The sequence below is a fragment of the Microbacterium sp. CR_7 genome, assembly GCF_041954755.1.
GTDB lineage: Bacteria > Actinomycetota > Actinomycetes > Actinomycetales > Microbacteriaceae > Microbacterium.
Map to the genome: position 1 here is coordinate 1 of NZ_JAVAYF010000004.1, position 54,292 is coordinate 54,292.

Annotated in this window: 59 protein-coding genes and 1 tRNA gene (1 of these 60 cut by a window edge); 33 read left to right on the forward strand and 27 right to left on the reverse strand. The window is 70.6% G+C overall.

Annotation, left to right across the window (positions count from 1 at the left end):
* Positions 1-342: 342 nt before the first annotated feature.
* Together RAC81_RS09015 and RAC81_RS09020 are read right to left on the reverse strand one after the other, a co-directional pair.
* On the reverse strand, positions 343-750 hold the full coding sequence (locus RAC81_RS09015) for a VOC family protein (protein ID WP_375082058.1): 408 nt from the start codon (positions 748-750) through the stop codon (positions 343-345).
* 11 nt (positions 751-761) lie between these two features.
* The gene (locus tag RAC81_RS09020) at positions 762-1,415 is read right to left on the reverse strand and encodes a response regulator transcription factor (protein ID WP_251586668.1); all 654 of its coding nucleotides are present in this window, start codon (positions 1,413-1,415) and stop codon (positions 762-764) included.
* Positions 1,416-1,640: 225 nt separating this feature from the next.
* Between RAC81_RS09020 and RAC81_RS09025 the strand changes: the two genes are divergently transcribed.
* On the forward strand, positions 1,641-2,912 hold the full coding sequence (locus RAC81_RS09025) for a sensor histidine kinase (RefSeq protein WP_375082059.1): 1,272 nt from the start codon (positions 1,641-1,643) through the stop codon (positions 2,910-2,912).
* Positions 2,913-3,136: 224 nt separating this feature from the next.
* On the opposite strand, the gene RAC81_RS09030 is transcribed toward RAC81_RS09025, so the two are convergent.
* Positions 3,137-3,880, reverse strand: coding sequence for a GntR family transcriptional regulator (locus RAC81_RS09030; RefSeq protein ID WP_375082060.1), 744 nt, complete (start codon positions 3,878-3,880; stop codon positions 3,137-3,139).
* A gap of 173 nt (positions 3,881-4,053) precedes the next feature.
* Here RAC81_RS09030 and phnD point away from each other — a divergent pair, with 173 nt between their 5' ends.
* The 6 genes from phnD (at position 4,054) to RAC81_RS09060 (ending at position 10,624) form a co-directional block, all read left to right on the forward strand.
* Positions 4,054-4,983, forward strand: a complete 930-nt coding sequence (gene phnD, locus RAC81_RS09035) for a phosphate/phosphite/phosphonate ABC transporter substrate-binding protein (RefSeq protein WP_375082061.1) — start codon at positions 4,054-4,056, stop codon at positions 4,981-4,983.
* A gap of 87 nt (positions 4,984-5,070) precedes the next feature.
* Positions 5,071-5,925, forward strand: coding sequence for a phosphonate ABC transporter ATP-binding protein (gene phnC / locus RAC81_RS09040; protein WP_375082062.1), 855 nt, complete (start codon positions 5,071-5,073; stop codon positions 5,923-5,925).
* A gap of 2 nt (positions 5,926-5,927) precedes the next feature.
* Positions 5,928-7,652 carry a PhnE/PtxC family ABC transporter permease gene (locus RAC81_RS09045; RefSeq protein ID WP_375082519.1) on the forward strand — a complete coding sequence of 575 codons (1,725 nt, stop codon included), beginning with the start codon at positions 5,928-5,930 and terminating at the stop codon, positions 7,650-7,652.
* Positions 7,649-8,788: a TIGR03364 family FAD-dependent oxidoreductase gene (locus RAC81_RS09050; RefSeq protein ID WP_375082063.1), complete on the forward strand. Its 1,140-nt coding sequence runs from the start codon at positions 7,649-7,651 to the stop codon at positions 8,786-8,788. Before RAC81_RS09045 ends, RAC81_RS09050 begins: the two co-directional genes overlap by 4 nt.
* Complete coding sequence (locus RAC81_RS09055; RefSeq protein ID WP_375082064.1) at positions 8,785-9,525, forward strand: HAD family hydrolase; 741 nt, start codon at positions 8,785-8,787, stop codon at positions 9,523-9,525. Before RAC81_RS09050 ends, RAC81_RS09055 begins: the two co-directional genes overlap by 4 nt.
* A 10-nt stretch (positions 9,526-9,535) precedes the next feature.
* Positions 9,536-10,624, forward strand: coding sequence for an alcohol dehydrogenase catalytic domain-containing protein (locus RAC81_RS09060; RefSeq protein ID WP_375082065.1), 1,089 nt, complete (start codon positions 9,536-9,538; stop codon positions 10,622-10,624).
* Between the two features lie 6 nt (positions 10,625-10,630).
* Here the strand turns inward: RAC81_RS09060 and RAC81_RS09065 are convergent, their stop codons facing one another.
* Positions 10,631-11,137 (reverse strand): CinA family protein, encoded by a 507-nt coding sequence (locus tag RAC81_RS09065; protein ID WP_375082066.1) that lies wholly within the window; start codon positions 11,135-11,137, stop codon positions 10,631-10,633.
* A 240-nt stretch (positions 11,138-11,377) separates the two neighbouring features.
* Between RAC81_RS09065 and RAC81_RS09070 the strand changes: the two genes are divergently transcribed.
* Both RAC81_RS09070 and RAC81_RS09075 read left to right on the forward strand, forming a co-directional pair.
* A complete protein-coding gene (locus RAC81_RS09070) occupies positions 11,378-11,506 on the forward strand; it encodes a hypothetical protein (RefSeq protein ID WP_375082067.1) in 129 nt (42 codons plus the stop codon).
* 2 nt (positions 11,507-11,508) lie between these two features.
* Positions 11,509-12,186, forward strand: a complete 678-nt coding sequence (locus RAC81_RS09075; RefSeq protein ID WP_375082520.1) for a DUF6766 family protein — start codon at positions 11,509-11,511, stop codon at positions 12,184-12,186.
* Here RAC81_RS09075 and RAC81_RS09080 read toward each other — a convergent pair.
* Positions 12,159-12,680, reverse strand: coding sequence for an FHA domain-containing protein (locus RAC81_RS09080; RefSeq protein WP_375082068.1), 522 nt, complete (start codon positions 12,678-12,680; stop codon positions 12,159-12,161). The two genes, RAC81_RS09075 and RAC81_RS09080, sit on opposite strands and share 28 nt — an antisense overlap.
* A 32-nt stretch (positions 12,681-12,712) precedes the next feature.
* Positions 12,713-13,102: a hypothetical protein gene (locus RAC81_RS09085; protein WP_375082069.1), complete on the reverse strand. Its 390-nt coding sequence runs from the start codon at positions 13,100-13,102 to the stop codon at positions 12,713-12,715.
* 82 nt (positions 13,103-13,184) lie between these two features.
* On the opposite strand from RAC81_RS09085, the gene RAC81_RS09090 reads away from it, so the two are divergent.
* The 3 genes from RAC81_RS09090 to RAC81_RS09100 all read left to right on the forward strand — a co-directional run bounded on the left by RAC81_RS09090 (position 13,185) and on the right by RAC81_RS09100 (position 15,543).
* Positions 13,185-13,535: an ATP-dependent DNA ligase gene (locus tag RAC81_RS09090; protein ID WP_375082070.1), complete on the forward strand. Its 351-nt coding sequence runs from the start codon at positions 13,185-13,187 to the stop codon at positions 13,533-13,535.
* Between the two features lie 120 nt (positions 13,536-13,655).
* A complete protein-coding gene (locus RAC81_RS09095) occupies positions 13,656-14,540 on the forward strand; it encodes an SDR family oxidoreductase (protein WP_375082071.1) in 885 nt (294 codons plus the stop codon).
* A gap of 88 nt (positions 14,541-14,628) precedes the next feature.
* Positions 14,629-15,543, forward strand: coding sequence for a DMT family transporter (locus RAC81_RS09100; RefSeq protein ID WP_375082072.1), 915 nt, complete (start codon positions 14,629-14,631; stop codon positions 15,541-15,543).
* A 33-nt stretch (positions 15,544-15,576) separates the two neighbouring features.
* Here the strand turns inward: RAC81_RS09100 and RAC81_RS09105 are convergent, their stop codons facing one another.
* Positions 15,577-16,341 (reverse strand): YidC/Oxa1 family membrane protein insertase, encoded by a 765-nt coding sequence (locus tag RAC81_RS09105; RefSeq protein WP_375082073.1) that lies wholly within the window; start codon positions 16,339-16,341, stop codon positions 15,577-15,579.
* 63 nt (positions 16,342-16,404) lie between these two features.
* Positions 16,405-16,677: a DUF6412 domain-containing protein gene (locus RAC81_RS09110; RefSeq protein WP_375082074.1), complete on the reverse strand. Its 273-nt coding sequence runs from the start codon at positions 16,675-16,677 to the stop codon at positions 16,405-16,407.
* Positions 16,678-16,766: 89 nt separating this feature from the next.
* Here RAC81_RS09110 and RAC81_RS09115 point away from each other — a divergent pair, with 89 nt between their 5' ends.
* Genes RAC81_RS09115 through RAC81_RS09125 form a run of 3 tightly spaced genes read left to right on the forward strand, consistent with a single transcriptional unit; the run spans position 16,767 to position 18,508 of the window.
* A complete protein-coding gene (locus RAC81_RS09115; protein ID WP_375082075.1) occupies positions 16,767-17,828 on the forward strand; it encodes an NAD(P)H-dependent flavin oxidoreductase in 1,062 nt (353 codons plus the stop codon).
* A gap of 21 nt (positions 17,829-17,849) precedes the next feature.
* On the forward strand, positions 17,850-18,107 hold the full coding sequence (locus tag RAC81_RS09120) for a type II toxin-antitoxin system Phd/YefM family antitoxin (RefSeq protein ID WP_375082076.1): 258 nt from the start codon (positions 17,850-17,852) through the stop codon (positions 18,105-18,107).
* A complete protein-coding gene (locus RAC81_RS09125) occupies positions 18,104-18,508 on the forward strand; it encodes a type II toxin-antitoxin system VapC family toxin (protein WP_375082077.1) in 405 nt (134 codons plus the stop codon). Before RAC81_RS09120 ends, RAC81_RS09125 begins: the two co-directional genes overlap by 4 nt.
* Before the next feature lie 13 nt (positions 18,509-18,521).
* Here RAC81_RS09125 and purU read toward each other — a convergent pair whose 3' ends face one another.
* On the reverse strand, positions 18,522-19,373 hold the full coding sequence (gene purU / locus RAC81_RS09130; RefSeq protein ID WP_096715045.1) for a formyltetrahydrofolate deformylase: 852 nt from the start codon (positions 19,371-19,373) through the stop codon (positions 18,522-18,524).
* Between the two features lie 76 nt (positions 19,374-19,449).
* Here purU and RAC81_RS09135 point away from each other — a divergent pair, with 76 nt between their 5' ends.
* Positions 19,450-19,920 (forward strand): glutaminase, encoded by a 471-nt coding sequence (locus RAC81_RS09135; protein WP_375082078.1) that lies wholly within the window; start codon positions 19,450-19,452, stop codon positions 19,918-19,920.
* An 82-nt stretch (positions 19,921-20,002) separates the two neighbouring features.
* On the opposite strand, the gene RAC81_RS09140 is transcribed toward RAC81_RS09135, so the two are convergent.
* From RAC81_RS09140 to RAC81_RS09165, 6 genes are all read right to left on the reverse strand, one after another.
* On the reverse strand, positions 20,003-20,722 hold the full coding sequence (locus RAC81_RS09140; protein ID WP_375082079.1) for a GMP synthase: 720 nt from the start codon (positions 20,720-20,722) through the stop codon (positions 20,003-20,005).
* Positions 20,723-20,766: 44 nt separating this feature from the next.
* A complete protein-coding gene (locus RAC81_RS09145) occupies positions 20,767-21,507 on the reverse strand; it encodes a LysR family substrate-binding domain-containing protein (RefSeq protein WP_375082080.1) in 741 nt (246 codons plus the stop codon).
* 120 nt (positions 21,508-21,627) lie between these two features.
* Positions 21,628-22,035 (reverse strand): DapH/DapD/GlmU-related protein, encoded by a 408-nt coding sequence (locus RAC81_RS09150; protein ID WP_096715048.1) that lies wholly within the window; start codon positions 22,033-22,035, stop codon positions 21,628-21,630.
* 88 nt (positions 22,036-22,123) lie between these two features.
* A complete protein-coding gene (locus RAC81_RS09155; protein WP_375082081.1) occupies positions 22,124-22,897 on the reverse strand; it encodes a DNA-formamidopyrimidine glycosylase family protein in 774 nt (257 codons plus the stop codon).
* Positions 22,897-23,697 (reverse strand): EI24 domain-containing protein, encoded by an 801-nt coding sequence (locus RAC81_RS09160; protein ID WP_375082082.1) that lies wholly within the window; start codon positions 23,695-23,697, stop codon positions 22,897-22,899. Before RAC81_RS09160 ends, RAC81_RS09155 begins: the two co-directional genes overlap by 1 nt.
* A gap of 9 nt (positions 23,698-23,706) precedes the next feature.
* Positions 23,707-24,393, reverse strand: a complete 687-nt coding sequence (locus RAC81_RS09165) for an HAD family hydrolase (protein WP_375082083.1) — start codon at positions 24,391-24,393, stop codon at positions 23,707-23,709.
* A gap of 250 nt (positions 24,394-24,643) precedes the next feature.
* Between RAC81_RS09165 and RAC81_RS09170 the strand changes: the two genes are divergently transcribed.
* Positions 24,644-25,393: a GntR family transcriptional regulator gene (locus RAC81_RS09170; protein WP_375082084.1), complete on the forward strand. Its 750-nt coding sequence runs from the start codon at positions 24,644-24,646 to the stop codon at positions 25,391-25,393.
* A 7-nt stretch (positions 25,394-25,400) separates the two neighbouring features.
* Here RAC81_RS09170 and RAC81_RS09175 read toward each other — a convergent pair whose 3' ends face one another.
* Positions 25,401-30,068: an ATP-dependent helicase gene (locus RAC81_RS09175; RefSeq protein WP_375082085.1), complete on the reverse strand. Its 4,668-nt coding sequence runs from the start codon at positions 30,066-30,068 to the stop codon at positions 25,401-25,403.
* Positions 30,069-30,137: 69 nt separating this feature from the next.
* Between RAC81_RS09175 and RAC81_RS09180 the strand changes: the two genes are divergently transcribed.
* Positions 30,138-30,548, forward strand: coding sequence for a DUF6157 family protein (locus RAC81_RS09180; RefSeq protein ID WP_375082086.1), 411 nt, complete (start codon positions 30,138-30,140; stop codon positions 30,546-30,548).
* A gap of 21 nt (positions 30,549-30,569) precedes the next feature.
* On the opposite strand, the gene RAC81_RS09185 is transcribed toward RAC81_RS09180, so the two are convergent.
* On the reverse strand, positions 30,570-32,168 hold the full coding sequence (locus tag RAC81_RS09185; protein WP_375082087.1) for an ABC-F family ATP-binding cassette domain-containing protein: 1,599 nt from the start codon (positions 32,166-32,168) through the stop codon (positions 30,570-30,572).
* Positions 32,169-32,496: 328 nt separating this feature from the next.
* On the opposite strand from RAC81_RS09185, the gene RAC81_RS09190 reads away from it, so the two are divergent.
* Positions 32,497-32,760, forward strand: coding sequence for a hypothetical protein (locus RAC81_RS09190; protein ID WP_375082088.1), 264 nt, complete (start codon positions 32,497-32,499; stop codon positions 32,758-32,760).
* On the opposite strand, the gene RAC81_RS09195 is transcribed toward RAC81_RS09190, so the two are convergent.
* Positions 32,761-33,423: an alpha/beta hydrolase gene (locus RAC81_RS09195; protein ID WP_375082089.1), complete on the reverse strand. Its 663-nt coding sequence runs from the start codon at positions 33,421-33,423 to the stop codon at positions 32,761-32,763.
* A gap of 93 nt (positions 33,424-33,516) precedes the next feature.
* Here RAC81_RS09195 and RAC81_RS09200 point away from each other — a divergent pair, with 93 nt between their 5' ends.
* Positions 33,517-34,119 carry a DUF4916 domain-containing protein gene (locus RAC81_RS09200; protein WP_375082090.1) on the forward strand — a complete coding sequence of 201 codons (603 nt, stop codon included), beginning with the start codon at positions 33,517-33,519 and terminating at the stop codon, positions 34,117-34,119.
* 138 nt (positions 34,120-34,257) lie between these two features.
* Here RAC81_RS09200 and RAC81_RS09205 read toward each other — a convergent pair whose 3' ends face one another.
* Positions 34,258-35,325, reverse strand: coding sequence for a threonine aldolase family protein (locus RAC81_RS09205; RefSeq protein ID WP_375082091.1), 1,068 nt, complete (start codon positions 35,323-35,325; stop codon positions 34,258-34,260).
* 68 nt (positions 35,326-35,393) lie between these two features.
* On the opposite strand from RAC81_RS09205, the gene RAC81_RS09210 reads away from it, so the two are divergent.
* The gene (locus tag RAC81_RS09210; RefSeq protein WP_375082092.1) at positions 35,394-36,944 is read left to right on the forward strand and encodes an MFS transporter; all 1,551 of its coding nucleotides are present in this window, start codon (positions 35,394-35,396) and stop codon (positions 36,942-36,944) included.
* Between the two features lie 58 nt (positions 36,945-37,002).
* Positions 37,003-37,572, forward strand: coding sequence for a GNAT family N-acetyltransferase (locus tag RAC81_RS09215; protein ID WP_375082093.1), 570 nt, complete (start codon positions 37,003-37,005; stop codon positions 37,570-37,572).
* A gap of 28 nt (positions 37,573-37,600) precedes the next feature.
* Here the strand turns inward: RAC81_RS09215 and RAC81_RS09220 are convergent, their stop codons facing one another.
* On the reverse strand, positions 37,601-38,239 hold the full coding sequence (locus RAC81_RS09220; RefSeq protein ID WP_375082094.1) for an SDR family NAD(P)-dependent oxidoreductase: 639 nt from the start codon (positions 38,237-38,239) through the stop codon (positions 37,601-37,603).
* 122 nt (positions 38,240-38,361) lie between these two features.
* Complete coding sequence (locus RAC81_RS09225) at positions 38,362-39,792, reverse strand: DUF6421 family protein (RefSeq protein ID WP_375082095.1); 1,431 nt, start codon at positions 39,790-39,792, stop codon at positions 38,362-38,364.
* A 71-nt stretch (positions 39,793-39,863) separates the two neighbouring features.
* Here RAC81_RS09225 and RAC81_RS09230 point away from each other — a divergent pair, with 71 nt between their 5' ends.
* The 3 genes from RAC81_RS09230 to RAC81_RS09240 are packed head-to-tail and all read left to right on the forward strand — an operon-like array spanning position 39,864 to position 41,675.
* The gene (locus RAC81_RS09230) at positions 39,864-40,319 is read left to right on the forward strand and encodes an Lrp/AsnC family transcriptional regulator (RefSeq protein WP_375082096.1); all 456 of its coding nucleotides are present in this window, start codon (positions 39,864-39,866) and stop codon (positions 40,317-40,319) included.
* 54 nt (positions 40,320-40,373) lie between these two features.
* Positions 40,374-40,664: a DUF4287 domain-containing protein gene (locus tag RAC81_RS09235; protein ID WP_375082097.1), complete on the forward strand. Its 291-nt coding sequence runs from the start codon at positions 40,374-40,376 to the stop codon at positions 40,662-40,664.
* A 36-nt stretch (positions 40,665-40,700) separates the two neighbouring features.
* A complete protein-coding gene (locus RAC81_RS09240; protein WP_375082098.1) occupies positions 40,701-41,675 on the forward strand; it encodes a 1,4-dihydroxy-2-naphthoate polyprenyltransferase in 975 nt (324 codons plus the stop codon).
* Positions 41,676-41,687: 12 nt separating this feature from the next.
* On the opposite strand, the gene RAC81_RS09245 is transcribed toward RAC81_RS09240, so the two are convergent.
* Entirely contained in the window at positions 41,688-41,972 is a 285-nt protein-coding gene (locus RAC81_RS09245) for a DUF4229 domain-containing protein (RefSeq protein WP_375082099.1), read from the reverse strand.
* Positions 41,973-42,021: 49 nt separating this feature from the next.
* The gene (locus RAC81_RS09250; RefSeq protein ID WP_375082100.1) at positions 42,022-42,909 is read right to left on the reverse strand and encodes a hypothetical protein; all 888 of its coding nucleotides are present in this window, start codon (positions 42,907-42,909) and stop codon (positions 42,022-42,024) included.
* Positions 42,910-43,050: 141 nt separating this feature from the next.
* Here RAC81_RS09250 and RAC81_RS09255 point away from each other — a divergent pair, with 141 nt between their 5' ends.
* The 5 genes from RAC81_RS09255 to RAC81_RS09275 all read left to right on the forward strand — a co-directional run bounded on the left by RAC81_RS09255 (position 43,051) and on the right by RAC81_RS09275 (position 48,906).
* Complete coding sequence (locus RAC81_RS09255; RefSeq protein ID WP_375082101.1) at positions 43,051-44,031, forward strand: glycosyltransferase family 2 protein; 981 nt, start codon at positions 43,051-43,053, stop codon at positions 44,029-44,031.
* Complete coding sequence (locus tag RAC81_RS09260; RefSeq protein WP_375082102.1) at positions 44,028-45,368, forward strand: polysialyltransferase family glycosyltransferase; 1,341 nt, start codon at positions 44,028-44,030, stop codon at positions 45,366-45,368. Before RAC81_RS09255 ends, RAC81_RS09260 begins: the two co-directional genes overlap by 4 nt.
* A gap of 2 nt (positions 45,369-45,370) precedes the next feature.
* Positions 45,371-46,537: a cytidylyltransferase domain-containing protein gene (locus tag RAC81_RS09265; protein WP_375082103.1), complete on the forward strand. Its 1,167-nt coding sequence runs from the start codon at positions 45,371-45,373 to the stop codon at positions 46,535-46,537.
* 84 nt (positions 46,538-46,621) lie between these two features.
* On the forward strand, positions 46,622-47,494 hold the full coding sequence (locus RAC81_RS09270; RefSeq protein ID WP_375082104.1) for an N-acetylneuraminate synthase family protein: 873 nt from the start codon (positions 46,622-46,624) through the stop codon (positions 47,492-47,494).
* The gene (locus RAC81_RS09275) at positions 47,491-48,906 is read left to right on the forward strand and encodes a DUF6716 putative glycosyltransferase (protein ID WP_375082105.1); all 1,416 of its coding nucleotides are present in this window, start codon (positions 47,491-47,493) and stop codon (positions 48,904-48,906) included. Before RAC81_RS09270 ends, RAC81_RS09275 begins: the two co-directional genes overlap by 4 nt.
* 114 nt (positions 48,907-49,020) lie before the next feature.
* On the opposite strand, the gene RAC81_RS09280 is transcribed toward RAC81_RS09275, so the two are convergent.
* Positions 49,021-49,803, reverse strand: coding sequence for an ABC transporter permease (locus RAC81_RS09280; RefSeq protein WP_375082106.1), 783 nt, complete (start codon positions 49,801-49,803; stop codon positions 49,021-49,023).
* A complete protein-coding gene (locus RAC81_RS09285) occupies positions 49,800-50,831 on the reverse strand; it encodes an ATP-binding cassette domain-containing protein (protein WP_375082107.1) in 1,032 nt (343 codons plus the stop codon). Before RAC81_RS09285 ends, RAC81_RS09280 begins: the two co-directional genes overlap by 4 nt.
* Positions 50,832-50,892: 61 nt before the next feature.
* On the opposite strand from RAC81_RS09285, the gene RAC81_RS09290 reads away from it, so the two are divergent.
* Positions 50,893-51,879, forward strand: coding sequence for a helix-turn-helix transcriptional regulator (locus tag RAC81_RS09290; protein ID WP_375082108.1), 987 nt, complete (start codon positions 50,893-50,895; stop codon positions 51,877-51,879).
* Here RAC81_RS09290 and RAC81_RS09295 read toward each other — a convergent pair.
* Positions 51,868-52,803, reverse strand: coding sequence for a hypothetical protein (locus RAC81_RS09295; RefSeq protein WP_375082109.1), 936 nt, complete (start codon positions 52,801-52,803; stop codon positions 51,868-51,870). The two genes, RAC81_RS09290 and RAC81_RS09295, sit on opposite strands and share 12 nt — an antisense overlap.
* Positions 52,804-52,949: 146 nt before the next feature.
* Here RAC81_RS09295 and RAC81_RS09300 point away from each other — a divergent pair.
* A tRNA-Met gene (locus RAC81_RS09300) sits at positions 52,950-53,025 on the forward strand.
* Between the two features lie 77 nt (positions 53,026-53,102).
* Positions 53,103-53,756 carry a DUF3800 domain-containing protein gene (locus RAC81_RS09305; protein ID WP_375082110.1) on the forward strand — a complete coding sequence of 218 codons (654 nt, stop codon included), beginning with the start codon at positions 53,103-53,105 and terminating at the stop codon, positions 53,754-53,756.
* A 112-nt stretch (positions 53,757-53,868) separates the two neighbouring features.
* On the opposite strand, the gene RAC81_RS09310 is transcribed toward RAC81_RS09305, so the two are convergent.
* Positions 53,869-54,292 carry the 3' portion of a TetR/AcrR family transcriptional regulator gene (locus RAC81_RS09310; RefSeq protein WP_375082111.1) on the reverse strand. 188 nt of this gene lie beyond the right edge of the window, so the window shows 424 of its 612 coding nt (coding positions 189-612); the start codon falls outside the window, past its right edge; the stop codon is at positions 53,869-53,871.

The window sequence follows — 54,292 nt, forward strand, 5'->3', positions numbered from 1 at the left end:
CGACAGAGAACGGATCGGTAGGGCACCTCGCGCTGCACCGACGCAGACGCTGCAACCGCCTACGATCAGGACTGACCGAAGCCGGACCGGCGTCGACGACGCATGGCCGCGCACGGGCTGAATGACAAGGCGACTCGGCGTCACCAACGCCGTCAACCCCGCTCGCCGCGACGCGACCCGGTGAGATGTGGTTCTAGCGAGAGGGCGAAGGTGACTTCGACCGCGACTGCAACTGCCACCGCGAAGGTAACTGCGACCGCGAAGGTGACTGCAACTGCCACCGCGAGGGGCGACTGCGAAGGTGACTGCAGCTGCAAACCGTCGAACGTGCACCGAGCGCGGTCAACCTCCGGCGGGAGTCACCCGCAGCGCGACGATCTCCGCTTTGAAGCCGGCGCTGTTCTCCAGCCAGCCGGCGTAGTGGCCGGGGCCGCCCGCGTGCGGATAGCGCTCCTGGTACAGCGGACGCCATCCATGCGCAGACGCGTCCGCCATGACCGCGTCGACCTCAAACTCGTCGTCAACCGAGAACGCGACATGATTCACGCCCGGTGCCCGACGGTCGTGCCGTCGGCCCGACAGATTCGGCGACGTCGTCAACGTCAGATACGCGCCACCCGCCGCCCACGACTCTCCCTCCGGCCAGGTGCTCTCGCGCTCGAAGCCGAGGCGATCCAGCAGCCACCCCCACTCGGTGCGAGCCCCGGCCAGCTCGGCGACCCACAGTTCGACGTGATGGAACCCAGCCACCCTGCGCGGCCTCAGCGGAACTCGACGAGACCGGCCTGCGCCGCCGTCACGAGGATCTGCACACGGTCGCGCACGTGCCACTTCGACATGATGCGACCCAGGTGCGCCTTCACCGTGCCCTCCGAGACGATCAGCGAGCGCGCGATCTCCGCGTTCGACATTCCCTGGGCCAACCGGTCCAGCACCTCGCGCTCGCGCTCGGTCAGCTCCTCCAGGGTTCCGTCGCCAGCCACCGGTTCCGTGTCACGAACGTGCTTGATGAGCAGCGACGCGATCCGCGGCGACAGAGAACTCTGACCGCTGTATACCTCACGCACGGCCGCAACGATGCTCGCCGCACTCGAATCCTTGAGCATGTAGCCCGACGCCCCGGCGCTCAGCATCGGCAGAACGGTGTCGCTGCCGTCGAGTGTCGTCACCGCGAGCACGCGGATCTCCGGCCAGCGCTCAGCGATCACGGCCGTCGCCTCGATGCCGTTCATCTCCGGCATCTGCACGTCCATCATCACGACGTCGGGTCGCTCGCGCTCGACCGTGTCGATGCCCTCCAGGCCCGTCTCGGCTTCGGCGATCACGGTGATCTCGGGGTCGCGAGACACGAAGTGGGAGAGGGCAGAGCGCACGAGTGGGTCATCATCGACGATCACGACACGGATTTCCGGCATGGAGGAAGCCTACCTGTGGCGAGCGGAACCACGAAGGACTAGACGTTCGTCTAGCGAGGTCTAGCCGAAAGGCAGATGTGCAGCCATGCATACCACCGAGATGATGAATACATCACTAATCAAAAGTACAACTCGGGAGGTGAATTCAATGGGCTTTTGGAACGCAGTCGGAAAGATGTTTGGCTTCTTTTGATAACTTACCTGGAAAATAGAAGATACTGAAGCATGGCCTTCCGTCTTTCTCGCAACGCTTCTTCCAGCGCTGCTCGCCTCGACCGGGGCGAGAGAGCTACCGTCATCGAACGGATAGCGGTACTCGGGATCGTCGGAACGATCGTCGTCATCAACGCCGTCGTGGCATTCACATCTCCGGATGTCGAACCGCTCGCGGCTGTGATCGGCGTCGTATCCACGGCAGTGCTCGCACTTTTTCTCTGGTCCCCTCTCATCGCGGTGTGCGGCCTCGTGGCCGTCTTCGCACTCTCCTTCCTCGTGGGAATCGAGTCAGAGAGCCTGATCCTTCTCGCGGTCGCCACGGGGTTGGTGGTTCGTCTCGGCTGGACCTCCCTCGTCATGGTCTACGCGGGCATCTTCCTGCTCGCGACCGCTCTCGTCGCGGTGGGTGTGAACGCGGATCCGATCAACGTCGGCGTCTATCTGATCGCCGCCGTGGTCTCGAGCATCATCGGGTACGCGTTGCGGCTAGCCTTCGCCAGAGGGCGCCGACTCGAGGTGGAACTGGCCGAGAAGGCAGAACAGGAACGACAGGCGGTTCTCGCCGAGCGACGATGGATCGCCGGCGAGTTGCACGACAGCATCGCCCATCACCTCACGGTGGTGTCACTGCACGTGCAGATGCTGGACGACGCTGATGCGAGTCCGGCATCGCAGGAGGCCATCCGCATCGCAGCGCGCAAGGCGATGACAGACCTCCGCTTCGTGATCGACCTCGCCGACGACGGACCCCGCGCGGCGGGGATGCCGGCAGGAGACCTCGCGGCATCGATCGCCGAGGCATCCGAGGAATTCGAGTCCGCAGGGCACAGCGTTCTGCTCGAGGGCGACCCCGCAGACGAGCGGATCCCGCGTGCCGCGGAGATCATCTTCGCGCGCATCGTGCGCGAAGCCGCGACCAACGCCCTCAAGTACGCCGGAGCAGGCCGCATCGACATCCGCCTCGATGTGACGGACGACGCCGCGAGCCTTTCCATCAGCAGCCCGCTCGCCGCCACCCCGAGGCGCGAGCTCTCGTCCAGTCGCACCGGTATCGGCAGGATGGCCGAGCGAGTCCTCGGCGCGAGCGGAGAGTTCAGCGCGGGCGAGTCCGACGGACGCTGGGTCGTCGCTGCCCGCCTGCCCATCGCACGTCAGGCGCGTGCCGAAGACGACGCGCTCGAACCCGAGGCAGGCGTCGACTCTGCGAAGCCGGTAGCGTCCGCGGAGAGCACCCGTCCCGAGCTCGGCATTCTCCGGAGAACTAGACGAAAGTCTAGGTAAGATCTCGACGTTCGACGGTGTTCCATGGTGCATCTGGCGTCCTACCTTGGTACTACCCCAGAAATAGCGCATCCCCAGCGCTGTGATCGCGAGCGCGATCCTTGGAATCTGATCCCCATCGCGCTCGCGATCAGCTTCTTAACCAGAAGCCCGCTTCGACGAGAAGCCTGATTCGGCGTGAAGCTCCCTGTCCACGGAGAACGTTGACGCCTCGGCCTCCTGCGTCAGCCGCCCACGGCCCGCATGTAGTGGCCATCGGTCGAGATGCCCGACGCCGCGACGGTGAAACGCACGACCTCGCTCAGGTATCTGTCTTCCGACGCTTCGAAGATCCGTCCGTCGGCATCCCTTGAGATCCGGCTGAGTCGCAGGATCGGCGTCCCCTGCGGCACGCGCAGGAGTGCGGCATCCTGATCGTCGGCGGCCACAGCATCGATCTGATGCTCCAATCCGACGATGGGATGCCCGATCGACGCCAGATACTCGGTGATCGAGATCTCGTCGGTGTCGACCTCGAACAGCCGGCGGCCGGGTACCTCGGTGTAGAAGAGTCGCTCGAGCATGGTCGGACGTCCATCCAGCAGCCGCAGACGCACGACGCTGACGATGATGTCGTCGGGTTCGACGCCCAGCAACGGGGCGCGGTCGCCGGCGCGGCGAAGGCTCAGCTCCTGCGTCTGGGCGCCCGGCGTGACGCCCAGGTCCTTCGCCCACCGGGTGAACGGCACCGAGACGTCGACGGCCTGGTTCGCTTTCACCGCCACCACCCGCGCCGGGCGTCCGCGGCCGGTCTCGATCAGGCCCTCCGCGCGAAGCCGAGCCAGCGCGTTGCGGATCGGCCCCCGAGACGTCCGCCACCGCTCGGCCAGCTCCGCCTCGGTCGGAACGTCGTCGCCGGGACGGAGCGCGCCGGAGGTGATCTGCGCGCGCAGCTCGTCAGCGATCTGGGTGTACACAGCTTCAGCCACATAGGCATATTACTTGGGCAGGTCCACGGGCGAGGGCTTGTTCCGCGCGAGTTCATCCGAGCAAACCGTGGGTGAACGGCCACTGAACTCTTCCGAGTTAGGTACATACCTCGCGCTTTCGGGTGTCAGAGTTGCTCCTGGATCACTCCCCCTCACACCTCCGAAAGGTCCTCATGAAGCTTCGCGCTCTCTCCGTCCTCGCCGGCGCCGCGGTCATCGCGCTCGGCCTCGCTGCCTGTTCCGGCAGCGCCGAGGCGACCGGCTCCGGCTCCGACGCCGCCGCGTCGTCCGGCAGCGGATACGCGGTCGACGAGAACACGCTCGTCTTCGGCGTCGTGCCCGACTCGGTCGACACCGAGACCAACTACCAGCCGCTCATGGACTACATCGCCGAGATCACCGGCAAGACCGTCGAGTACCACGAGTCGACCGACTACGCCGCGCTCATCGAGGCCGCCGTCGCCGGCAAGGTCGACGTCGCGTCGTTCTCGGGCTTCACCTACGTCACCGCCACGAACAACGGCGCGAAGCTGACCCCGATCTCCTCCATCGTCACCGAGGAGGGCCAGGAGCCCGGCTACTACTCGCAGGCCATCGTGCCCGCGGACAGCGACATCTCCAGCATCGAGGACTTCGCCGGCAAGAAGGTCTGCTTCGTCGACCCGTCCTCGACCTCGGGCTACCTCTTCCCGTCCTACAACCTGATCGAAGCGGGCATCGACCCGAAGACCGACATCACCCCCGTCTTCGCGGGCAAGCACGATGTCAGCGTGCAGAAGGTCGGCGAGGGCGTGGAATGCGAGGTCGGCTTCGCGGAGGACTCCGAGGTCGAGAAGTCGGATGCCGTCAAGGTCATCGACGAGACCATGGTCCCCGGCGCGCCGCTGGTGTACTCCTCGACCCTGCCCGACGATGTCGCGCAGAAGCTGATCGACGGCCTGGGCGAGATCACGATCGATGACATCATCGCCGCCGGCATCGACGGAGCGGACACCGACGCGTTCCGCAGCGTCTTCTACGCCACCAAGCCGGTCGACGACGCGTACTACGACCTCATCCGCGACATCTGCAAGGAGACAGAAGCGGAGCAGTGCCAGGCCTGACCGCCTGAGCGAGACGGGACGCGTCGACTTCGGCGCGTTTCGTCTCGCTTCGCTCGCTCGACGACCCCTATCCCAGGAGGAACAGCCATGAACGCGGCATCCGATGCCCTGATCCGCCTCGACGGCGTGACCAAGACCTTCGGCTCGACGACCGCCCTGCGCGGAGCCTCGCTGCAGGTCGCGCGCGGCGAGATCGTCGTCCTTCTCGGCCTCTCCGGCTCCGGCAAGTCGACTCTGCTGCGGCATCTCGACGGCCTCGAGCTCCCCACCTCAGGCGCGGTCGAGGTGCTCGGCGCGCAGGTTCCGACGCTGAAGGGCAGGGCACTGCGCGCGCTGCGCCGCCGCGTCGGTTTCATCTTCCAGCAGTTCGAGCTCGTGCCCTCGCTCACCGTGCTCGAGAATGTGCTCACAGGATCGCTGTCCACCGTGCGCGGCCCGCGCCTCGGCCTGTGGGGGTACTCGAGGGTGGCGAAGCTGCGGGCCCTCGAGCACCTCGACCGGGTCGGCCTGCTCGACCGCGCATACCAGCGCAGCGACACCCTCTCGGGCGGACAGCAGCAGCGCGTCGCGATCGCCCGCGCGCTCATGCAGAAGCCCGACATCCTGCTCGCCGACGAGCCCGTCGCCTCGCTCGACCCCGAGTCCAGCGAGCAGGTCATGGCGCTGATCCGGCAGATCGCGGCCGACGAGGGACTCACGGTCGTCTGCAGCCTGCACCAGGTGGACCTCGCGATCTCGTGGGCCGATCGGATCGTCGGCCTGCGCCACGGCGAGATCGTGCTCGACACCCCCACCACCGCGCTCACGAAGGCCGAGGTCATGGAGATCTACGGCCGCGTCGCCACGACCACCGCGGAGCTGCGGGCAGTGCAGGACGAGCTGGCGGATACCGCGCTCGCGAATGCACGAACGCCGGATGCCGCGAAGGTGACCACACCGTGACGATGACCGCCCCCGCGACGGCCTCGAGATCTGCGGCCTCCGTCGCCGACCGCGCGCCGCGTCGCCCCGTCTCGCCCGAGCGCATCGCTGCAGGGCTCACCCTGCTCGCCCTTCTCGTGCTCGGCATCCTCGCCGTCGACGAGGTCGGCATCTCCCTCCCGGCGATGGTGCAGAGCTGGGGCAACGCCGAGAACTTCATGGCGCGCGTGGGCGGGCTGTCCTTCCCCGAGGCCGGCGATCTCGTGTGGCTCATCGCCCTCACGGTCGGGCTCGTGCTCGTCGGCACCCTGCTGGCGGCGGCGCTCTCGGTGCCGATCGCCTACCTCGCCGCGGCGAACACGACGCCGGGGAACGGCTGGCGTGCGGCCGCGCGCTTCATCGGGGTGCTCACCCGTGCGCTGCCCGACGTCGTGCTCGCCATGGCGTTCGTGCTCATGTTCTCGCTCGGCACCCTGCCCGGCATCCTCGCGATCGGCATCCACTCCATCGGCATGATCTCGAAGATGTTCGCAGATGCCATCGAGCAGATCGACGAGGGTCCGCGGCTCGCGATCCGTGCCGCCGGCGGATCGAAGATGCAGGAGTTCGCGGCAGGCATCCTGCCCCAGGTGCTGCCGAGTTGGGTCGCGACCGTGCTGCACCGCAACGACATCAATCTGCGCGGCAGCGTCGTGCTCGGGTACGTCGGCGTGGCCGGTCTCGGCCTCGAGATGTCGTACGCGTTCAAAGCGCTGAACTACGGCAAGGGGCTCGGCATCGCCCTCGTCATCTTCGTACTCTGCATCGTCATGGAGATCGTCTCGAGCATGGTGCGCGGCGCGATGCTCGGGCAGCAGAAGCACACGCGGTCCTGGATCGACCGCATCATCCACCCGTGGCTGCGTGAGACGGATGCCGCGGCAGACGCACCCGGCCGTCCCGCCTGGGCCGCATCCCCGCAGACCGCAGTCCGTCGTCCCTGGACCGCCGAGCGAGTGCGCAACACGACGGGCGTGGCCATCGCCGTGCTCGTCGTGATCGGCAGCGTCGTGGTCAGCCAGATCAACTGGATGGACTTCTTCACCTTCTGGGCGAAGCTCCCCGAGGTCGCCGCCAGGTTCTGGCCGCCGTCCTTCGGCAGCTACGACGCCTCGGCGATGTTCCTCGCGATGCGCGACACCGTGGCCATCGCGCTCGCCGCCACTGTGCTCACCCTCCTCCCATCGCTGGTGCTCGGATCGCTCGCGGCGACGAACGTCGCGCCGAATTCCGGCATCCGCGGCGCTGCTCGCCTGCTGCTGGTCGGCATCCGCGGCATCCCGGAGCTCATCCTCGCGATCGTGCTCGTCGTCATCACCGGGCTCGGGGCCCAGGCCGGGGTGATCGCCCTCGCGATCGGCGGGATCGGCCTGCTGGGCAAGCTCATCGCCGACTCGTTCGAGGAGGTCGATCGAGGGCCCGAGCGCGCACTGCGCGCCGTCGGCGCCACGCGTCTGCAGACCTACGCCTCGGCCACCGTGCCGCAGGGCGTTCAGGCGCTGATCGGACACAGTTTCTACATGCTCGACACGAACATCCGCGCGGCGACCATCCTCGGCATCGTCGGCGGCGGGGGAGTGGGCTACTACCAGCTCAACGCGAGCCAGGGGTCCCGTTACGAGACGGTGACCGCGATCGTGCTCATGATCCTCGTGACGGTGCTCGTCGTCGAGGGCCTCGCGATGTGGATGCGGAAGGTGTTCCGATGACCCTCTCTCACGACTCGGCCGACGTGGTCGTCATCGGCTCCGGCATCGTCGGCCTCGGCGCCGCGTACGCCGCGGTCCGGCGCGGACTCCGCGTGATCGTCGTCGACCGCACGGACGCTCCGGTCGGCGCGACGATCCGCAACTTCGGTCACCTGTGCATCGGCGCCCAATCCGGCGAGGCCCGCCGCTACGCCGATGCGTCGCGCGAGCTCTGGCTGCGTCTCGCCCGCGACGCCGGCTTCTGGCTGCGGGAGTCCGGCACGCTCGTCGCCGCGCGGCACCCCGACGAGGTCGCGGTGCTGGAGCGCGCGGCGCAGGACGGCGGCATCAGGATGCTGGAGGCCGAGGAGCTGCGGCGACTCGCGCCGCTCCGCGCGGAGGGACTGATCGGCGGCGCGCACATCGAGCCCGACCTGCAGACCGACCCCCGCGCGGCCGCTCCGGCGATCGTGCGCCACCTCGTCGCGCTCGGAGTCGAGTTCCGGTTCCGAACGGCGGCGACCGGGGTGGCGGCCGGGCGTGTGCTGACGAGCCGCGGTGCCATCGAGGCGGGGGCGATCGTTGTCGCCGCCAACCACGACATCGACCAGCTGCTGCCGGAGCTCGCCGAGAGCCGAGGCGTCGAGCGCTGCGCACTCGACATGATGCGCGCCGCCGTCGACTTCGCACGTCCGCTCGCCGCACCCCTGCTGACGGGCTGGTCGCTCGTCCGGTACGGACGCTTCGCCGAGGGACCGGCGGCGACCGCGCTGCGCGAGCGCCTGCACGCCGAGCGGCCCGAGCTCGCCGCTCTCGACCTGAATCAGATGTACACCCAGCTGCCGGACGGCACGCTCATCCTCGGCGACTCGCACGCCACGGCGACCGCGCCGGCGCCGTTCCAGCCGGAGGCCGCGTTCACCGCGTTCCTCGCCGAGGCGGAGGCGCTGTTCGACATCCCGGCTCCGCGGGTGCTCGAGCGCTGGCAGGGCGTCTACGCGAAGGCGCCGGGCGACTTCCTCGTCGACACGGGCGTCGACGGCGTTGTCGTGCTCGCCGCGACGACGGGGATCGGAATGACGACGGGGCTGGGGCTCGCCGAAGAGAATCTCACCGCCGCCTTCGGGTGGGCACCAGCGATGGAAGGAACATCATGACCACTCCGCTCGAATCCCCGAGGCGCGACGCCGTGCCCGTCGAACTCGTCGTGCTCGACATGGCCGGCACCACGGTGCTCGACGACGGCGTCGTCGAGAGCGCGTTCCAGCGCGCAGCCGAGCGCACCGGCGTCGCCGACCGGATGCCGTGGGGCGAGGCGCTCGCGTACGTCCGCGACACCATGGGCCAGTCGAAGATCGACGTCTTCACCCATCTCGCCGGTGGTGACCGGTCGGCCGCCGAGCGCGCGACCGCGGCCTTCGAGGGCGCCTACGCCGAGATCGTCGCCGAGCAGGGCGTCACCCCGATCGCCGGCGCCGCCGACGCCATCCAGGGCCTCAAGGACGCCGGGCTCGCGGTGGTGCTGACGACGGGCTTCGCGCCGGTGACCCGTGACGCGCTGATCGACGGCCTCGGATGGCGGGGTCTGATCGACCTCGCCCTCTCGCCGGTCGACGCCGGCCGGGGGCGGCCCGCGCCCGACCTCGTGCTCACGGCACTGCTGCGCACCGGGGCTTCCTCGGTCTCGGCGGTCGCGGTGGCCGGAGACACCGTCAGCGACGTCGAATCGGGACGCCGTGCCGGTGCGGGTTTCGTGGCCGGTGTGCTCACCGGAGCCCACGATCGCACAGCGCTCACGGCCGCGGGAGCCGACGCCGTGCTCCCCGACGTCACGGCTCTGCTCGCGTCGCTCGCCGAGAACGACCTGCTGCGCCTCGTCGCCGCCACCCCGTGAGGCGGAGCACATGGGCACGCTGCTGATCCGTCCTCCCGGCCACCGCCGTGACGTCGCGCTCCGCCCTGCTGCGACGGCCATGGTGTGGATCGGCGAAGCGCACCCGCACGAGACCATCGCGGTTCCGGGCGTGGCTCTCGCAGACCACGACGTGCTGGTCGCCGTCGAGCTCTCGACCATCTGCGGCTCCGACGTGCACACCGTGCAGGGGCGCCGATCGGCGCCCGTGCCGCTCGTGCTGGGTCACGAGAGCGTCGGACGCGTGATCGCGACCGGCGACTCCGGCGCGACCACGGTGGACGGCGCACCGCTGCGCATCGGCGACCGCATCGTGTGGTCGGTCACGGTGTCATGCGGCTCATGCGATCGCTGCGTGCGCGGCCTCACGCAGAAGTGCCGCACGCTCACGAAGTACGGTCACGACCGGGTCGGCGTGCACGGCGACCTCACCGGCGCCTTCGCGAGCCACGTGCAGGTGCGCGGCGGCACGGCGATCGTCCGTGCGCCCGAGTCGCTGCCGGCGTCGGTGCTCGCTCCCGCGTCGTGCGCGACGGCCACCGCCTGGGCGGCCGTCGCCCGCGCCGCCCGCGACCGCGACCTCGATGGCGCGGCCGTGCGCATCCACGGTGCCGGTCTGGTCGGCCTGACCGCGGCGGCGATCGCGGTCGAGCGCGGAGCCGTCGTCGAGGTGCGAGATCCGAATCCGGCCCGCCGAGCGCTCGCCGCGCGTTTCGGCGCGACGTCTCTCGACCGGGAACCGGAGATCGTCATCGAGGCGTCGGGACACGCCGTCGCCGATGCTCTCGCCGGCGTCGCCACGGGCGGAACCGTCGTGCTGGTGGGCAGCGTTTTCCCCGCCGAACCCGTCCCCCTCGACGCCGAGAGCATCGTGCGCCGGCTCGTCACCGTCACCGGGGTGCACAACTACACCGGCGCCGACCTCGGCGAGGCCGTCGGGTTCCTCGCCGGTCGCGGGCGCGCCTATCCGTTCGCGGATGCCGTGGGCGAGATGCACCCGCTCAGCGCGGTCGACGAGGCGCTCGCCGCGGCATCCGCTTCTGAGGCTCCGTTGCGCATCGGGCTCGTCCCGGGGCGCTGAACCGGCTCACTCGACGGCGACCCCGCGACGAGGCCCCGCCGCGCGGAGGCCCTCGGCGTGGAACGCGAGCAGACGCACGGCGGTCTCGACCGTCTCGTCGAGGATCTCCTCCGGTTCGCCGGTGAGCGCCAGCATCCGGTGTCCGACGCCCTCGGGCGTCGCCCAGCCGAGGTAGACCGTGCCCGCCGGGTGCCCGCCGTCGGGCCCAGGACCGCCCACGCCCGTCGTCGAGACGGCGAGGTCGGCGTCGAACAGCTGCCTGACGCCCTCGGCGAGCTGCTCCGCGCAGGTCGCCGACACGGGGTCCGTGCCCGGCGTCAGGCCCAGCACGCGCTCCTTGATGTCGGTCAGGTAGGCGACGACGCCGCCCGCGAACCAGTCGCCCGCCCCTTCCGCAGCCCCGACTGTGCTGGCCAGACCGCCGGAGGTGAGGGATTCGGCCACGGCGACGCGCAGTCCTCGTTCGGCGGCGAGCTCGCCCAGTCGCTGCAGCGCCTCGTCGACCGCGCTCACCGGACGCGGCCCTCGGTGCACCGGGTCTCGAGCGTCGGGATGTATCGCGCGGTGGTCATGGTTCTGCTCCTTCTCGGTCGTTCGCGCCCCGGGCGCTGAGGCGCTCGAGGCGTGATCCCGACGTTAGGGGCGCCGGGCGGCGGGGAAGAGGGGGATTGACAACTCCGCCCCCGCTCGTCAAGCCCCTCCCCGAGCTCGGCGCGCGGTCGGATGGTGAGGGCAGGACGAACGGAGGCGATCATGAGCCCTGATGATGTGGATGCGCGACCCGGGGGAGACGCCGGCATGCGCGCGATGTTCTGGACATGGGCCGGTCTCATCGGTGCGGGACTGGCCGTGATGATCCTCACCCCGCTGGGAGGTCGATGACCATGCGCAGAGCGGTCCGCGACAACGGTCTCAGTCTGTTCTTCCTCGCGCTCTTCGTGCTCGCTCTACTCGGTCAGTCGGTCGCCGGCTACCTGCGCAACGACGCGGAGCTGGTCGACCACGGGATGCCGCGCATCGGCTTCGGGGAGTTCGTGACCTCGTCGGACTTCCTCGTCGACGTCGCCGAGAACTGGCAGTCGGAGTTCCTCCAGTTCTTCCTCTTCATCGCCGCGACCATCTGGCTCGTGCAACGCGGTTCACCGGAGTCGAAGCGGCCGGGGGACGAGGGTCCGGGCAGCGATGCCGACCAGCTCGTCGGCGACCACGCCCGCAAGGACTCTCCGGTCTGGGCGCGCGCGGGCGGGCTGAGGGCGATGCTCTACGGCAACTCCTTGCTCATCGTGATGGGAGCGATCTTCCTGCTGTCCTGGCTCGCGCAATCGTTGACCGGCACCGTGGTGATGAACTCGGAGAACGCCATGCACGGCGCACCGTCGATCACCTGGTTCGACTATGTGGTGTCGTCGGACTTCTGGGACCGCACGCTGCAGAACTGGCAGTCGGAGTTCCTCGCGGTCGGCACGATGGTCGCCTTCTCGATCTACCTGCGGCAGCGCGGGTCGGCCGAGTCGAAGCCGGTGGGCGTCCCGGATCAGGTCTCGTCGACCGAGTCCGAGTGAGTCGGAGCCTCGGACTCGATGGTGGCCTCGTCGGAGTAGTCGGGGCGGGGCGGCTGCAGCGGCTGGTCGGAGTACTCGCCGCCGAGTCGACCGCCGTAGGGGCGACCGTGGTCGGCGAACTCGTCGCGTGCGAACACGAGGGTCCACGGGCCGATCGTGAAGCGCGCGCCGGTGCGCAGCGTCTGGCTGCGCTCGCCGGGGTGGGTGGCATCGGCGTCGGGGTTGGAGTTCATCTCGCCCGCGCCGTGCAGTTCGAGCACGTACTCGTCGCGGTCATCATGGGTGATCGTCGCGTGCACCGGATCGGCGTCGGCGAGACGCAGGTCGGCGTCGGCGGCCGAGCCGATGCGCACGACGTCGGACTCCAGCGCGAACTCCGAGCGCTCGTCGTCACGGGTGACGCGGAGGCGGGGGTTCCCTGCGCCGAACTCGGCGTGCGTGGTGGTGGGCGCGTAGCCCTCGTCGGAGCGGTCGTCGATGTGGCGGGCGTTCATGATCTTGGCCTCCTCGGGTCGAGAGTTCGACCCTACGCGGTGGGCCCGTCCCTGTCAGGGGGTTGACTTCCGTCGGCGTGGTCACCCGCCGCTCCGCCCGCGGCTGTGAGCTCTGTCGCGGAAACGAGATCCTCGCTGACGAGCGTGATGCCCCCGCTGCTGTTCGCCGAGTTCGCCATCGCCGAGATCCAGTCCGCGCGCAGTTCGATCCCTTCCGGATCGTCGAACACGAACCGCAGCGGGATCGAAGGATGGAGCCAGATCGTGGTGCGGCCAGGGGGCTGCCCCTCGGGGTGAGTCCAGCTGAGCGTGAAGCTCTCGTTGCGGCGGAGCTTCGTGGCGACCACGACCTTGAGATGGGCCAGGGTGCGGTCCTCGATATGGATCGGGTTGTCCGCTCCGTCGTAGTAGATCAGTCCCATATCGGCACGGTACGCCGAAACGCCCTCGGTCGACAGGCGTATCGTGGTGAGAGGCCGTGGCATGCGGACAGGAGAGGGCGGAATGGGCAAGTTCATCTATGAGGGCAACGTCAAGAGCGAGATCGAAGACCGGGCGCTCACGCACCTGCAGCTCGTGATCACGGCGAAGCTGCGTCGAGGTGAGCCGTTCCCGTTCAGCTGGCGTGAGGACACGAGCGTCGGCGGAGGACGCACGACCGTCTGGATGCAGCCGGGGAGCTCTCTCGTTTTCAAGTACTTCGGCAGTCGTCAGCCCTCGATCAACCGCGAGTGGATCGAGGCGCTCGCGTTCACGGCGAACTCGCCCGGGGGCCTCTACCTCGTCCCCGAGCCCCACGACGGCCCAGGGACGCCCGGTTCGACGGGAGAGGTCGCCGCCGCGCCTCCCGTGTGACCGACACGTCTGAGCCGCGCCGCCTGATCCACGGCGCGGGCGGGTGTTGTCAACCCCCTGCCCCCTGCAGGTCTCGGCCGAGAGTCTCGATGGACACTCATCGAGAGGAGCGACAGCGCCATGGCCGAGAACACGACCGACCCCCGCAGCGAGCACCGCGAAGAGGGATTCCCCGGGCAGGAGCAGGACCAGCCGGGGCTCACCGAGCACACCCGCCCCGACCCCGATCACGGTGAGGACACCTACATCGGACACGGCCGCCTCGCCGGGAGGCGTGCGCTCATCACCGGCGGCGACTCGGGCATCGGCCGCGCCGTCGCGATCGCCTACGCCCGCGAGGGCGCCGATGTGGCGATCGTGCACATGCCCGAGGAGCAGGAGGATGCCGACGACACCCTCGAGCTCGTGCGGGCGGAGGGCCGCCAGGGGCTGAGCCTCGCCGGCGACGTGCGCGACGAGGCGTTCGCCACCGAGATCGTCAGCCGGACCAGGAGCGCCCTGGGCGGGCTCGACATCCTCGTGCTCAACGCCGCGTACCAGCATGACATCGAGAGCTTCGACAGTCTCAGCACCGAACGCCTGCGGCGGGTGTTCGACACGAACCTCCTCGGGATGCTGTTCACCGCCCGCGCCGCCTACCCCGACCTCGCGCCGGGATCGAGCATCATCGTCACGGCATCCGTGCAGGCGTACCAGCCGTCTCCCGGTCTCATCGACTACGCCATGACCAAGGCCGCGCAGGTCGCGTTCGTGAAGGCGCTCGCCGAGGAGGCGGGTGAACGCGGCATCCGCGTCAACGCCGTCGCGCCGGGTCCGATCTGGACGCCGCTCATCCCCGCGACCGGATGGGACGAGGAGCGCCTGAACACGTTCGGCGACGACACCCCGCTCGGCCGCGCCGGTCAGCCGGCCGAGCTCGCCGGAGCCTACGTGTACCTCGCATCAGGTGACGCCTCGTACACCTCGGGAGCCGTGCTCGCCGTGACGGGCGGCAAGCACCTCTGATCAAGACCCCCGGGCCACGGCGGACGGCGCCGTGGCCCGGGTCTCTCTCCAGGTCTCGCGCCCGGTGACCGCGCCCTAGGCTTGAGTGGTGCAGCAGTCAGCGTCGTCCCGTCCGCTGGTCGGCGTGGCTCTCGTCATCGGGTCGTGTCTGTCGCTGCCCTTCGGTGCAGCCGTCGCCGCTCAGCTCTTCCCCGTGCTCGGCCCGTGGGGTGTCACGTCGATGCGCGTCGCGATCGCCGCGCTGCTGCTCGTCGTCATCGTGCGCCCGAGGCCGCGTCGGTGGACGCGCAGTCAGTGGACGGCCGCCGTCCTCTTCGGCTTCTCGCTCGCCGCCATGAACGCGTTCTTCTATGCGGCGATCGACCGCATCCCGCTCGGTCCGGCCGTCGCGATCGAGTTCCTCGGCCCGCTCGTGCTGGCCGCGATCCTCACCCGACGGCTCGCCGACGCCGCCTGGGTCGGAGTCGCCCTGATCGGTATGGCGTTGCTCGCCGTCGACGGCCTGATCGGAGCCGAGCCCCTCGACCTTCTCGGGGTCCTTTTCGTGCTCGTGGCAGCGGGGTTCTGGATCATGTACATCCGCATGAGCGCCAGGGTGGGGGCCGTGATCCCTGGCAGCGGCGGCCTCGCGATGGGGCTCGTCGTCGCGGCGGTCCTCCTCATCCCGGTCGGCGTGCCCGCAGCCGTCACGGTGGCCGGCGATGTGAAGCTCCTGCTGCTCGCCGCGCTCACGGCCGTGCTGTCGTCGGTCATCCCGTACAGCTTCGAGCTCGCGGCGCTGCGTCGACTGCCGCAGCGCGTGTTCGGCGTGCTGCTGAGTCTGGAGCCCGCGTTCGCGACCCTCGCCGGCTGGCTCGTGCTGGGGCAGTCGGCGACGCCGCTGCGGATGCTGGCCGTCGCCCTCGTGGTGCTCGCCAGCGTCGGCACCACCCTGGGCGTCCGGCGTCAGCGGCGGCGCGACGAGGAGGGCCCGTTCACCGCCCCCATCCCGCTGCCGGACTGAGATCGGCCTGCCCACGCCCGTGCCACGCCCGCTTCAGCGTGCTGCGACGGGCACGGGCAGCGGATAGCGGCGACGCAGCAGCATCCGCTGCACGAGCGTCCACGCCACCGTGACCGTGAGGTAGAGCGCCGCGGCGAGTGGGACGAAGGCCGCGAAGACCGCCGTGAGGTAATGCAGCGCACCCGCAACGCGCATCATGGCCGGGGAGTTCAGCGGAGACTCCTCCGCGCCCTCGACCGGCGCCGGGCGGAAGACGCGCCGTGAGACTTCGGCGACCGCGACGATGATCGCGAGCAGCACGCCGAACACGAGGAACGTCTCGAGCGTCGCCGTGCCTCCGAACACCGCCGACACGAGGCTCGTGCCCAGCGGCGCGCCGAAGAGGTCGTGCGTGAGGAGGTCGTTCGGATGCCCGGCGATCTCCGGGCGCAGGAACAGCGTGTAGATCAGGCCGACGACGGGCGCCTGCGCGAGCACCGGCAGCATGCCGGCGAACGGCGAGGTGTTCTCGGAGCGGTAGAGCTCCATCATCTCCTTCTGGAGCCGTTCGGGGTTCTTCTTGTGGCGCTTCTGCAGGTCGCGCAGACGAGGGGCCAGCCGCGCCCTGATCTGTTCGGCCTTCGCCTGCGACACTCCGACCGGGATGAGCAGGGCGCGCACGAGCAGGGTGACGAGCACGACCGCGAGCGCGGCGGCGGATGCACCGGCGAAGGGTTCGACGAGGGTGGCGAGGCCGGCCAGCGCGCCGTAGGCGGCGTCGAGCAGGGCGGCGAGAGGTGGGAAGGTGAAGATGTCCATGGAAGTCCGTTCGTGGGTCGGGAGGGGGCGGCGGAAGCCGCGCAGTCCCGTACAGATGACGGACTACGCGGCGGCGGCGACTCCCGGCGCACGCGGACGCGGATGCCCCGCGGCATCCGGATCGCTCTGCCCGAGCAGGGTCGACACGTCGATGGCCCGCAGCGGGTGCGGGGCGGTTCGCGGCGTCGGCGGGGCGATGCTCAGCGCGACGGCGATCGTGAGGGTGGTGAGCGCGATCACGGCGATCGCGAGGCCGAGCGCAGCGGCATCCGGGACGGCGATGAGTCCGAGCGCGGACGCGACGAACGACAGCATCTGGCTGAACCACTCGCTCATGCGCGCCTCCCTCAGGGCGAGCGTAGCATCGGCGATCGGGCGGATGCCGGGCGCGAGCCGCCCGTCCGCTGCGGGCGTAGCCTCGGAGCATGAGTGATCTGCGTGCCCTGTTCGGGATCGAGCATCCGATCGTCCTCGGTCCGTTCGGCGGGCTCTCCTCGGTGGCGTTGACGGCCGCGGTGAGCGAAGCGGGCGGCCTCGGCGGCTTCGGCCTGTACGGCTTCGACGGCGACCGCATCCGTGAGACCGTGACGCAGCTGCGCGCGGCGACCGCGCGACCGTTCGCGGTGAACATCTGGCTGCCCACCGGCGACGAGGTCCTGCCGAACCCGCAGCACACGGTGTTCGCGCAGGCGCTGCAGCCGTTCTACGAGGCCGTGGGGCTTGAGGTGCCCGCCCGCCCGGACCGCTACCTGCCGCCGCTCGACGAGCAGCTCGACGCGATCTGGGACGCCGCGCCGCCCGTGCTCAGCGTCGTGTTCGGGGTGCCGTCCGGCGGGATGATCGACGAGGCGCGACGCCGCGGCATCCGCGTCGTCGGTACCGCGACGACGGTCGCCGAGGCGCTCGCGCTCGCGGACGCGGGGGTGGATGCCGTCGTCGCCACGGGCCTCGAGGCCGGAGGCCACCGGGTGTCGTTCCTGAAGCCCGCCGAGGAGTCGCTGGTCGGAACGTTCGCGCTCGTGCCGCAGGTGGTCGACGCGGTGGACGTGCCCGTGATCGCTGCCGGCGGCATCGCCGATCGTCGAGGGGTCGCCGCGGCCTTCGCCCTCGGCGCCTCGGGCGTGCAGGTCGGCACGGCGTTCCTCGCGACCGCGGAATCGGCCACGACCGAGACGCACCGAGACGCCATCCGGACCACTGCGGCCGAGGGCACGGTGCTCACGCGGGCGATGAGCGGCCGCCTCGCCCGCGGGGCACGCAACCGCGCCGTACGCGCGATCGAGGCCAGTGGCACGATCGCTCCGTTCCCGATGCAGAACTGGCTGACGGGCCGGTTCCGCACGATCGCCAACGAGCAGGGGCTCGGCGAGCTGCAGTCGCTGTGGATGGGCCAGGCCGCGTCGCTCGCGCAGTCGCGGACGGCGTCAGAGGCCTTCGCGGAGCTGCTGACCGGAGTGCCGCAGGCCAACGGAGGCACGGCTGGCTAGGTACCTGGCTAGAATGTGCACATGTCGACCCACAACGTTCTGGACGCCAGGAACAACCTGTCGCGGCTGATCGCGGAATCGGAGAGCGGCGAAGACGTCGTCATCACCCGACGGGGGACGCCCGTGGCCCGCATCGTGCCGGTCGGTCCCGTCGACGTCGTCCAGAGCGGACGACTGCTCGTGGAGTGGATCGACTCCGCGCCCCTCCCGCCGCGGCTCTCGCGCCTCTCCCGAGACATCGACGCGCAGATCGCCGAAAGCCGGGACGCCTGGGAATGATCTACCTCGACTCCTGCATCCTGATCTACGCGCTCGAGGACGCGGGGCCCCGCGGCGACGGCGTCCGTCGCCTGCTCGGAGACACCGAGGAGACGGTGGCGTCGAGTCCGCTCGCGCTGCAGGAGTGCCTCGTCCTGCCCATCCGAGAGCGGAACCTCGAGGTGCGCGACCGGTACCTGGCGCTCTTCGATCATCTCCAGAGCGTCCCGCTCGACGAGGCGGTCTTCGTTCGTGCGGCGGAGCTCCGGGCGGACTTCGGCATCAAGACCCCGGACGCCGTGCACCTCGCCGCGGCGCAGTTGGCGGGTTGCACAGAGCTCTGGACCGACGACCGGCGGCTGCTCGCGGCGTCGCGGGGCCTCGCGATCGACGTGATCGAACGCGCAGCCGCGTCTTCGTGACAGCGCGCGACGGCTAGAGGATGACGGTCGAGCGGCCGTGCACGATCACGCGGTCCTCGGCGTGCCACTGCACGGCCCTGGCGAGCACCAGACGCTCGACGTCGGCGCCGCGACGCTGCAGTTCGGCCGCGGACTCGGAGTGCGTGACGCGCGTGACGTCCTGCTCGATGATCGGCCCCTCGTCGAGGTCTGCCGTCGCGTAGTGTGCGGTGGCGCCGATGAGCTTCACGCCGCGCTCTTTGGCCCGCGCGTACGGGTTCGCACCGATGAAGGCCGGCAGGAACGAGTGGTGGATGTTGATCACCGGCGCCTCGAGCCGCTCGATGAAGTCGTCGGTGAGGATCTGCATGTAGCGGGCGAGGACCACGAGGTCGACGTTGCCGCGCAGCAGCTCCAGCTGACGCTCCTCCATGACCTGCTTGTCGCCCGAGGGGATGTGCACGAACGGCACGCCGAACGAGCGCACGGCCTCGGCGAGGTCGGGGTGGTTCGAGACGACCATCGTGATGTCGATGTCGAGCTGGCCGCGCTGCGTGCGCCACAGCAGCTCCATGAGGCAGTGGTCGTACTTCGAGACGAAGATCGCGACGCGCTTGCGACGCGCCGTGTCGTGCAGCGACCACTCCATGCCGAAGCGCTCGGCGACCTCGGCGAGATCCGCTTCGAGCGCTGTGCGCGCGGCGGAGAGGCCCGGCAGGTGGATCACGGTGCGCTGGAAGAAGCGTCCGCCCTCGGAGTCGGTCGAGTGCTGATCGAGCGAGATGATGTTCGCGCCGTGCCGGGAGAGCACGCCGGCGACGGCGGCGACGATGCCGGGCTGGTCGTCGCAGGCGATGAGCAGGCGGGCGGTGTCGGGCTGGGGCATGGGGACTCCTCGGGGTGTGCATCGATTCTGCCGTGCCCGCGGGTCCTCGGGCGAATCGCGGCCCTACCCTGGAGGGATGGACGAGGTCGCGCCGCCCGCATCGCAGCTGCTCGCCGAGGCGCGCGCCGCGCTCGCCGGCGCTCCTCGTGAGGGCCTGGGCGAGGAGCGCATCTCGCGGTGGCGCGGCCGCCGCATCGTGCGCATCGGTGACGCCTGGCACCTGGGCGTGCTTCTGCTCACCGACACGCACACGCTCGCGACGGCGGAGGTGCTGCGCGCCGCCGACCCCGGGCGCCGCGGCTACACGGCCGAGTCGGCTCGCGAGCGGGCCGAGAGACGCGCCGAGGCGCTGCGCGGCGGATTCGCCGAGGGCGAGGTCGCGCACGTCGGCTGGTCGGTGATCGACGTGGAGGCGGTAGACGCCGGCGGGGCATCCGGCCCCCTCGCCGTCGTCGACGGGGTGCCGTCCGTGCACTGGAGCACGGCCGGTGGCTGGATGCCGCTGGCGGCGTATCTGCGCGAGCGCGTCGAGCTCCTGCGGGGGTGACCGCACCGTCACCGCGCTTCGTCTCGCTGCGCTCGCTTCCCCGGTCATTGAGCGAGGAGCGCAGCGACGAGACGAAACGCGTTCAGTCCGCGAAGGTCTCCGCGAAGCGCCGCAGCAGCGCGGCGCCCTCGGTGACGGATGCCGACAGCACCTGCCCCTGCACGAGGTCGAACTCGTCGGGGTCGAAGTACCCGGTCGTGCGATAGAACGTCATCCGGTCGGCGAAGTCGCGCGGTGTGGGCTCGGGGTGGAACTGCGCCGTGTACAGGTGCGTCCCCACGCGATAGGCCTGCACCGGGCAGGTGTCGTTCGTGGCGAGCAGGACGGCGCCCGAGGGCAGCGCGACCGCACTCTCCTTGTGCGCCGTGAATACGGTGAGCGCGGGAGCGCTGGGGCCGAACACCGGATCGGAGTCGCCCGCGACCGTCGTGCGGATCACGGTCGCGCTCGCCGCCTCGGGGGTGGAGGTCGTGACCTCGCCGCCGAGCATGCGGGTCACGACGCCGATGCTGAAGCACGTGAAGAACGCGGCGATGCTCCCGTCCATCGCGTGTCCCGCGAGGGTTTCGAGGTCGGCCTCGACCCGCCGCTGCTCGGACGACTTGCTCTCGTCGGTCACGTTGAACGGCGATCCGCCGACGACGACGCCGCGGTACCGGCTCAGGTCGAGGGTGTCGAGGCGATCCGTGAGGAGGTCGAGGCGGTCGACCACGTCGACGCCGAGCGCCCGCCGGAACGAGGCGTGCTCGGCATCCGCTGCCCCGAGCTCGGGGCGCACGCAGACGTAGAGAAGCGAGACCACCACGCGAGTCTAACGAGCCGTGCGGGCGCGGTCTGACGCCGGCGTCACCGGGAGGAGTTGGCCGTGCGGCCCCGCACGATGCCGACGAACGTGTCGACGTCGTCGGTGGTGCGATCGCGCAGCCACGCGAGCGCCACGGTCGAGGTCGGGCCGTCGGCGAGTGGGCGATGGTCGACGTCCCTGCGGTGGTGCAGGCGCGCGAGCGACATGGGCACGATCACGATGCCCGTTCCCGTCGCGGCCATGGCGATCGCGTCGGCAGTCGTCATGGCGGAGAAGCGCGGCGTGACGGCGCCCGGCACGTCGATCAACCCGAGGGCGTCGTCGGAGAGCGGGATCACGACCTCGCCGGCCAGGTCTGCCAGCGTCAGCTCGTCGGCGGCCTGCAGGTGCGAGTCGACCGACGCGACGACGACGGGCGTCTCCTCGTAGAGCGGGATGACGTGCAGGCTGTCATCCGCGAGCGGGAGTCGCACGATCGCGGCATCCAGCGTCGCGAGGGCTGCGCGCTGGTCGGCGACATCGATCGGGGCGAGCTCGAGCGGCACGTGCGGCATCCGCTGCTTCCACGCGTCGATCCATTTGCCGGGTGTGGCGCCCGGTACCGCGCCGAGGCGGAATGTGCGCGGTTCCTCCGGCTCGGCGGGCGGCGCGTCGAAGACCACCTTCGCGGTCTTGCGCGGCGGCTTCGGCGGCGGGAAGCGCTGTGCGGGGGCGGCCTTGTTCCGCCGCGCGGGCGTGCCCTTGCCGGAGCCGCGCGGCGGTCGTCGTCCCTGGGTGCCCATGCGCTCCAGGGTACCCGCGCCGCGCAGCTTGGCGCGGCGGCGAGTTCTGCGGTGACTTCTGCGGCCACGCTCGAGCGGTGAGACCGCGAGAGTTCGCCAAGGCCGCAGAGAGTCAACCGCTCAGGCGGCGAGCCAGAGGCCCTTCGGGTTCGTCGCGATGGTCAGCCCTGCGGCCACCGTCTCGTCGTCGCCGATGCGAGCACCGCGGACGATGCGCGCTCCGGCTCCGATCTCGGTGCGGACGCCGATGTGCGCGTGGTCGCCCACGGCCGCGCCCTCTCCGATGTGCGCGTGCGCCTCGATGTGCGCACCCTCGCCGATCACGGCATCCGGTTCGATCCATGCGCCGCGGGCGATGGTCGCCCCCGCGCCCACTCGGGCACCGGGTTCGATGTAGGCGCCCGCTTCGATGTGCGCCTTCGGATGGACCTTCGCGCCGTGCGCGACGAGACCCCGACCGTTCGCGTGCTTGCGGTATCGCAGCGTCGCTCCCTGGTCGTTCTCGATGTCGACGTAGTTCTTGCCCACTGTTCCTCCCGTGTTCCGGAGACCTCCGGATATATCAACAACCACAGGATGTTCGGATTCATTCCCCGGAATGGATGGGGGCTTGACATCATCGCTGACAGATGGGGCACCAGAATGTGATGCGTTCGCGGGTGGGATCGGCGCCGAGCTCGCCCTTCCTGATCGGCGTGCCGCATCGCCGACACGGGCGGCCGGCGCGTCCGTACACCCACGTACCCTGACCCGGCCGGTCGACGCCCGTGAAAGTGCGGTGGCGGCGGTCGCGGTTCGCCCTGATCGTGCGCACACCCAGCGCGAGCAGCGCGGGCACGTCGACCTCGGGGGCCGGCGTCGTCGGCAGCACGCCGCGCAGGAACAGCAGTTCAGCCGCGTATTCGTTGCCGAATCCCGCGACGTTGCGCTGGTCGAGCAGGGCGACGTGGATGCTGCGGTCGTCACCGCTCACGCGGCGCGCGGCCTCCACGGCATCCCAGTCGGGGCCGAGCGGGTCCGGGCCGAGGTAGCCGACGAGCTCCTCCTCGTCGCGCGTCGGCACCACCTCGATCTCGGCGAGGTCGATGCCGACGGCGTCGCGCTCGGCCGTGCCGACGATCGCGCGGACCTTGAACGCCGGATGCCGCCACTTCTCGCCGTGTCCGTAGACCAGCCAGGCGCCGTCCATGCGCAGATGCGAATGCAGCGTGGTGTCGCCGATGCGCAGCAGGAGGTGCTTGCCGCGGGCGATCGAGGCCACGACGGGCTGCCCGGTCAGGTCGACCGTCGCGAAGCGCGGAACCCGCAGATCGAAGCGCGTCACCTCGGCGCCGACGATGGCCTCCTCGAGACGGCGGGCCGTGCGGAAGACGGTGTCGCCCTCGGGCATCAGGCGCTCCCGGTCGGCGGGTGATTTGCCGGCGGGTGGGCGGTCGGCGGGTGCGCGGCCGCCGCGATCGGAGTGCGCTCGAGCAGGCTGCGCGCGAGCACCGTCGCCCCGGCCACGGCCGCCGGCATCACCGCGACCGCGCCGCCGGGCACGAGGAAGCACAGCTGGGTGGCCGCGCCGAACCCGAGGACCCTGGCGCGGCTGCCCCGGAACAGCGCCGCTCGGTCGGCAGGGGAGAGGTCGCGGGCGTCGAACGCACGGCCGGTGAGCTCCCGGGCCAACACGCGCCCCGACAACAGCACGCCGAAGACCGGGCCGAGAATGCCGCCCACGAGCGGGATGAGCCCGAGCAACAGCACCACGATCGCGACGAGCACGCCCAGGAGCACGAGGCGGATGCTCTCGCCCAGCGCCGACCAGAACCCGCCGCCGTCGGACGCGGGCGGGTCGCCGAGGTCGGCCTCGACCGCGCGCCAGATGCGCTGGTAGAACGGGTCGCCGATCGCGAGCGCCAGCGCGCTGAACACCGCACCGGCGAGGGCGAGAGCGGCCGCGAACAGCACGATGCCGACGACCCCGCGGAACAGGTCGCGCCACGGCTCGGCCCAGCCGTCGGCGAAGGGCGTGGCCCAGTCGGCGATCGTCCACAGCGAGAACGCGAGGGGGATCAGCGCCGCGAGCAGCAGCACTCCCGCGATGACGGCCGGCACGAGACCGAGCGCCATGAGTCCGGGGCGCCGCCGCCACGTGCCGAAGCCGCGGAAGAGCATGCGGACGCCTTCGCCGAACTCGCGGATCATGCGTCCAGCCTAGGAGACGGGCGCCCCCACGATCGTGAGCAGAGTCGTCACGTCGAGCTCCGTGAGGGATGCCGCGCGGTGCACCCCCGGCGGTAGGACGCGGTCGCGATCCCCGATGACGAGCGTCGGGCAGCCGGCGGCGACGGCGGCTGAGGCGCCGACCACCGAGTCCTCGAGCACGAGGCAGCGCTCGGGCGGCATCCCCAGCGCGGCCGCGCCGAGCAGATACGGGTCGGGGGCGGGCTTCGTGCGCGGGGTGTCGTCGGCGGTGATCGACGCCCGGAAGGGCGACAGGTCGACGTGCTGCGCGAAGTGCTCCACCCAGTGCCGCGGCGAAGAGGTCACGAGCGCCAGCGCGATGCCGGCCGCCGCGAGCTCCGCCAGCAGCCGCCGTGCGCCGGGCTGCCAGGGGATCTCATCGCCGTAGCTCGCCAGCGCGCGGCGGTCGAGCTCTCCCGCGACCGCGTCGACGTCGGGCCGCAGGTCCAGCCGATCGCGCAGGAGCGCGGCGGTGCGGCCGAGGTCGAGCCCTTCGGATGCTGCGACGAGACCCTCGGCATCCGCCCTGCCGCGCCCCGACGGGAGGTGATCGTGCACGAACCGCTCGACCACGCGGAGCCAGGTGCTCTCGGTGTCGAGGAGCGTCCCGTCCATGTCGCTCAGCACGGCCCATCCGACTGACTGCTCGCCCGACATCGTCCTCCTCCGGTCACGTCGATCTCGACCGGATCGCCGAGTCCATCCGCTCGCGACGAGGAGGCCGGGTCAGGGCGCTCCGGCGAACGGCGGATGAACGGCAGGGGGACGGGCGGGGAAACCCTGCGGACAGCTGCGTGCACGTGTGCACGTCGTGGTCCTGAGCCGCGGGGCGGAGTGCGGATGCGGGGTTACGCTGACGCCTGATGCGCTGGAACCCGAGCCCGGCGACGCGAGAGAGGAGCGAGCCGTGCACCGATATCGGGAGATCGCGCGCGACCTGACGATCCGGATCGCAGACGGAGACTTCGATGCCACCGGCATGCTCCCCGCGGAGGCGCAGCTGGCCGAGACCTTCGCGGTGTCGCGCGGCACGGTGCGCAACGCCCTCGTGCTCATGGCGCGGCAGGGCGCGATCGCACCGCGCCGCGGATCGGGGTGGCTGGTGCGCACCGCCGCCCTGAGCCAGCGGTTCTCGGAGGTGCGGTCGTTCGCGCAGTGGGCGCGCAGCCGCGGCATGGAGCCGGGCGGACAGGTCGTCGCTCAGCAGCGCCGTCCCGCGACGCCCACGGAGCTGCGCACGCTGCGCGGGCACGGCGGCGGCGGGACCGGCCAGACCGAGGTGCTGGAGGTCGTGCGGCTGCGGACTTTGAACGGGCGCGTCGTGATGCTGGAGCGCACGGCGTATCCGCCGTGGATCGCGCCCCTGATCGAGGCGCTGCCCGCGGACGAGCCCTCCGTCGTCGGCGCCCTGGAGTCGCAGCACGGGGTGCGCATGGTGCACGGAGAGCACTCGATCGACGCCATCGCCGCGCCCAGCGAGGACGCCCGGCTGCTGGACGTGCGACGGTCGAGCCCGCTGCTGCGGATGCGACGGGTGAGCTATGCCGCCGACGGTCGGGCGATCGAAACGGGCGACGACCGGTACCTCCCCGACGTGATGTCGTTCCAGGTGCAGGCGTCGCTGCAGGGCACGTCGCTGACGCGGCGCCCTGGCTGAGGGCGGCTCAGATCGCCTTGCGCAGCGAGTAGCCGCGCGGGGTGGCGACGAAGCCCGCCTCCTGCAGGGCGGTGGCGAGCGCCGTGCCGTAGACGCCGTCTCCGTCGACCTTCTCGACCGTGAGGGTGTCGAGGCGGCGGGCGCGCGATGTCGCGGCCAGGTCGGCGGCGGCAGCACGCAGCACGTCGGGGTCGTCGCTGAACGACAGGACCGTCTTGCCGCCGCGCTCGAGGTACAGCACGAGAGAGCCGTCGACGATAACGACCAGGCCGCCGGCCTTGCGACCCGGCCGGTGCGACACGTCTGCCCGTTTGGGCCAGCCAAGCGCGGCGCCGTACGGGTTCGCTGGGTCGGTCGCCGCAAGGGTCGACGCGGTGAGAGGCGGCGGGTCGGCGAGACCGGCGAAGGTGCGGAGCCGGTCGACGGTCGCGGAGGCCGCGAACTGGGCCGCGCCGAGCTTCTCGATCACATACCCACGGCGGCAGTGACCCGCCTCCTCGAAGCCGGCGAGCACCCGGTAGGTCTGCGCGAAGCCGCCGGGAACGCCCTCGCTCTGCACGGCGCCCCTCGTCACGACGCCGTAGCGGTCGAGCAGGAGCCCTGCGGTGACGGTCGCGCGGCGCGCGGCATCCGTCTCGATCGTCGGCAGGAGCGACCAGCGCCCGCCGACGGAGGTCGGACGCGGGGTCGAGCGGGCGAGCGACATGCCCCGGTACGCGCGGGTGCGCGGGGCGCGGCGCGTCACCCGGTGGGCCTGCGAGCCGCCTGCGAGCAGCGACCGGATGGGAGCGAAGGTGTCGTTGGTGACCCGCCCCGACCAGGTGAGCGACCAGAGGGCTTCGAGCACGGACTGCTCGTTCTCGGCCCCCGCCATGTCTCGGAGCTGCGAGGCGAAATAGGCGCCGCCCGCCTGCAGTGCGTCGAGCACTCGCGCTTCGAGCGAATCGGCGGCGATCTCGTCGTCGGGTTCGGGCAGCGTGAACGGCGCGAGATCGGCGGGATGCAGCGACACCCACCCGTCGCGACCCGGGAGGGTGCCGTGGCCCGACCAGATGACCTCGCCCGCCGCAGTGAGCTCGTCGAGCAGGGCGGGGGAGTAGTCGCGCACCCGGGAGGGCAGGACCAGTGACTCCCAGGCGCTCGCCGGCACAGGCACTCCGGCGAACTGCTCGATCACGGTGAGCACGCCGTCGATGCCTTCCAGCGGCCGGTTCAGATGCTGCCAGTCCGGGAGGAAGCGGGCGTACGCCTCGGGCGAGACCGGTTCGACGCTGCCGCGGATCGCGGCGAGCGAGCGCATGCGCAGTCGCCGCAGCACCTCGGTGTCGCACCACTCGGTCTCGGTGCCGCTGCCGGACGCCTCTGGCAGGAAGTATCCGCTCGTCAGACGTCCGGCGTGCTCGAGCCGCTGCAGGGTGTGTCGGGCGACGGCCGCGCCGATGCCGAGGCGGGTGGCGAGGGCGTCCGTCGTGAAGGGGCCGTGGGTGCGGGCGTACCGGGCGACGAGGTCGCCGAGCGGGTCGGCGAGCGGTTCGAGGAAGGCGACGGGGATGCCGGTGGGCAGCGCCGCGCCGAGGGCGTCGCGCAGTCGCCCGGCGTCTTCGATCCCGGCGATGCGGGTCGTGCCGGCGATGGTCACGGGGATCGCGCGCCGGGCGGCGACGAGGGCGTCGAGGTGGGCCGCGGCCTCGTCTCGTGTCGCGGGCGCGGCGGGGGCGGTCTCTGCGGTTGCGGTCGCTGTCTCCGACGCGGGTTCGAGTCGGAGCGCCACCTCGTCGGCATCCATCGGTCCGAGCATCCGCAGCAGGTCGGCGACGCCCTCGAGGCCGCGCACGCGACGCTCGGGGTCGAGGCGCTGCGCTTCGCGTTCGAACTGCGCGATGACGCCGGGGTCGAGCAGTTCGCGCAGCTCGACGGTGCCCAGCAGCTCGCCGAGCAGCGCCGGGTCGACCGACAGTGCGGCGGCGCGGCGTTCGGCGAGCGGCGAGTCGCCCTCGTACATGAACGCGCCGACGTAGCCGAACAGCAGGTCGCGGGCGTAGGGGGAGGGCTGGCCGGGTTGGGTCTCGACGAGACGGATGCTGCGGTCGGCGATCGAGGTGGCGAGACGGCGCAGCGATGGGAGGTCGTAGACGTCCTGCAGCACCTCGCGGAGGGTCTCGAGGATGACCGGGAAGGTCGGATGCCGGCGTGCCACCTCGAGCAGCTGAGCCGACCGCTGTCGCTGCTGCCACAGCGGCGTGCGGCGGTTGGGGTTCGTGCGGGGCATGAGCAGGGCGCGCGCCGCGCACTCGCGGAACCGCGAGGCGAACAGGGCAGAGCCGCCGACCTCCTGCGTGACGAGCTGTTCCAGCTCGTCGGGGTCGAACACGAACAGCTCGGCCCCCGGCGGCTCTGACTCGGCGTCGGGGAGCCGGACGATGATGCCGTCGTCGCTCGCGACCGCCGACCCCTCGACCCCCAGGCGCTCGCGGACGCGGGCGTTGATCGCGAGCGCCCACGGCGCGTGCACCTTCATGCCGTACGGCGAGTGCAGGATGACGCGCCAGTCGCCGACCTCATCGTGACCGCGCTCGACCGTGAGCGTGCGGTCGGTGGGGAGCGTGCCTGTGGCCTCGCGCTGCTCGGTGAGATGCGCCATGAGGTTGGCGCGGGCCTGCTCGTCGAGTCCGGCGTCGATCAGTCGCTGGGCGGCCTTCTCGGGGCTCGCCGACGACACTTCGCGCGAGAACCTGCCGAGCGCCTCGCCGAGCTCGAACGGGCGGCCGATGCCGTCGCCGTGCCAGAACGGCACCTTGCCCGGCTGCCCGTAGGCGGGGATCACGTTGACCCGGTCGTGCGTGATCTCGGCGATCCGCCAGCTGGTGGTGCCGAGGGTGAACACGTCGCCGACGCGAGACTCGTAGACCATCTCCTCGTCGAGCTCGCCGACGCGCGCGCCGGTGCTCTCACCCGCGACGAAGACCCCGAAGAGACCGCGGTCGGGGATCGTGCCGCCGCTCGTGACGGCGATGCGCTGCGCGCCCGGCCGACCGGTGAGCGTTCCCGCGTCGCGGTCCCACACGAGTCGCGGCCGCAGCTCGGCGAACTCGTCGGAGGGGAAGCGCCCGGCGAGCAGGTCGAGCGTCGCCTCGTACGCCGATCGGGGCAGCGATTGGAACGGGGCGGAGCGTCGGACGGTCTCGAACCACTCCTCGACGCTGATGGCGCCGAGCGCGCTCGCCGCGACGGTCTGCTGCGCGAGGATGTCGAGCGGGTTGCGCGGCACCTGGATGGCCTCGATCTTGCCCGCCAGCATGCGCTCCGTGACGATCGCGGTGTGCAGCACGTCGCCGCGGTGCTTGGGGAAGAGGGCCGCGCGGCTGATCTCGCCGACCTGGTGGCCGGCTCGGCCGACGCGCTGCAGGCCGGAGGCCGCGGACGGCGGGGCCTCGACCTGGATGACGAGGTCGACCGCGCCCATGTCGATGCCGAGCTCGAGGCTGCTCGTGGCGACGACGCAGCGCAGCACCCCGGATTTCAGCTCCTCCTCGACCTGGGCGCGCTGCTCCTTCGACACGGAGCCGTGGTGCGCCTTGGCGAGCACGGGGTCGGCGCCCGCCGTCGCCCCGGCCTGCGCCATCATGCCCGCCGGGACGGTCGCCTCGGGGAGGGGGACGCCGATGCGCTCGGAGTAGATCTCATTCAGCCGACCCGTCAGACGCTCGGCGAGACGCCGCGAGTTGGCGAACACGATCGTCGAGTTGTTCTGCAGGATGCGGTCGACGATCGCCTCTTCGACGTGCGGCCAGATCGACCCGGTGACCTCGGTGTACTCGGCGGATCCGTCGTCGGCGGTCGTTGCGGCCGCGCCGGGTGGCGGGGGCGGATTGGTCATGTCGTCCATCGGGACGACGACGCCGAGCTCGAAGGTCTTCGACGCCGGGGGAGCGACGATCTCGACGGGTGCCGCGCCCCCGAGGAAGCGAGCGACCTCGTCGATCGGTCGTACCGTCGCCGACAGGCCGATGCGCTGCGCCGGGTCGTCGTGGCCGTGGGTCTGGCGCAGCGCGTCCAGGCGCTCGAGACTCACGGCGAGGTGGGCGCCGCGCTTCGTCGCGGCGACCGCGTGCACCTCGTCGATGATCACCGTGTGCACGTCGCGCAGCGTCTCGCCCGCCCGGCTCGTGAGCATCAGGTACAGCGACTCGGGCGTCGTGATGAGGATGTCGGGCGGGTCGGCGACGAGCTTGCGGCGGTCGCTCGACGTGGTGTCGCCGGAGCGGACGCCGACCGTCACCGCGGGGGCAGGCATGTTCAGCCGTCGGGCGGACTGCCCGATCCCGATGAGCGGCGACCTCAGGTTGCGCTCGACATCGACGCCGAGCGCCTTGAGCGGGGAGATGTAGAGGATGCGGGTGCGCGACGCCTCGGCATCCTTCGCCTTCTTCTTCGAAGTGTTTGCGGCGGCAGCCGCCTCGACCGCGCCTGCCGCGATGCGCTCGCGGAACACGCTGTCGATCGCCCAGAGGAACGCCGACAGCGTCTTGCCCGAACCGGTCGGAGCGACGACGAGAGCGTGCTTGCCGGCCGAGATGGCCTCCCACGCTCCCGCCTGGGCGGGGGTGGGCACGGTGAAAGCCCCGCGGAACCAGTCCTGGGTCGCGCGGGTGAAACGCTCGAGCACGTCGCTCATCCCTCCATCATCACCCGGGCCACCGACATGGGGTTCCGGATTGTCCGACCCCGGGAGCATGCTGTAGGCATGGCGACGCACACCACCGACTACCGCACGACGTTCATGGAGGTCGCCGAGGACTGCCCGACGGATCACGCGGAGGAGCCGCCTGTCGGCGAGAAGCCCACGATCGCCGCACTGCACTACCGACTGATCACCGAGAAGCCCTACGGGCGCACGTCCGACGACGTGATCTTCGAGACGCATGCGCTGCGTCAGGGCATCGACACCGATGACGCCGCGGCGCGCGAGGCGTTCTTCTCGAAGGGCCAGCCGTGCCTGCGCTCCTCGCCGCTCGGCAAGCGCTACGGCTGGGGCATCGACCACGACGCCGACGGCAGGGTGGCTCTCGTCCCTCGCGAATCCGAGGAGTACGCGCTGCGCGCGGCCGACCCCGCGATCGCCCACACGAGGGCGATGCGGAGCCGGCGGGCCTGAGCGCGGGCGTCGCGCTCCCCGTCACTCGACCTGCTGCAGCATCCCATCGCCGTCGATCTCGAGCGTGAGGTCGAGGTCGAGGCGCGCCAGGAACGCATCGTCGTGGCTCACGACGAGCACAGCGCCCTGATAGGCCCTCAGAGCCTCGACGAGCTGGTCGACGGTGTCGATGTCGAGATTGTTCGTCGGCTCGTCGAGCAGCACGAGATGCGGCGCGGGATCGGAGAGCAGCAGCTTCGCGAGCGCGACGCGGAACCGTTCGCCGCCCGACAGTGCGGCCACGGGGCGATCGGCTGTCGCTCCTCGGATCAGGAACCGCGCCAAGCGGTTGCGCAGCTCCTTCTGCGGAACGTGCGGCGCGGCAGCTGCGATGTTCTCGAACACCGACCGGGTCTCGTCGAGCCCGTCGACCCGTTGCGGCAGGTACCCGACGCGATCCGTCAGCGGGAGCGCGGTCAGCGGCCCCCGCACGCGGTGCTGCACGAGATCCTCGAGCAGGGTCGTCTTGCCGGCGCCGTTGCGTCCGATGAGCGCGACCCGCTCCGGACCCTGCACGATCCACGAGCGCTCGCCGTCGGCGATCTCGGCGATCCGGCGGGTGCGGGAGACCTGCGGATCCGGCAGCTCGATCTTCATCGACGCATCGGAGCGGATGCGGCGTCCCGCCTCGTCGAGCGACGCCCGCGCGGCATCCTCCTTGGCGCCGACCTCGGTGCGCAACCGACCCGCCGACACCTCGGCGGCCATCCGACGACCGTGCGCGATGATCTTCGGCACGCGCTTCTCGATCTCGGCCTTCTTGGCGGTGCGGGCACGGTGCGCGAGCTTGACCTCCGCCTCGATCCGCTGGCGCTTCTCCTTGCGGAACTCCTGCTTCGCGGTCGCCTCGGCCTGCCTCGCGGCATCCTGCTCGGCGTCCAGCCAGGCCCGCCACTCGGAGTACGGTCCGCCGAACACGCTGAGCGTCTGCGCGTAGAGCTCGGCCGTGTCGTCCATGAGCTCCAGCAGCGAGAGGTCGTGGCTGACGACGATGAGCGTGCCCTTCCAGGCGCGCACCATCTCGGCGAGCTTCGCTCGCGCATCGCGATCGAGGTTGTTGGTCGGTTCGTCGAGCAGCGTGATCGGCGCTCGACGCAGGCGGATGCCGGCGATCGCGACGAGCACGGCCTCGCCGCCCGACAGCTCCCCGACACGTCGGTCGAGGAACCCGGGGGCGAGCCCGGCATCGGCGAGAGCCACCTCGGCGCGCGCCTCGATGTCCCAGTCGTCGCCGACCGCGTCGAAGTGGGCGGGGTCGACGTCGCCGGCGCTGATGGCACGGACGGCGTCGAGAGCTTCCGCGACGCCCAGCAGCTCCGCCACTCGGCGATCGACCTCGAGCGTCAGTTGCTGCGGCAGATACGCGACCTCGCCCGTCGTCGCGATGGTCCCGGACGTGGGCTCGAGTTCTCCGGCCATCAGCCGGAGCAGCGTGGATTTGCCCGCACCGTTGCGGCCGACGAGGCCGGTGCGGCCCGTGCCGAACGAGCCCGACACGGAGTCGAGTGCGGTCGAGCCGTCGGGCCAGGTGAAGGTCACGCGGTCGAGCGTGACGGATGCGTGAAGAGTGGGGGTGGTCATGGGGTCTCCTGTCGAGTGCGAGGTGCACTGACACCGGTCGCCCTGCTCCGGAAGCGGATCCCCGAGGGGAGACCGCGAAGAGCGGCGTCCGTCATGACGACGGAGGGCGGTGGTCGGCCGTGGAGTCGGCGATCGTCGGGTCAGCGCGCGGATGAGAGAGCGCGGAGGCGACGATTCAGATCAAAGGACTTCCAGACACGGCGGACAGGACTCCACGACGATACCCGGGCGTGTCGCGGATGCGCAACCCCGGGCGTGTCGCGACGGCCCGACCGGCGTTCGTCGGGCGGGGGATGCCGGATCGGCGTGCCGTACGTACGGTGGAGTCATGGCAGATCGCGAACCCAGCCCTCAGGAGATGCGCACCCGGCTCGGCCTCGGCGCGGGGATGGCGATCGGCATGGGCGTCGGGGTCGCGCTCGGAGTCAGTCTCGACAATTGGATCCTCGGGATCAGCATCGGCATCGTGATCGGCTTGTCGCTCTCGGTCGCGATCGGTCAGGCGCCCTGGGGGCGCCGTAGCGCGCCGGCCGACGATCCGGTCGACGACACCGACGATCGAACGGACCCCGAGGCTCCGACCCCGCGCTAGCTATCCCTCGGTCTTCGCGACCCGTTCGAGCCACCTGTCGAGGAACGTCCGCACATCGCCGAGCTCATCCTCGGAGATGCTGTGCGTGAGGCCGGTGTACACGCGGCCCGACAGCTCGGAGTGCGCGGGCAGCCACTCCGACGTGTGCGCCACGAGGGCGGCGGGGATGACGTCGTCGTGCGTCCCCCGTCCCCAGAACACGTGCGGTCGGAGCTCGGCGAGCTCGCTGTCGCGGGGCAGTCCCCCTGGCGCGGCGTAGCCGCTCAGCGCGACCACCGCGTCGACGCTCTGGGGCGCGAGGCGCAGCGCCTGCAGGGCGACGGCCGCACCCTGCGAGAAGCCCAGTAGGGCGACGGATGCGGCATCCTCCCGTTCCGACTCGAGCCAGCGCAGGAAGGCGTGCGCGGCGGCGGTGACGGCGGTCGAGCTGCGCCCGCCGAGACCCTCGATCGGGTACCAGGAGCGGCCGGGCATCGGCCACGGCGGCGCCAGCGGGGCGGCGACGGATGCCACGGCGATGCCCTCGGGCAGATACGTCAGCAGGCCGAAGAGGTCGTGCTCGTCGGCGCCGTAGCCGTGCAGCAGCACGAGCAACGGCATCCCCGTCCGTTCGGTCGTCGACCAGCGCGTGAGCGCGCCGTCGAGCCTCAGTTCCTCGCTCACGCCTCCATCCTGCCAGCGGGGTCCGACGTCGGGTACGGGCCGGGATACCGGTCGTCACTGTCCGGCCGCGGAGGCGGCTGGTAGAAAGGACACATGGCCGTCCGCACACCTGATCCCGAACCGGAACCCGACGACGGCATCGGCGGGTTCGGCGACGCGAAGCCCCCGGCACCCGACGCGAACCCCGGGTGGTTGAGCGAGTTCGAGCTGGAGGAGGCACGCCGCCGCCTGCCCATGCTCTACGTCGAGGCGATCCCCGTGCGCACCGACGGCTCGGGTCAGGTCACCGAGATCGGCATCCTGCTGCGTTCGACTCCGCTCGGAGAGATCACCCGCACGATCGTCTCCGGCCGCGTCCGATTCGGCGAGACGATCCGCGACGCGCTGTTCCGGCACGTCGAGAACGACCTCGGGCCGATGGCCTTCCCCCTGCTGCCTCCGCAGCCGCTGCCCTTCACCGTCGCCGAGTACTTCCCGATCCCGGGCGTGAGCGCCTATCACGACGACCGCCAGCACGCGGTCTCGCTGGCCTTCGTCGTGCCGGTGACGGGCACGTGCGAACCGCGTCAGGACGCTCTCGAGGTGACCTGGTTCTCACCGGAGGCCGCGGCATCCGACGCCGTCGCCGCCGAGATGGAGGGCGGCCGAGGAACCCTCGTCCGCCTCGCGCTCGCGAACCTCGGTCTGCTGCGCTGAGCCCGGTACATCGGGCGGTGACGCCCCTGCCGAACACCGACGCCCCTGTCCATTGACGTCAATGGACAGGGGCGTCGGCGATGAACAGGGGCCTCGGCGACGAGGCGGTGACCGGCGGGAGCGGACGCGCTCTCGCGCTCAGGCGGTGGTGAGCCGCGCGAGCTCCGCGACGAAGGCGTCGACGTCGGACTCCTCGGTGTCGAAGCCGCACATCCACCGGACCTCGCGTCGCGCGGCATCCCAGTCGTAGAAGCGGAAGCTCTCCCGCAGGCTGTCGGCGATGCCGTCGGGAAGGGCGGCGAAGACGCCGTTCGACTGGGTGGGCTGCGTGAACGTCACACCGGAGATCGAGCCGTCGGCGATGCCCGCCTCGATCGAGCCACGCAGGCGCTGTGCCATCGCGTTCGCATGCTTCGCGTTGCGCAGCCACAGGTCGCCGTCGAGCAGCGCGATGAGCTGCGCCGACACGAACCGCATCTTCGACGAGAGCTGCATGTTGAACTTGCGCGAGTAAGTGAGTCCGGTGGACGCCTCGGGGTCGAGCACCACGATCGCCTCACCGAGCATGGCCCCGTTCTTGGTGCCGCCGAAGCTCAGCACGTCGACGCCCGCGTCGCTGGTGAAGGCGCGCAACGGCAGGTCGAGAGCCGCGGCGGCGTTCGAGATGCGCGCGCCGTCGAGGTGCAGGCGCATGCCGCGCTCGTGTGCGTGGTCGGCCAGCGCCCGGATCTCGTCGACCGTGTACAGCGTGCCGAGCTCGGTCGACTGGGTGATCGAGACGACGAGGGGCTGCGCGCGGTGCTCGTCGCCCCAGCCCCAGGCCTCGCGGTCCACGAGTTCGGGGGTGAGCTTGCCGTCGTCGGTCGGCACGGCGAGGATCTTGAACCCGCCGATGCGCTCGGGGGCGCCGCCCTCGTCGACGTTGATGTGAGCGGTGGATGCCGCGATCACGGCGCCCCATCGGGGCAGCATCGACTGCAGCGCGGTGACGTTCGCCCCGGTCCCGTTGAACACCGGGTACGCCTCGACGCCGTCACCGAAGTGGGAGCGGAAGACCTCCTGCAGACGCTCGGTGTAGGCGTCCTCGCCGTACGCGATCTGGTGCCCGCCGTTCGCCTCCGCGATGGCCGCGAGGACCTCGGGGTGGACGCCGGAGTAGTTGTCGCTGGCGAAGCCGCGGATCGCGGGGTCATGCTGAATGCTCACCGGTCAAGCCTAATCGCCGCCGCAGATGCCCCTACCCAATGTGGGAGGGGAGTCCTACCCTCGGAGCCATGGAACGCACAGCCGCCCAGAGGGCCTTCGCGAACGTTCTCGTCAACACGCTCATCGCCAACGTGACGACGAGCTTCCTCTGGTTCGCGCTGACGTTCTGGGTGTACATCGAGACCCAGTCGGTGCTGGCCACGGGAATCATCGGCGGCGCGTACATGCTGTTCATCGCGTTCTTCGCGATGATCTTCGGCACCATCGTCGACCGCCACCGCAAGCACACCGTCATGCTGCTGTCGAGCGTGATCTCCGCCGCGGCGTTCCTCGTCGCCGGAGTGCTCTACGTGTGGCAGCCCGAGTCCGCCCTGCTCGACCTCGGCGGGCCGTGGTTCTGGATCTTCTCGCTCGTGATCCTCTTCGGCGGCGTGATCGAGCAGCTGCGCAACATCGCGCTGTCCACGACCGTGACCCTGCTCATCCCGGAGGAGCGGAGGGCGAACGCGAACGGCCTCGTCGGTACCGTGCAGGGGCTGGCGTTCCTCGTGACCAGCGTGTTCTCCGGACTCTCGATCGGCTTTCTCGGGATGGGGTGGACGCTCGGGATCGCGATCGTGGCCATGGTGCTGACGTTCGTGCACCTGCTCTTCATCCGCATCCCCGAGGGCACGCCGACGCCGGATCCCGATGCGCCCAGCGCGCTCGACTTCCGAGGCAGCGTCGCCGCGATCAAGCTCGCCCCCGGTCTGTTCGCGCTGATCGTCTTCTCGACCTTCAACAACCTCATCGGCGGCGTGTACATGGCGCTCATGGACCCGTACGGGCTCACGCTCTTCGACGCGCAGATGTGGGGCTTCGCGCTCGCCTTCTCCTCGACCGGCTTCATCATCGGAGGGGCGCTGGTGGCGAAGTTCGGTCTCGGCGCGAAACCCATGCGCACGCTGCTGTTCGTGGTCATCGCGATGGGGCTGCTGGGCTCGATCTTCATGCTCCGCGAATGGTGGCCGCTGTTCGTGCTGGGCATGTGGGTGTACATGGCCCTCGTCCCGCCCGCCGAGGCGGCGGAGCAGACCGTCATCCAGAAGGTCGTCCGCTACGACCGTCAGGGTCGCGTGTTCGGCGTCGCGGCCGCCATGGAGGCGGCGGCGGCTCCGATCACGGCGTTCCTCATCGCTCCGATCGCGGAGTTCCTGATCATCCCGTACATGGACTCGTCCGCCGGTCAGCGCCAGTGGGGGTGGCTGCTCGGCGAGGGCGACGCCCGCGGCATCGCCCTCATCTGCCTGTTCGCCGGGCTCATCATGGTGGTCGTCGGCGGCCTGGCGTTCTTCACCAAGTCCTATCGCAAGCTCACCGACCTGTACGCGAACGCCCCGGAGCAAGATCCCCAGGCGGATGCCGGGGAGGGGACGGAGGCACCGGAGAACGCAGATGCTGCGGAGGTCGCGGCTGTCGGAGAGGTCGCCGATGCCGGAGAGAGAGCGGATGCCGAAGGGGCGCCCGGAGCGCCCGGGACGGTGTCGGCCCCGGCACTCGTGGATCCGGTGTCGGCACGAGGTGGTCGAGCGTCGGCGGAGGAGGCGCCTTCGGAGGAGCGCGATCGTGCCGGGGGATGAACAGGACACCCACGAAGCCCCGCAAAGCCCGACGCACACCATCCCCGACCTTCGGATCGTGCCCGCGAACGAGGCGAAATGGGACGACCTGCAGGCGATCCTGACCGGGACCGCGGGGCGGTGCCAGTGCGAGCGGCAGCGCCTCGGCGACGGGGACTGGTGGCACATGCCCGTCGAGGAGCGCCGCGACCTGCTGCGCAGCGAGGCGCACTGCGACGATCCCCGGGCGAGCGAGACGATCGGCCTCGTCGCATACCTCGACGATGACCCGGTCGCGTGGTGCGCGGTCGACCGGCGCAGCGTCTACGGGCGGCTGCGCGGGTCCTCGGTGCCGTGGAAGGGAAGGCAGGAGGACAAGGACGACGATTGGGTCTGGGCGGTGGCCTGTCTGATCGTCCGGCCGGGATTCCGTGGCCGCGGCCTCACGCATCCCCTCGTCGCCGCGGCCGTCGACCATGCGCGATCGCGGGGTGCGGTCGCGATCGAGGGGTATCCGATGCTCACGGGCGGATCGACCGTGTCGTGGGGTGAGATGAACGTCGGATCGGTCGGGGCGTTCACCGCGGCGGGGTTCGTCGAGGTCAGCCACCCGACGACCCGCCGGGTCGTCATGCGGCGCGAGCTCTGACGGCGCGGACGTCGGGGAGAGCCCCGGCTCAGATGTCGAGGATGCGGTCGTTCAGCGCGTCGGCAGGCAGATCCCACAGCCCGAGCACCGCCGAGGCGAGCGAGTCCGCGTCGAGCGCCTTCGCCCGGAAGATCACGGAGGCGGCGCGCAGAGGCCCCCCGGCATCGCGCGCCGCCTTCGCGAACCCCTGCGCCGTCGCGCGTCCCCAGGCTTCGCTCGCGGCCTTGACCGCGGCGTAGTTCGCTCCTCCGGCGAGCGGCCGAGCCACCGCCGTCGACGACACGAGCGCGAAGCGCCCGGCATCCGACTCCCGCAGCAGTGGCTCGAAGGCCCGGCTCGTCGCCCGCACCGCCTCGAAGGCCGGCAGGAGAGCGTGCAGATCCTCGTCAGTCTGTCCGGCGAGCCCGCCACCGCCGCGCCACCCGCCGACGAGCGGGATCACGCCGTCCACCGCACTCAGGCGTGACGCGAGCGCGCTCATCTCCGCGAACGACGTGGCGTCGGCCACCGCCGCTTCGGCACCCAACTCGCGCAGCGGCGTGAGTCCGGCATCCGATCGGCCGGTCGCGATGACCCGCGCGCCCGCGGCGACGAGCGCGGTCGCCACAGCGAGACCTGCCGCGCTCGTCGCCCCGGCCAGGACGATGGTGCGTCCGTCGACGCTCATGTGGTCACCTTTCGCGGTGGGTCATTTCTGCGGTGATGGGCACGTTCTGCGGCCAGTGCGGTGCGAGATGACCGTAGAACCTGCGTTCGGCCGCAGAACGTGCACTGAAGCGAAGAGTTCGATCAGTCGTCGGACCCGCGGATGCCGACGGTCGACTCGATGACCGGCTTCATCTTCTTGTCGAGGGTCTCGAAGAACATCGACAGCGGGAACTCGTCGTCCATCACGGCATCCGTGTAGCCCTTGGGCGCGCCGGCGAGGATCTCGTCGGACAGTCCTCGCGCCCACCGCGATGCGGGATGCGGGGTGAGCGTGCCGCGCACGAGCTCGTAGGCGGCGAGCCAGTGCGCGACCTTCGGGCGGTCGATCGAGTGCCAGTAGAGGTCGTCGATCGCGTCGCCGAGTGCCACCACCGCGTCGGGCACGTTGTCCCAGTCGAACGCCAGGGCCGTGTCGGTCCAGTGCAGCACGCCGCGCTGATGCAGCCACGCGAACAGCAGCTGACCGCCGACCGCGTCGTAGTTGCGGGTGCGCGTGCCCGTGATCGCGAAGCGGAAGATCCGGTCGAAGATCACGGCGTACTGCACGAGTCCCGCGTGCTCGAGCATCTCCTGCTCGTCGGCGGTGAGCTGCTCGCCGGCCTCCCGTCGAGCGGTCAGGGAACGCTCGATCTTGACCGACTCGCGGAACGCCGTCATGTCGCAGCGCATCTCCTCGAGCGAGTACAGGAAGAACGGCATCCGCTGCTTGATCATGAACGGGTCGAACGGCAGGTCGCCGCGCATGTGCGTCCGGTCGTGGATGATGTCCCACATCACGAACGCGCGCTCGGTCTGCGCCTGGTCGTCGAGCATCGCGGCGGCGCGCTCGGGCAGCTCGAGGTTGGTGATCTCGGCGGCGGCGCGGACCACGCGGCGGTAGCGCGCGGCCTCCCGGTCCTGGAAGATCGCGCCCCAGGTGAACGAAGGGATCTCGCGCATCGCGACGGTCTCGGGAAAGAGCACGGCCGAGTTCGTGTCGTACCCGGGCGTGAAGTCGACGAGGCGCAGCGAGACGAACAGCTTGTTGCCGTAGTCGCCGGCTTCGAGGGCGGCGATGAACTCCGGCCAGATCGTCTCGACGATGAGCGCCTCGACGAGACGGTCGCTCGAGCCGTTCTGCGTGTACATCGGGAAGACCACGAGGTGACGGATGCCGTCGACGCGGTGCTGCTGCGGCTGGAAGGCCATGAGCGAGTCGAGGAAGTCGGGGACGCCGAAGTCCGAGGCTGACCAGCGATCGAAGTCCGCGACGGATGCCGCGAGGTACTCGGCGTCGTGCGGGAACGCGGGGGCGAGAGCCCGGATGCCGGCCGTGATCGCGGCGACGAGCTCGCGCGCCGCGGCGTGGTGCCCGGCGTCCGGGATCGACCCGTCCTTGACCTGCATCCCCCGGATGGCGATGGCCGCGTCCTTGAGCTGCGCCCACGCCGCCGACTGCTCGGCGGTCGCCGCGTCCTCCACGACCTCGGGTTCGCCGACGATGGCCTGAGTGTTCAGGGTAGGAGTGGACATGGAACCTCCGATCGGGGTGATAGCAGGAAATTTTCCGGCGAGTATGGAATCCTGACGATAATCTTACATCCATGGATGATTCTGTCGATCGCGCGATCCTGGCCGAGATCTCCCGGGACGGCCGAGCCACACTCGCCCACCTCTCGGAGTCGGTCGGCCTCTCCGTGTCGGCGGTCCAGTCCCGGCTCCGGCGGCTCGAGACGCGCGGCGTCATCACCGGCTACCGCGCGATTCTCGACCCCGAGCAGGTCGGCGCGCCTCTGTCGGCCTTCATCGAGATCACGCCCCTCGACCCCGCCCAGCCCGACGACGCGCCGGAACTGCTCGAGCATCTGACCGCGATCGAGGCGTGCCACTCGATCGCCGGCGACGCGAGCTACATGCTGTTCGTCCGCGTCGCGACGCCGCGCCACCTCGAGGAGCTCGTCCGCGACATCCGCCTCGCCGCGAACGTCAACACCCGGACGACGGTCGTGCTGCAGACGTACTACGAGCACCGGCCGTTGGTCACCGTCGCCGCGGGATAGCGCGCGCCGAGCGGAGCGCGATACGGTGACCGAAACCGACGCAGAGGAGTACCGATGTCCTTCCAGGCCTACCTCGACAAGGTCGAGACCCAGACCGGTCTCACCCCTCGCCAGTTCATCGAACTCGCGAAGGAGAAGGGCTTCGACGAGACGACGAAGTCGACGGTCGTCCTCAACTGGCTCAAGGAGGAGTACTCCCTCGGTCACGGGCACGCCCAGGCCATGGTGCACGTCATCCTCAAGGGGCCGAAGATCAGCGACAAGCACGTCGGCACGGGCGGCTCGCACGGCGACAAGAGCGACACGCTGTGGCTGGACGGCAAGGACTCGAACCCGAACCCCTGACGGGCCGGGAAAGTCGCGGCCAGTAGGATTCCCTCCGTGGCAGCATCGACCAAGCGCAAGAAGAAGAGCCGGCCCTCGTCGCGGAAGCCCGTGCGGGCGAGCGGCAACCCCGCGAAGAAGCCGATCGTCGAAGCGGGCCCCATCACGGCTCGGGACTGGATCGGCGCTGCGCGCCTGCGCACCCTTCCGCTCGCGATCGCCCCGGTGGTCATCGGCACCGGCGCTGCCCGCAGCACCGGCCCCGAGTTCCACTGGGTCATCGCCCTCGCCTGCCTCGCCGTCGCCGTGCTGCTGCAGATCGGCGTGAACTTCACCAACGACTACAGCGACGGCATCCGCGGCACGGATGCGGTGCGGGTCGGCCCGGCGCGGCTCACTGCCTCCGGGCGCGTGAAGCCGCGCACCGTGCTGATCATCGGCCTGGTCTTCTTCGCTCTCGCCGCGGCCGTCGGCGTCGCGATCGTCATCCGCACGGAGCAGTGGTGGATGCTGGCGGTCGGCGCCGCGTGCATCGTCGCAGCCTGGTTCTACACCGGCGGCAAGCGCCCCTACGGCTACTTCGGGCTGGGCGAGGTCTTCGTCTTCGTGTTCTTCGGACTGGTCGCGACCCTCGGAACCACGTGGGTGCAGGTCTTCGAGCTCCCGCAGCAGGCATGGCTCGGGGCGATCGCCGCCGGACTCTTCGCCTGCGCGGTGCTGCTCGCGAACAACCTCCGCGACATCGATCAGGACCGCCTCGTCGGCAAGCGCACGCTCACGGTGCTGATCGGCCGTCGCCCCACGCAGGTTCTCTTCACGCTCTTCGTGCTGGCGCCCTTCGGCATCCTGGTCTTCCTGGCGCTGCTTTACCCGATCGCGTGGCTCGGCGTGCTCGCGCTGCTCGCGGGGCTCCCCGCGATCCTCATCGTCTGGACGTATCGCCAGCCGAAGGAGCTCGTGATCGCCCTTGCGCTGACGTCGCTCACGGCGCTGCTCTACGCGGGCGCGCTGTTCTGGGCCTTCGTCGGCTGACGACGAGACGCGTCAGGGGCGGTCAGACTCGTCGATCGCGGCGTCCTCGGCATCCGCGTCGGCCTGACCGGCCACCGCGCGTCCCTCACGGCGCTCGTGGATGCGCGCCGAGGCGTCGGACAGCGGAGTCCTCAGGAAGATCATCGAGATGCTGGCCCCGATGAGCGCGGCGAAGATCGCAGCGAGCCACCAGAACTCGCGGAAGATCGGGAAGAAGAACCACATCACGGCGAGCGGGACGAGGAACGCCAGCAGCCGCAGCACGGTGTAGACGAGGAGAGGGGCGGTCTTCTTCACCAGGACAGTCTACGTTCGGGTGCCCAGCAGCCGGCTGAGAGAGAGGCCGTCAGAGGTCGAGGGAGGCGAGGGGGATGCCGCGCACGACCCGCTTCCACGGGTGCTCGCCGAGGGTCCACAGGTAACCGGCATCGAGGTCGAGGGCGAGGTCCTCGCACCCGACGGGCAGAGGCACCGCACTCCGCTTCAGACCGCCGAGGTGGCCGGTCCAGAGCGTGCCGGGGCGGAGCAGATCGGATTGCGAGACGAAATGGCGCTCGCCCCAGCGCACGGCTCCCTGCATGCGCGGGATGCCGGGGGCTGCGCGCTCGATCTCGCTGAAGCGACCGTCATCAGCCTCGGGCAGCGAGAACTCGCCGATCCGTCCGCGGTCGTCCTTCCGGTACTCGCCGATCAGCACGCGCGGCAGCGGGGTTCCTTCGGCGTCGAACACGCGGCCGATGTAGGAGCAGCGCAGCGGCACCGGGTGCACCCGACTCCGCACAGCCACGAGTGCGGTGACGCGCGGACCGCGTCGGGTGGACCCGGCCAGGCGTCGGGCGACGGCTCCGTGCACCCGTCGCACGCGCGAGAGGTCGAACTCCCAGATGCCGTCGTTGGTGGCGGCGACGAACAGCCTGTCGTCGAACCAGGCGAGGCCGCCGGCGTGGATCGGTGCGGGCTGCAGCTCGCCGTCCTCCTCGACTGCGAGCAGCACGTCGAGGTGGCGCGAGCGGTCCAGGTCGACGAGGGCGACCCGTGACGCCAGATGGTGCCCGTCGAGGCGCTGCCGGAACCAGCTGACCGCCAGGGTGCGCCGTCCGTGCCAGACGCCGAGATCGACGCCCTGCGGATACCAGCGCCTGGTCCAGGACCGGGCGGTCAGCCAGCGCAGGTCGACCGCGTCGCGACGCTTCTGCCGCACGGGGCGCCACGTGGTTCCGAACGGCCAGAGCATCCTCCCATCGTCGCCGATCCGCACCTCGTGCGCGAATGCGACGGGGCGCGTCGCGCGCGGTCACCGCCCGTTCACCTGTGCGTCGCCGTCCGGCAACGAGCGCCTGCGACCATGCCGGGACCGTCCACCACCGGGAGATCCGTGCGCAGACCGCTCGTCACCGTCATCCTTCCTGCGAAGGACGCAGGAGCGTACATCGGCACGACGCTCGAGACGCTGACCCGGCAGTTCGACGACCCGGCAGCGCTGCAGCTCGTCGCGATCGACGACGGCTCCCGCGACGACACCGGGGCGATCATGCGCACCTACGCCGAGCGGATGCCGCACGCCACCGTCATCTTCAACCCGCGCCCGCGCGGCCTGGCGAGCGCCCGCAATCAGGGGCTCGCCGAGGTCGAGGGAGACGCGTTCTGCTTCCTCGACGGTGACGACTGGATGCAGCCGCGTCGCCTCGAGGTGCTGGCCCGTCGGCTGCGCGAGCTCGACTGCGACATCGTGCGCACCGACCACGTGACCGTGCGCGACGGGGTGCGCGCGCTGGTCAGGGCGCCGCATCCGTGGCGGGAGCAGGTCCAGTCGCCGCGCGAGGCGATCCTGCCCGAAGACGAGCCGACGATGGTCGACTACCCCTTCGCCTGGGCCGGGATGCTGCATCGCCGTGTGCTCGACGACGGCCTCGCGGGTTTCGTCCCCGGACTCTTCACGGCCGAGGACCGACCGTGGATCTGGCGACTCCATCTGCAGGCGAGCTCGTTCGCGGTCGTCGACGCCCCGGCTCTGCTGTACCGCCGCGGAGTGTCGACCTCGCTCACCCAGGTGCGCGATCGCCGCCAGCTCGACTTCGTGAAGGCGATGCACGAGGTGCTCGACATCGTGACCGCGGACTCCGAGGCCGAGCGCTTCCTGCCGAAGGCGGTGTGGACGGTGCTGGCTCTCAGCTCGCGACACCTCGTCCGCGCACGGCGGATGACGCCGGGACTGCGCGCAGAGATGCGCTCCGGCATCCGCGGGCTGCTCGGCCGTCTGCCCGCGCTCGAATCGGATGCCGTGCTCGGGCGCCTCGACGGCCCGCGGCGTCGGGTGCTCGCGTCGCTCCTGCGCTCGGTCGAGTCGGCGGCATGACGCAGCTGTTCGCGCTGCACAGCGCCTACGCCCTCACGACGGCGGTCGCCGCGCTCGACGCCGGTCTGCTCGGCGACGATGACGACCGGGTGCTCGTCCCCTTCGTCTCGGCCCGTGTGCCGGAGACCACCGTCGGCATCCTCGACGATCCGGCGCTCGCGAGCCTGCGCGCACGGTTCGACCGCATCGAGGATCTCGACGCGCTGCTGGGACCGCTGCACCCGAGCGCATGGAAGCCGGAGAAGTCCGAGCTTCCCGTGCTCGAGCGGTTGCTCACCCGGGCCTGGCGGTTCGACGGCGACGACCTCGAGATCCTCGTGCAGAGCCCCCAGGTCGCGCCCGCGCTGACGCTGATGCGGCTCTTCCCCCGTGCGCGCATCACGATCGTCGGGGACGGGTTGATGACCTACTCGCCCCTGCGCGTGAAGCTGCCCCACACGATCGGCGCGCGCATCGGCCGGGTCGTGTACGCCGACGTCGTGCCGGGCGTCGCGCCGCTGGCGGCCTCGCCGGGCGCGGAGGTCGTGCCCGTGCCCGCAGAGGCGTTCCGCCGCGTGCTGCTCGAGGCGGCTCCGCCGGACCCGGTCGATCGCGGGGACGGGGAGACGGTGCTCGTGCTCGGCCAGTATCTCGCCGCCCTGGGGCTCCTCTCCGACGCCGAGGAGGTCGCCCAGCAGCGGCAGATGATCGATCTCGCGGCGCGACGGCGACCGAGCCGCATCGTGTTCAAGCCGCACCCCTCCGCTCCGCCCCGGGTCACCGACGCGCTGCGCGAGCACGCGCGGGCGCTGTCCGTCGAGCTCGTGGAGTACCGCGGCGGCTTGTCGGCGGAAGTGCTCGCTGAGCGCCTCGACGCACGCACCGTGATCGCCGGCTTCTCGACCGCGCTGCCGACCGTGCAGAGCGCGTTCGGTCGCGAGATCGACGCGGTCGGCACCGACGCCCTGCTCCACCGTCTCACGCCCTTCGAGAACAGCAACCGCATCCCCGCGACGATCGTCGACGTGCTCACCCGCGCCGATTCGCCGTATCGCGAGCCGGCCCAGCTGCAGCTGCTCGTCGATGCGGTGGGATACGCCATGCAGCCGCTCGTCGCTGCCCACCTGCGTCCGCGGGCGGAGGCGCTGCTGCGCAGCATCCGCTCGGGCGATCGCGACCGCTACTTCTCGCCGCAGCGTCTGGCCGAACTGCGCCTCCCCGGCGCGCCGACGCCGACCCTGGCGGATCGCGCGCTGCGGCCCGCCGGGGGTATCGGGCGGGTGGAGGAACTGCGGCTCACCGCGCTCGGCGCTCGGCGCCGCATCGGACGCGCCTGGCGAGTCCTGAGAGGACGATGACGATGACCGATCCTGCGACCACCGGGCGAACGGTCGCGATCATCCCGGCCCGCGGCGGATCCAAGGGCGTACCACGCAAGAACGTGCAGCGCGTGGGCGGAGTGCCGCTCATCGAGCGGGCGGTGCGCAGCGCGCTCTCCGCCGAGGGCATCGACCTCGTGGTCGTGTCGACCGACGACGCCGAGATCGCGACGGTCGCGTCCGCAGCGGGAGCGGTCGTCGTGCGGCGACCCGACGAGCTGTCGGGTGACACCGCGTCGTCGGAGAGCGCGATCCTGCATGCGCTGGACGAGATCGAAGCCGCAGGGGAGCGGGTCGAGGTCGTCGCCTTCCTGCAGGCAACGTCGCCGTTCATCTCCGCCGACGCGCTCGCCGAAGCCGTGCGCGAGGTGCGGGAAGAGCGCGCCGACAGCGTGTTCTCGGCGTTCGAGACGTACGGATTCCTCTGGGCGCGCACGGGCGACGACGCCGCGGTCGCGCTCAACCACGAGGCGGGCCACCGTCCCCGGAGGCAGGATCGCGACCCCCACTACCTCGAGACCGGGGCGTTCTACGTCTTCCGCGCAGACGGTTTCCGCGAAGCGCAGCACCGGTTCTTCGGACGCATCCGCATCACGGAGGTGCCCGAGTGGTCGGCCATCGAGATCGATGACGCGCAGCAGCTCGAGATCGCGCGCGCGCTCGCCGCGCTGCACGAGACGCCGGAGCGGATCCCGGTGCGGGCCGTGGTGACCGACTTCGACGGCGTGCACACCGACGACACCGCGAGCGTGGATGCCGACGGCGTCGAGCGCGTCAGGGTGAGCCGCGAGGACGGCATGGGGGTCTCGCTGCTGCGAAAGGCCGGCATCCCGATGCTCATCCTCTCCACCGAGGTGAACGCGGTGGTGCGCGCCAGGGCCGAGAAGCTCAGGGTGCCCGTGCTGCACGGCATCGAGGACAAGGAGTCCGCGCTGCGCGGGTGGGCCGAGGAGAACGGCATAGCGCTCGACGAGATCGCCTACCTGGGAAATGACGTCAACGACCTTCCCGCGATGCGGATCGTCGGGTGGCCGGTCGCGGTCGCGAACGCGCATCCGCGGGTGCTCGCGGAGGCGCGGGTCGTGCTGACACGGCGAGGCGGCCGCGGTGCCGTACGCGAGCTCGTCGAACGGGTGTTGCCCGCCTGACGGGTGCCGGTAACCCTCCTGTCGCGCGGTGTTCACTCTCCGCGCGTACCCAGGAGGGAAGGCCATTCGACGACCGGAGGAACCATGACTGTCAGCATCGGATCGCGCGTCATCGGAGGCGGTCGTCCCGCTTACGTCATCGCCGAGATCGGCCTGAACCACAACGGCGACGTCGACATCGCCAAGCGCCTCATCGACGTCGCGGCGAAGGCCGGTGCGGATGCCGTCAAGTTCCAGAAGCGCACGCCGGAGATCTCGACGCCCGAGCACATGCGTGACGTACTGCGCGAGACGCCCTGGGGCACCATGACCTACTTCGAGTACCGCCACCGCATCGAGTTCGGTCGCGACGAGTACGTCGAGATCGGCGACCACGCCACCATGCTCGGCCTCGACTGGTTCGCCTCGCCGTGGGACGTGCCGAGCGTGGAGTTCCTCGAAGACCTGAACGTCGTCGCGCATAAGGTCGCGTCGGCGAGCCTGACCGACACCGAACTGCTCGTCGCGCTGCGCGAGACCGGCAAGCCGATCATCCTGTCGACCGGGATGTCGACCATCGAGCAGATCGACCGCGCCCTCGACACGCTCGGCACCGACCGCGTCGTGCTCATGCACGCCACCTCGACCTACCCGCTCGAGCCGGGGGAGGCCAACCTCCGCGTCATCGCGTCGTTGCGCGACCGGTACCCCGGCATCCCGGTCGGGTACTCGGGCCACGAGCGCGGCCTGCAGATCTCGCTCGCCGCCGTCGCGCTCGGCGCCGTCGCCGTCGAGCGGCACATCACCCTCGACCGCACGATGTGGGGCTCCGACCACGCGGCGTCGCTGGAGCCGACCGGTCTCGAGCACCTCGTGCGCGACATCCGTGTGATCGAGAAGGCCCTCGGCGACGGCGTCAAGCGCGTGTTCGACAGCGAGCGCGCCCCGATGGCCAAGCTGCGTCGCGTTCCGGCGTGAGCGTGTCCGCGGGCATGAGCGCGCGCCAGGCGCTGCGCGTCGTCGCGATCGCCGACGCCGATTCGTTCGTGAAGTGGTCGGCGTCGCTGCTGGGCGCCGTGGACGGCATCCATCGCCATCTCCTCCTCGTGCGCACGCCGCTCACCGTCAGCGTCGAGCAGCTGGGGGCGGCGCTGGCCGGCACCGGGATGCAGGAGCACGACGTGACGCGCGTCGGTTTCGAGCGCGTGCAGGGATGGCTCGAGGGGCAGCGGCCGGACGTGGTGCTGCTCGCCGGGCGGGGCCCGTTCGTCCGGCTTCTCGGACGCGTCGTCGATCGGCTCTCCCGGCGACCGGTGGTCGTGGCGGGGCTCCCGGGAATGGCGATCCCGGCGCAGCGCGGCGCGCTCGACTACCGCCGTCACGCCGACCTGCTCGTCGTGCATTCGCACCGCGAGGAGCGGGCGTTCGCGGAGCTCGGCCACCGCATCGGGGTGCGGGTGCCCACGGCGCTCGCGACGCTACCCTTCGCGCGGTTCCGATCACGGATGCTGGCGCTGGACCGCGCACGCGTGCTCGCCGCCGAAGCGGCCCGGCCCGGTAGCACCCTGCTCGCCGACCGGTCGCCCGTGGTCGAGCCCCGTGCGAAGCGCGAGCCGGCCACCGACGTCGTCTTCGCCGCTCAGGCTCTCGTGCCGACCGCACGGGAGGAGCGCGCCGAGATCGTCGCCACCCTCGTTCGGGCCGCGCAGGCCGACCCCGAGCGTCGTATCGTGGTCAAGTTGCGCTCGCGGCCGGGCGAGTCCGAGACGCACCTCGAGCGCGATCCGTACCTCGACCTGCTGCCCCATCGGCGACCAGACAACCTCGTCGTGTCTTATGACTCCATGGCGCAGGCGCTGTCGACCGCGGCCGGTCTCGTCACCGTCAGCTCGACCGCGGCGGTCGAGGCGGTGGCCCTCGGCATCCCCGTCATCGCCCTCGACTCGTTCGGGGTCAGCAAGAGCCTGCTGAACACCGTCTTCGTCGGCAGCGGACTGCTGGGCGGACGCAGCGAGGTCGTCGCGGGCCGGTTCCGGCATCCGCACCCCGATTGGCTGCGCGACAACTACTTCCATCCGCCCGCGGAGTCCACGTGGTGGAGCCGCGTCGAGGAGCTCGTGGCGCAGCGCCGCGCCGGCCGGCTGCCGGCCCGCACGGTGCCCTCGCCCCGCGGGGGAGCGCTGCACGAGTCGTGGCATCGTGCGAGCGTGCTCGGCCGCGAGGACCGCTCGGTGAGCGGCACCGCGGCGCTCGCGCTCGGCGTGCCGGCGACCGCCGCGCTCGCCCGCCTCCGACGAGGACGCACGCCGTCGACAGGCGGCACCTGGGCCGACGCCTCGAGCGACTTCACGCTCGAACCCAACCCGTTCCACGACTCGATCCGGCGCTGAGCCGAGTGCCCGGAGCCCGGAACATCCAGACCGGCACGGCCCCGCCCGGCGTGTCGTGACCAGACACGCCGGGCGGATGCCGCAGGCCCCGGGTTTCCCGGGCCGCATCCTGGCTCAGTTGCTGCGGCGGATCGCACGCACCCCCACCGCGAGACCCAGGACCGCGACCGCGAGGGCGGCGACCCAGCCCCACAGCACCGTGACGTCGCCGAGGTCTCCGGCGAACAGCGCGCGCTCGGCCTGCACGACCCAGTTCACGGGGTTGACCGCGGCGACCGCGCGCATCCACGCGGGTCCCTCGTCGAGGGGGAGCAGCATGCCCGAGAGGATCAGCAGCGGGAAGATGAGTGCCTGCTGAACCCCCCAGAACAACCACTCGCGGTCCTTGGTGGCCAGCGCGAGCGAGTACGACAGGGCGCCGAGCCCCACCCCGAAGACCGCGAGCAGCGCGAGGCCGATCAGCAGCCCCGGCACATGGATCGCGAACCCGAACGGCCACGCGATGAGCACGATCACCAGTGCCTGCACGACGATCGGCGCGATCTCCTTCAGAGCGCGCCCGACGAGCAGCGACGACCGCGCGAGCGGTGCCACGAGGGTGCGCTCGTGCGAGCCGGTCATCATCTCGTACTGCAGGTTCGATCCGGTCGCCCCCGTGCCGAACAGCACGATCATGACGAGCACCCCGGGCACGAACCAGGCGAGGGTCTCTCCGGCCGGCTGCCCCGACTGTCCGACGAGCAGCGGCGCGAAGAGCCCGAGGAAGACGAGCGGCTGCAGCAGGCTGAAGATCAGCGTGAACGGATCGCGCAGCACGGGCTTCAGCTCACGTGTGAGCACGTTGCGGGTGTCCCGGGCGAGGTTCGGGCGCACGAGGGTGTCGGCGGTGATGCTCATGAGAGGGCTCCTGTCTTGTCGGATTCGGTCGCGTCGGAGGATTCGGATGCCGAGGCGTCGCCCTCGCCCGCTTCGCGCAGCGTGCGCCCGGTGAGGGCGAGGAAGACGTCGTCGAGGGTCGGCGGCACACCTGTCGCGCGCCGTACGAGGATGCCGGCCGCGTCGAGCTCGCGGACGATCCGCGGCAGCAGACGGTCGCCCTCGGGCGCCGCGAGGCTCACCGCGTCGTCGTCGATCGTCACCTCGGCGGCGGCGAGCCGGGCGATGAGGGGACGCGCGGCCACGGCATCCGCTTCCGTCGCGAAGCCGAACGTCAGAACGTCCCCGGCGAGGGTCGCCTTGAGCGACGCCGCGTCGTCGTCGGCGATGATGCGCCCCCTGTCCATGACCATGACCCGTTCGGCGTAGCGATCGGCCTCCTCCAGGTAGTGCGTGGTGAGGAAGACGGTCGTCCCGTGCTGCGTGCGCAGGTCGAGGATGTGCTCCCAGAGGTTCGCGCGGCTCTGCGGATCCAGACCCGTCGACGGTTCGTCGAGGAAGATGAGCGGCGGCGCGTGCATGAGGCCGAGGGCGATGTCGAGGCGGCGCTTCTGGCCGCCGCTGAGCTGCTGCACGGTACGGTTCGCGAACGATCCGAGGTCGAGCGAGCCGATCAGCTCGTCGGCACGCCGGATGCTGTCGCGTCGCGACATGCCGTAGAAGGTGCCCTGGCTGAGCAGTTCGTCCCGCACGCGCTGCGAGAAGCTGCCGCTGGTGAGCTGGCCGACGTAGCCGATGCGGGCGCGCACGCCAGCGGCATCCGAGCGGATGTCGTGGCCGACCACACGGGCGGTGCCCGCCGTCGGGGGGATCAGGGTCGTCAGCATCCGCAGACTCGTCGACTTGCCGGCGCCGTTGGGCCCGAGGAACGCGACGAGCTCGCCGCGCGCCGCGGTGAAGGAGAGGTCGGTGACCGCTTCGACCGACGTCTTCTTGACGGTGAAGACCTTGGTGAGGCCCTCGGTTTCGATGATGGATTCGTTCGCCATGCCTCGACGGTAGGAGGCAACCAGGACACATCCTGTCCGCGATATCTGCCAACCTTGGAACATGTCCGACACGACCTCGCGAGCGCTCTCCCTGCTGAACCTCCTGCAGACGCATCGACATTGGCCGGGCAACGAACTGGCCGCCCGGCTCGGCGTGACCGAGCGGACCGTTCGTCGTGACGTCGACCGGCTGCGCGAGCTGGGGTACCGCGTCGAGTCGACGCCGGGAGCGGCAGGCGGGTACCGGTTGGAGGCGGGCAGTGCGGTGCCGCCGCTGCTGCTCACCGATGACGAAGCCGTGACCATGGCGATCGGCCTGCGCGTCGCGGCGACGCAGCAGCTGGTCGGCGGATCCGAGGTCACGCTCACCGCCCTCGCCAAGCTCGAGCAGGTGCTCCCGGCGGCGCTGCGACGACGCGTGAACGCGCTCGCCGCGTCGGTGCAGCCGACGACCTCGCGCCCGGCATCCGTCATCTCACCCGTGGTGCTCGGAGAGCTCGCGCTCGCCGCGCGCGATCACGAGCGGGTGCGGCTGCGGTACGTCGATCGCGAGGGCGTCGAGAGTGTGCGGAGGGTCGAGCCGCACGTGCTGTCTCCCGCCGACCGGAACTGGTATCTGCTCTGCTGGGATCTCGAGCGCGACGACTGGCGCACGCTGCGCGTCGACCGCATCGACTCGGTGGAGCACACGCGGGTGCTCTTCGCCCCGCGTGACCTGTCGGAAGAGGAGGTGCAGGAGCGCATCCTGCTCGCGACGTCGTGGTCGCCGCAGAAGATCGAGGCCGACGTCGTCATGGACCTGCCGATCGAGAGGATGCGCGAGTACTTCGGGATCTGGGCGGACGGCGCCGTCGCCGAGGATGAGGCACGGACCCGGTGGCCCATCGGCGGCTCGGATTGGCGCGAGGCCGTGTACGGCATGTTCTATGTGCCGCCCGGCGTCGAGTACACGACCGACTTCCCGGAGCCGCACCGCGCGGAGCTGCGGGAAGCGCTGGGGCGGCTCATCCGCGCCCTCGACGCCCCGGCTCCCGCGTCACGCTTCTGAGTGGCGAGACGGCAGGATCGACGGCGGGTCCGCATCGTTCCACCGCTGCAAGGTCTGCAGGAGCCAGAACCACGCGAAGAGCAGCAGCGCGACGACCTCGCCGATCAGCAGGGCTGGGGTCTCGCCGAACACCTGCCGGAACAGCACGGCCGCGGCGAGGAAGAGCAGGTCGACGATGAGGAGCCCCGCTATCCACCGGTAGATCGAGCGTCGGCGCGGCGTGGGCGGAGTCTCGCCGGGTTCGAGCGGTCCTCCCGCGTAGAGGATCGGCACGGCGGAGAAGACCCCGAAGAACGCGAGCGTGGCGACGAAATGGATGCTGTGCACCGGCCAGAAGTTGAAGGGGAAGCTCTCGTTCAGCGACGGGACGAACGCGAGTGCCGTCACGACGGATGCCGTCGCGATCGCGATCACCGAGACGAGCGCCGCCGAGCGGTTCGGCGTGCGCGTGCGCGCCCGGATGACGGCGGTCACGATCACGGTCGCGACCACGACGATCGCGTACACCGCGATGCCGGCCTTGGCCGACTCCACGGCGCCGCCGGGGATGCAGTCCATCGCGGCGGGGCAGGGGAGGTGCCCCTCGGCGCGCGTGTCGGCGATGCCCGTGGGCACGATCGCGATGAGCGGCGCGAACACGGCGCAGACGTCGAGCAGCGTCGTCGCTCGATTGCGGCCGGACAGTGCCAGCAGCGCCACGGAGACGGCGATGAGCGCGCCCGTGAAGACGTCGCGCACCGGCGTGTAGAACGCGTGGCTGATCGACGGCAGCGGATGCCAGCCGAACTGGAGCGGCTGCCAGATGACGACGACGCTCTGCAGCGAGACGGCGACCAGCAGGGCGAAGACAACGAGAACGAGTGCGAGGCGCAGGTAGCGATGGGTCCTCTGACCGGTCGTGGCGGGGGCGTCGGCGGCGGTCATGCCCGTGACGCTACACCGGTGTTCCGCGTCGTCTCCTGGTCACGCGCCGACTCTCACCGTCACGGGACGAAACGTCCCGACACGCGGCGTCAATCCCTCGGCGGGTGCTGGTGTTCGTGAGCACGCCCCGGTAGCGTCGACCCCATCGCGGCGATCCGGGCGGTCCCGGGCCTCAGCTCATACCTGATGGCGTTGCGGGTTCGACTCCCGCCGTCGCGTCCACTCCGGAAACCTCGTACGCGAGCTGATATCTCGGGTCGCACCCGGGCGCGGCTCTCTGGCGCTCGTACGATCCGACCGTGGCCGACATCTACCTCTACGCCGACGAGACGGGAAACCTCGACTACGGGGCCGTCGCCTCGCCAACGGAGTCGGGATACTTCGGATTCGGTACGGCCATGTTCGAGAACGCTCACGGCGACGCGCTCTGGCGGGGCCACGAGCTCCGCACGGCGCTCGCCGCGAAGGGCTTCCAGCTTCCGAGCGGGTTCCATGCGAAGAACGACAGCGTGGCGACGCGGAACGAGGTCTTCGGCGTCATCCGGGACCTCGCGCCGAGGCTCGACACCACCTTCTTGTACAAGACCAACGCGTACGAGTACGTGCGCGCGAGGGGGCAGATGTACCTCTACAAGCTCGCCTGGTATCTGCACATCAAAGAAGTGGTCCTCAGGGTGTCGTCGTCTGCGGATCGTGTGGTGATCATCGCGGGGAGTTTCGGTACCAAGACGAGGGCGTCGCAGGCGCGCGAGGCGATCCAGGACGTGTGCGATCAGATCGATCGTCGGATAACGCTCTGCGTGTGGGACGCTTCGACGTCCTGGGGCTTGCAGGTTGCGGACTATGCACTCGGGGGAGTTCACCGGCACCTGGTCGGCAAGGGTGGAGCGTGGTTTCGAGAGTCGGTGGAGCCGTCACTGGCCACCACGTTCACGCCCTGGGGCACTGGCTGAAGAAGTGTGCCGGCTATCCCCTCAGGGAAGAGATCCCCTGGACCTCTTTTCGCCGGCGGGGTCAGCGTACCAGAGACAACCGACAAGGCTCCGGAGCCCCGCGTGCCGGTCCTCAGGCCCCCTGCCCGAGCCGCTTCTCGATCGGATCCCATCCGCCCTCGAGCACGGCGAAGCCGGCATCCAGCGTCGCGAGCTGGTCGTCGCTGTCGGTGACGAGCAGCTGCATCTGCAGCACGAAACGGGCGAAGACGCGGATCTCGGCAGTGGGTGCGTCGAGGCCGAGCTCCTCGGCGATGGCATCGGCGAGAGCATCCTCGTGGCGCAGCCACATCTTCGCGGCGTAGTCGCGCAGCGCGGGGGTCTCGTTGAGGAAGCGCATGAAGGTGCGCGCGACGTCCTCGCCGTGCTCGTCCAGGTTTACGCCGATCTCACCGCGGTAGAAGTCATGGATGGCTCGGCTGATCGTCACGCCCTCCGCCCGGTCGCGCACCGCGGCGACGAGGCGATCGCGCTGCTCGTCGTCCTCGTCGAAGACC

Excerpts from the sequence above, each read along its gene's own strand:
- RAC81_RS09020 (WP_251586668.1), bottom strand. The coding sequence starts at position 1,415 with ATGCCGGAAATCCGTGTCGTGATCGTCGATGATGACCCACTCGTGCGC.
- RAC81_RS09025 (WP_375082059.1), top strand. The coding sequence starts at position 1,641 with ATGGCCTTCCGTCTTTCTCGCAACGCTTCTTCCAGCGCTGCTCGCCTC.
- phnD (WP_375082061.1), top strand. The coding sequence starts at position 4,054 with ATGAAGCTTCGCGCTCTCTCCGTCCTCGCCGGCGCCGCGGTCATCGCG.
- phnC (WP_375082062.1), top strand. The coding sequence starts at position 5,071 with ATGAACGCGGCATCCGATGCCCTGATCCGCCTCGACGGCGTGACCAAG.
- RAC81_RS09045 (WP_375082519.1), top strand. The coding sequence starts at position 5,928 with ATGACCGCCCCCGCGACGGCCTCGAGATCTGCGGCCTCCGTCGCCGAC.
- RAC81_RS09050 (WP_375082063.1), top strand. The coding sequence starts at position 7,649 with ATGACCCTCTCTCACGACTCGGCCGACGTGGTCGTCATCGGCTCCGGC.
- RAC81_RS09055 (WP_375082064.1), top strand. The coding sequence starts at position 8,785 with ATGACCACTCCGCTCGAATCCCCGAGGCGCGACGCCGTGCCCGTCGAA.
- RAC81_RS09060 (WP_375082065.1), top strand. The coding sequence starts at position 9,536 with ATGGGCACGCTGCTGATCCGTCCTCCCGGCCACCGCCGTGACGTCGCG.
- RAC81_RS09070 (WP_375082067.1), top strand. The coding sequence starts at position 11,378 with ATGAGCCCTGATGATGTGGATGCGCGACCCGGGGGAGACGCCGGCATG.
- RAC81_RS09075 (WP_375082520.1), top strand. The coding sequence starts at position 11,509 with ATGCGCAGAGCGGTCCGCGACAACGGTCTCAGTCTGTTCTTCCTCGCG.
- RAC81_RS09080 (WP_375082068.1), bottom strand. The coding sequence starts at position 12,680 with ATGAACGCCCGCCACATCGACGACCGCTCCGACGAGGGCTACGCGCCC.
- RAC81_RS09085 (WP_375082069.1), bottom strand. The coding sequence starts at position 13,102 with ATGGGACTGATCTACTACGACGGAGCGGACAACCCGATCCATATCGAG.
- RAC81_RS09090 (WP_375082070.1), top strand. The coding sequence starts at position 13,185 with ATGGGCAAGTTCATCTATGAGGGCAACGTCAAGAGCGAGATCGAAGAC.
- RAC81_RS09095 (WP_375082071.1), top strand. The coding sequence starts at position 13,656 with ATGGCCGAGAACACGACCGACCCCCGCAGCGAGCACCGCGAAGAGGGA.
- RAC81_RS09105 (WP_375082073.1), bottom strand. The coding sequence starts at position 16,341 with ATGGACATCTTCACCTTCCCACCTCTCGCCGCCCTGCTCGACGCCGCC.
- RAC81_RS09110 (WP_375082074.1), bottom strand. The coding sequence starts at position 16,677 with ATGAGCGAGTGGTTCAGCCAGATGCTGTCGTTCGTCGCGTCCGCGCTC.
- RAC81_RS09115 (WP_375082075.1), top strand. The coding sequence starts at position 16,767 with ATGAGTGATCTGCGTGCCCTGTTCGGGATCGAGCATCCGATCGTCCTC.
- RAC81_RS09120 (WP_375082076.1), top strand. The coding sequence starts at position 17,850 with ATGTCGACCCACAACGTTCTGGACGCCAGGAACAACCTGTCGCGGCTG.
- RAC81_RS09125 (WP_375082077.1), top strand. The coding sequence starts at position 18,104 with ATGATCTACCTCGACTCCTGCATCCTGATCTACGCGCTCGAGGACGCG.
- purU (WP_096715045.1), bottom strand. The coding sequence starts at position 19,373 with ATGCCCCAGCCCGACACCGCCCGCCTGCTCATCGCCTGCGACGACCAG.
- RAC81_RS09135 (WP_375082078.1), top strand. The coding sequence starts at position 19,450 with ATGGACGAGGTCGCGCCGCCCGCATCGCAGCTGCTCGCCGAGGCGCGC.
- RAC81_RS09145 (WP_375082080.1), bottom strand. The coding sequence starts at position 21,507 with ATGGGCACCCAGGGACGACGACCGCCGCGCGGCTCCGGCAAGGGCACG.
- RAC81_RS09155 (WP_375082081.1), bottom strand. The coding sequence starts at position 22,897 with ATGCCCGAGGGCGACACCGTCTTCCGCACGGCCCGCCGTCTCGAGGAG.
- RAC81_RS09160 (WP_375082082.1), bottom strand. The coding sequence starts at position 23,697 with ATGATCCGCGAGTTCGGCGAAGGCGTCCGCATGCTCTTCCGCGGCTTC.
- RAC81_RS09165 (WP_375082083.1), bottom strand. The coding sequence starts at position 24,393 with ATGTCGGGCGAGCAGTCAGTCGGATGGGCCGTGCTGAGCGACATGGAC.
- RAC81_RS09175 (WP_375082085.1), bottom strand. The coding sequence starts at position 30,068 with ATGAGCGACGTGCTCGAGCGTTTCACCCGCGCGACCCAGGACTGGTTC.
- RAC81_RS09180 (WP_375082086.1), top strand. The coding sequence starts at position 30,138 with ATGGCGACGCACACCACCGACTACCGCACGACGTTCATGGAGGTCGCC.
- RAC81_RS09185 (WP_375082087.1), bottom strand. The coding sequence starts at position 32,168 with ATGACCACCCCCACTCTTCACGCATCCGTCACGCTCGACCGCGTGACC.
- RAC81_RS09190 (WP_375082088.1), top strand. The coding sequence starts at position 32,497 with ATGGCAGATCGCGAACCCAGCCCTCAGGAGATGCGCACCCGGCTCGGC.
- RAC81_RS09200 (WP_375082090.1), top strand. The coding sequence starts at position 33,517 with ATGGCCGTCCGCACACCTGATCCCGAACCGGAACCCGACGACGGCATC.
- RAC81_RS09210 (WP_375082092.1), top strand. The coding sequence starts at position 35,394 with ATGGAACGCACAGCCGCCCAGAGGGCCTTCGCGAACGTTCTCGTCAAC.
- RAC81_RS09220 (WP_375082094.1), bottom strand. The coding sequence starts at position 38,239 with ATGAGCGTCGACGGACGCACCATCGTCCTGGCCGGGGCGACGAGCGCG.
- RAC81_RS09225 (WP_375082095.1), bottom strand. The coding sequence starts at position 39,792 with ATGTCCACTCCTACCCTGAACACTCAGGCCATCGTCGGCGAACCCGAG.
- RAC81_RS09230 (WP_375082096.1), top strand. The coding sequence starts at position 39,864 with ATGGATGATTCTGTCGATCGCGCGATCCTGGCCGAGATCTCCCGGGAC.
- RAC81_RS09235 (WP_375082097.1), top strand. The coding sequence starts at position 40,374 with ATGTCCTTCCAGGCCTACCTCGACAAGGTCGAGACCCAGACCGGTCTC.
- RAC81_RS09250 (WP_375082100.1), bottom strand. The coding sequence starts at position 42,909 with ATGCTCTGGCCGTTCGGAACCACGTGGCGCCCCGTGCGGCAGAAGCGT.
- RAC81_RS09260 (WP_375082102.1), top strand. The coding sequence starts at position 44,028 with ATGACGCAGCTGTTCGCGCTGCACAGCGCCTACGCCCTCACGACGGCG.
- RAC81_RS09265 (WP_375082103.1), top strand. The coding sequence starts at position 45,371 with ATGACCGATCCTGCGACCACCGGGCGAACGGTCGCGATCATCCCGGCC.
- RAC81_RS09270 (WP_375082104.1), top strand. The coding sequence starts at position 46,622 with ATGACTGTCAGCATCGGATCGCGCGTCATCGGAGGCGGTCGTCCCGCT.
- RAC81_RS09280 (WP_375082106.1), bottom strand. The coding sequence starts at position 49,803 with ATGAGCATCACCGCCGACACCCTCGTGCGCCCGAACCTCGCCCGGGAC.
- RAC81_RS09285 (WP_375082107.1), bottom strand. The coding sequence starts at position 50,831 with ATGGCGAACGAATCCATCATCGAAACCGAGGGCCTCACCAAGGTCTTC.
- RAC81_RS09290 (WP_375082108.1), top strand. The coding sequence starts at position 50,893 with ATGTCCGACACGACCTCGCGAGCGCTCTCCCTGCTGAACCTCCTGCAG.
- RAC81_RS09295 (WP_375082109.1), bottom strand. The coding sequence starts at position 52,803 with ATGACCGCCGCCGACGCCCCCGCCACGACCGGTCAGAGGACCCATCGC.